Consider the following 57,671-nt stretch of genomic DNA (forward strand, 5'->3'; position numbering starts at 1 on the left):
GTAAACATTTAGTTTGCAGGGATAGAAGTGCAAAAATTGCAGAAAAAAATCCGGGGGTACCGGATTTTTACTGACCAGTTATATCATATTGCTTAATTTTATAGTAAAGTGTCCTAAGAGAGATTCCAAGCTTTTCCGCCGCGAGTCTCCGATTTCCTTCCACTTCAAGCAGCACCTTCTCAATATGACGCCGCTCTACTTCTTCAAGTGTCTCTACCATTTCTGGCTCAGATGTAATAAAGTCAAGTGCACTCTGCACCGTTTCACGCAGATGTGGAAGCTTGAATGGCTTACATACATAGTCAAGCGCTCCTAATTTCATCGCCTGAACAGCCGTCTCGATCGTCGCATATGCTGTAACCATAATCACTTTACAGTCATCATCTATCTCTTTCATCGCCGCCAGCACATCAATGCCGCTCATCTCAGGAAGCTGAATATCGAGCAGAACAAGTTCCGGGGAATAGCTCTGATACAGAGTAAGCGCATTCTCTCCTGCATGCGCCGTTAGAACCTCGATTTGATCTGATTCCAACGCAGTAGCCATTAAAAAACAAATATCCACATCATCATCAACAATGAGAACCCTACATTTGCGCTTCATCCAATCGCTCCCCTTTTCTCGTCAGCATAACAATCAAAAGAGGAGCTGTACAGATTATGTCCGCATACATTCCTCTTTTTCTACTGTTGCAAAAATACCACGAGCGATATGAACACCGCAAGCCCCTGCTTGTGCCAGACCTCGCGTAATACCCGCTCCATCTCCTCCTGCATACAGGCCGCAAATCTCTGTTTCAAAGTGTTCATTCAAATGCGGACGTGCAGAATAAAACTTCGCTTCTATACCATAGAACAGCGTATGTTCACTCGCAATTCCTGGTGTTACATGATCAAGCGCTTCTACCATCTCAATTAGACTCTTCATCGTATTATATGGAAGCGCAAGACCGAGGTCGCCTGGTACCGCTTCCTTCAAAGTCGGCTCGATAAACCCTTCTTTCAGACGCTTTTCAGTCGTACGGCGACCACGTTTAATATCCCCATAACGCTGTACGATGACAGATCCACTAGACAAATCATTTGCTCGACGGCATATCTCTTTCGCATATTCATTCGGTTTATCGAATGGCTCTGTAAAGACATGAGAGACAAGTAACGCAAAGTTCGTATTAGGCGAACCGAGCTTCTCGTCTTTATAGGCATGTCCATTTGCCGCCATTACACCGCTATGATTCTCCACTACAACATGCCCACTTGGATTCGAGCAGAAACTGCGGATAATTTGATCGGTTGTCGACTTGTACAGGAATTTCCCTTCATATAGATGACGGTTGATTTCCTCCATCACAACGTTCGTTGTTTCCACACGCACACCAATGTCCACCTGATTATTCAGCAGGCGAAGTCCTTGTTTCTTCAGTAAATTGCCGAACCATTCCGATCCATCACGCCCTGGAACGATTACTACTTTATCAGCATAGTATATTTCTCCAGACTTGCACTCAATGCCCTTGACCACCATTCCCGTCTCGTTTTTCTCGACAACAATGTCAGCCACTTCTTTCTTAAACTGCATCGTAATCTTGGTCTCAAGCTCACGATAGATACTTTCCAAAATTTTTAAGTTTTGCTCTGTACCAAGATGGCGAACGTTCGCCCGCAGCAACTTCAACCCTACTCCGGCTGCCGTACGTTCAATTCTGCGCACGTCATCTGTAGTAGGATCCGTAATACTTTCTGTCGCACCGTGTTCAAGATTAATTTCATCTACATACCGAATTAAATCCAGAACTTCTGAAGCAGGCAAATAATCTGTCATCCAGCCGCCAAACTCTGTTGTAATATTGAACTTTCCATCTGAATATGCCCCCGCCCCACCAAATCCGTTCGTAATGGAACAGGCCGGTAGGCATCCACTGAATTCTTTGCGTCCAGTCGGGGGTGGACATTTTTTGATTTTTTTCTCAAGAATCGGACAGCGACGTTTATAAATATCATGTCCTTTATCTATCAACAAAATAGCAAACGCAGGATTTTTGCGTATTAGTTCATAAGCAGTAAAAATACCAGCCGGTCCGGCCCCTACAATAATTACGTCATATCTCATGGCTAAGGTTCCTCCTGGGTGATTCCTTTTATAAAGCCAATCTGAATTATAACGTGCCCTGTATAAGGAATCAATAAAAACCGAACATTTTTTTTGTTATATATAAATTCATTCGTATTTTATTGAACAGAAGCATATTCGCCAGATGTACTTCCCGAAACATATAGATCAATCCATCCATTTATCATTGTTTCTTCCAAAGAAGCATCTAACGCTTCTACTGCATCTCCATATAAAACCATCGAATAAATATGGACAAACAATGTACTATATAAGCTGGTAGCTACGGCCTGACAGTTTACTTCACTGCGAATCTGATTCGTTTGCTGATAATAGCGCAGGAATTGAGTCAATTGTTCAATAATGTTTTCCGTAAACATGGCTGCGTATTTTTTACACTCGCTCATTTTTTCCGCTTCTGTGATCAGGAGCCGAATCATCGGCATTTCCTTTTTAAAAATAGCCAGGAATGCTACAACAAGTGAACGAAGATCATGCTCAAAATCATCATTTACGCCTCTAATAACCAGACTACTGATCTCAGACAATAGCGTATGACGCTGGAACATCTCAGAAAACAATTTTTCTTTACTTTCAAAATGGCGGTATACAGTCAAGTCATTAACGCCAGCAAGGCGAGCAATTTCTCGAATAGTAGATGCTTGAAATCCTTTTTGCGAAAAAATTTCCACAGCGGAATTCAAAATTTTTTCTCTCGTTCTTTTGACTCTGGGCGAATACTTTTTATCCATCTCTATACCCCTCTTCTTCATCGCATCTGTAAGAGTAGGCAAAAACACCTACAATACCAGTATCCACCATTTTGAACTAAGAAACAAGTAGTAAATTTGGTTTTCACTTCCACAAACAAAAAAAGACAGAATGCAAATGCATTCTGTCCTCTGTTTAACTATGTAATTAAATAATAGCGGCGGAGGGGATCGAACCCCCGACCTTACGGGTATGAACCGTACGCTCTAGCCAGCTGAGCTACACCGCCACGATCGTATATTATATGGCGGAGAAGGAGGGATTCGAACCCTCGCACGGTTTAACCCGTCTACTCCCTTAGCAGGGGAGCCCCTTATAGCCACTTGGGTACTTCTCCATACGGAATGGCGGACAGAGTGGGATTCGAACCCACGAGACGAGTTATCCCCGCCTACACGATTTCCAATCGTGCTCCTTCGACCAGCTCGGACACCTGTCCATGATATGCCGTTTTGTTAGCGACAAGAGTTAATTTATCATATCTAAAGTAAATGTGCAACATTTTTTTATTTACCAAAAACAAAATAAAAACAGGAAAGAGGTTCACATCCCTCTCTCCTGTTATGTACGTCATACTATCCGCAGTACTGCTCGTACATGCCCATGAGATCTGCTGCAATTTCTTCAAGCGAACGGTTCTCGATCTGGTGACGCTCAACCATGCCCATGATCTGACCGTCTTTCAAAAGAGCGAACGACGGTGAAGACGGAGCATATCCTGTGAAAAATTCACGAGCTTTCGCAGTTGCTTCTTTCTCCTGTCCTGCAAATACAGTATACAGATGATCCGGCTTTTTCGGACTGTTCTTTAATGAGTACGCAACCGCTGGACGTGCAAGACCTGCTGCGCAGCCACACACAGAATTTACTACGACAAGCGCTGTACCTTTCATATTGTCAAACTTCGCTGCTACATCATCCGGCGTCAACAGCTCTTCAAATCCGATTGAAGTCAACTCTGTACGCATAGGTTGCACAACAGAGCGCATATATTCTTCATACGACATCATATGGAAAGTCCCTCCTTCAGAAAATAAAACGTCAGTTTCACACTCTTTTAATGGTAAAAAACAGACTGTTTTTATTATAGCACTTTCCAGCAAAAAAATTTGTAACTTTTTACGTCTTTTTGTCGTTGATTATAGTAGAATAGGCAATGTGTTATAACGATATGCTTTACATATATAGAAAGAAGGTAATGATTTTGGAACTCAACCCACGGAGAAACCGAAAGACTACAATTTGGCTAGCGCTTCTCGGATTAGGCTCTATTATCGGACTTAATCTTGCCATTCATGACGGCTCTCCGGCTCAATCCGCAACCGAACAACAGCCAGCAACAACAGCCAAGCCGCCTGAACAAAAGCCTGAACCCGTAAAACCAAAGCCGGTTATACCGCCTGTTGCTATGCCTGCTCTCGGAACGATGATCTCGAAAATTCCACAGAAAAAGCCAACCGTTTATTTGACATTTGATGACGGACCTAGCAAATACACAAAAGACATGGTCGCCGTCCTCGACAAATATCATGTTAAAGGAACGTTCTTCTGGATCGGTGAAAATCTTAATTCAGATGATAAGGTAGCCTTTGCACAAAAAATGGCTGCGGAAGGACACGTAATCGGCACTCATACCATGCATCATCAACAGCTGCGTAAAAATTCGAAAGAGGCACAACTTAAGCTTATTACCGATTCTACTACGTATGTATCCAATAAAGTCGGCGTGCCAATCTATTACTTCCGTCCACCATATGGAGCCATTGACCAAAACTCTCTGCTTGCATCCAAGGAAGCAGATCAACGCTTTGTCTACTGGAGCGTTGATAGTTTGGACTGGAAGCATCCCAATCAGCCGGACATTATTATGAAGAATATTACATCAGAAGTACATCCAGGTGCGATTATTTTAATGCACGAGAAACAAACAACGCTGCATATGCTTCCCGCTATTATTGATATGCTCGAAAAAAAAGGTTATCAGATCGAGCCACTGCCGCAGCCAGCACCTGCTACAAAGGCGTAATGCACATACTACACAATCCCGCCATCGACTATTTGGATAGCGGGATTTTTTTATCAATTCAGTACATCACGCTGTGTAAACGCCCAATAAGCAATTACAAGCGCAACCGCACTCCATACCCCAAGCACAGCCAGCGAAAAAGAAAGACTCATCCCCGGGATTGGTGGCAGCATTCCGGACAAATAATCCGTAATTTGCAGGTTCACCATAAAAAAGTATTTCGCTGACTCCCACGCTGACGCCATATTCGTTAAAATCGTTCCCGCAATTAACGCGGCAACCATAATGCCCATCCCTGCTGCTGTACTGCGGACAAGAACCGAAACCATAAGCGACAGGCAGGCGACCGCAAGGCAAGCATACCAGGCCAGACCATATTCCATGAGAATATACAGCCACTGGGGCAGCACATGTACATAATCTGTATTGACATTCGCCCCCCGAATCTGAAATCCCGTCAATACTGGATACGTCCAGCCGCCATAGCCAAACACAAGACCAGATATTCCATATGCTACTCCACCTGTCAGCACAACAATGGCGGAGACAAATAGCACAAGCGCAATAAGCTTACTCGTGAGAATTTTCCACCTTCGTACCGGCCTGGTCAGCAGCACTTTAATCGTGCCACTCGTATATTCCCCGGATACAATATCCGCAGCGACAATGACAATAAGCAGCGGAATAAACAGCGATACCGCATTGTTCATGAAATCCCGCGTAAACGTGACCGCATTCGGGGAGTTTGGATCAATATTGTTGTTGAGATAATATTGCTGCTGCTCCACGCGAATGCGCATCCACTGCTTCCACTCCTCTGGAATGCGCGTACTTGAAAGCCGATTAGTCGTATCGTTAATTTGCTGACGCAGTGCGACTTTCCAATCAGACGTACCCAGCTGTTTCTGGTTGTTAACCGCCACCCTCAGCTGTGCATATGTAAAAATCGGAACAAGCACAAGCAAAATCAACACGACAACCAAAAGACGCTTTTTGCGCAGCATCTTAATTACTTCATTCATGACGAGCATGTACATACTACCCATCCGTCTCCCCTCCTGCTTCTGTCATCTCCAAGAACATATCTTCCAGATTAGGCTTTCTCCACTCTAGTCCGTATACATCAATGTCACCTTCAATAAGCTTCGCGTTTAGTTGCGGAATTTGTTCCGGATCGATATCAATCGCTATTCCCTCATCTTCTGGTTGAAGCGGAGCCGCAACCACTCCTGGGAATGACAAAATCATCTCACGCGCACGGTCTGCCGGGCGTACGTACCAGATCATACGACGATACGGCTGACGCAGCAATTCATCTACTTCCCCAACTCGCACCACTTTCCCCTGGTTGATAATCGCCACCCGATCGCACATTAGCTGAATTTCGCTTAATAGATGGCTAGAGATAAAAACACTAAGCCCTTCATCGGCTAGCTGCCGGATAAACGTACGCAGCTCTTTAATCCCCTGCGGATCAAGCCCATTCGTCGGTTCGTCAAGAATAAGAAGCTTTGGATCTCCGAGCAATGCCTGCGCAATCCCAAGCCGCTGGCGCATGCCCAGCGAATAGCTTTTTACCACATCGTCAATGCGTGCAGTAAGACCAACACGCTCTACTACCTCAGCAATTTTTTGCGCCGTTACGCCTGGAATCATCCGAGCAAAATGTTCAAGATTCTCCATTCCCGTCATATACGAGTACATCTCCGGATTTTCTACAATGGACCCAACGTGTAAGAGCGCCTTGGTTGGCTCTTTCTGAATATCATATCCGCACACTTTAATCGTACCAGCGGTCGGGCGGATGAGTCCGACGAGCATGCGGATCGTCGTCGTCTTGCCCGATCCATTGGGACCAAGAAATCCAAATACTTCCCCGGACTGAACCGAAAACGAAATGCCTTTAATAATCTCCGTACCACGAATTGTTTTTTCAACCTGATCAATCACAAGCGTCGTCACTTGTTCCATGTGCGCCCCTCCTATTTCAACACCTCGGCCATCCGATCCCCAATCCGCTTGTATCCAGCTTGGTTCGGATGAAAATGATCGCTTGATATGTATTTCATTCCATCGCTGCGAAACAAGTCATCTGTCGGCACAAAAATCGCCTGTGGATGTTCATATAGCACCTGTGTGACACCATTGTTCCACTGTTGTACAACCTTTGCACTTTCTTTTGCATTCGGTAGATCTGGAAATGGGTTATACAGCCCAACATATAGCAGCTTCGCCTTTGGATTTAGCTCGTTCACAATCGAAATAATCGCCTTATAATTCGTAAGCGCGGTAGGAATACGTGTGCGGATTACGTCCGGCTTTACCTCATCGGACTGTGTGTAGAACAAATCGTTGCCGCCAATCGATAAAGTAATGATGTCTGCTTGCTGTACCTGGCGACGAATGTCTGGTTTTGTCTGTAAATCTTTCAGCAAGTTGGACGCCTTGTACCCATTTACGCCGTTGTTATATACGTATACGTCCTTTTTTGTATTTTCCGCGAGACGACTGCGTAAGTTACCCGCATAGCCAAACCCGGACTCATCCCCTGTCCCTCTTGTTAGCGAATCACCAAGCGCCGTAATTTGCAGGTTGTGAGATGTTTTTGGCGTGCCACTACTTTCTCCAGTTCGATCCGTTTTCCAGCTTACAGGGGCCGGATGTATAACATCACGTATGCCAAGCGTTAGACCCACGGCAAGCACAACAACAGAAAAAAGGGAGAAGACTCCAAACATCCGCCATGCTGTGCGTGTTTTCATGCTTTCACTCCACTCTTTTTATTTTCTGTTTCATTATATACCTAAATAAGGAAAAATTAAAAAACGTCCATGCTGATGATTGACAGCATGGACGTTTTATTCTTCTATTATTTTTCCTCTATAAATAAACGCTTATAGGCGCTTAGCACCGACATAGCGCTGACCCCAATAATATCGATCGTTTACATTGCTGACTGATACACCTTTGCTGCTAGATGCATGAACAAACCTGCCATTCCCTATGTATACCCCTGTATGCGTAACCGGTGCATAGCTCTCTGTTTTAAAGAAAACAATATCTCCCCTACGAAGCGCAGAACGAGATACAGGCGTTCCTTGTTGATACATCGCATACGCAGTCCGCGGCAGCGATACGTCTTCCTTAGCAAATACATAGCGGACAAATCCCGAGCAATCAAACCCGCTTGTCGTCGTTCCACCCCAACGATATGGTACACCAATCAAGCTTTGGGCAACGCTCACAATGTGATCGACTGATGCTGCAGATGCTTTATCTGCCGTACCGAATACCCCCGTTAGCGCCAGCATACCTGTTAATGCAGCAGCCAGAATTTTATTTCGTTTCATTACAGTCGTACTCCCTTCGTGCTTACGAGGTTAGTTGACGGGTTGAGAGGATAAGGTCTCCCTCCGCAAGCGCGGATACACCCCATATGAAGCATGCATGTCCCCCGCTCTGTGCCTGAAAAAAAACACAGATTCAGCAAGTAACTATTTTTTTATTTTTACACTCCTTAGACAATAACCGACTCTGTTTCCTTGATTTACTTAACGTAACAACAACGTTTTTCATTTTAGCGAAACATGTCGATAATAGATAGGGAATTCATGAAAATTTTACATTTTAGACACATTTGCGATTTGATTCACGAAAAAAGGAGCCGCAACTGCGACTCCCTTTTCCTATTATACCTGAAGCAGGCTTTCTACCTTTTGCAGCATGTCGGATTTAAGTGAGGCGAGTAAGGCTCGACTTTCCTCCATGCTTTTCCCCTGAACACCAAAATAGAATTTCACTTTTGGTTCTGTGCCAGATGGGCGAACGCAGCACCAGGAACCATCTGCAAGAATGTATTTTAGTACATTCGAAACAGGAAGCGAAATAGCTTCGGTACGTGCTTCCCTACTATAAGAACGGATTCCTGCTTTATAGTCTTCACATATGACCACACTTCGTCCACCAATCGCTTCAGGCGGCGCTTCACGAAACGCAGACAGAAGTCCGCTAATTTTTTCTGCCCCCTCTTTGCCTTTAAGCGTAAGAGAAGCTAGATCTTCAAGATAGTATCCGTATTTCTGGAATATTTCTTGCAATCCTTCATATATCGTCATACCGCGTGACTTGTAATGTGCAGCGACCTCAGCTACCAATAGGCATGCCTGCACCGCATCTTTGTCCCGCACAAAATCACCGATCAAGTAACCATAACTTTCTTCGTATCCGAACACAAATGTGAACGCGCCGCTTTCTTCATACTCGCGAATTTTCTCTCCGATAAACTTAAAGCCCGTCAACGTGTCCATCGTTGTCAGCCCATATCGCGCAGCAATCGCACGGCCAATCTCTGACGTAACAATCGTCTTAAACACCGCTCCATTCACAGGAAGCGTACCTGCTTTCTGCTTTTGGGAAACAATATAATCGAGAAGCAGTGCTCCAGTCTGATTGCCAGTCAGCACCACATATTCACCAGATTCGCCCTTTACTGCTACACCGACTCGATCTGCATCCGGGTCAGTACCAAGCAGCAAATCTGCATCGAACTTCTCGCCATCACGCATCGCCAGCTTAAACGCCGCATGCTCTTCTGGATTCGGCGACTGTACAGTCGAAAATTCAGAATCAGGATTCTCCTGCTCAGCCACAACTGCAACCTGCGAGAATCCAAGCTCAGCAAGCCCACGCCGCACCAGCTTATTGGCTGTACCATGAAGCGGAGTAAAGACAATGCGCACTTGATCGCCCATTTGACGTACCAACTCCGGATTCAGACACAGCGTACGAAGCTCGTCGATATAAGCTTCATCCACTTCTTTTCCAATCATCGTCAGAAGCCCTGTCCGCTTTAATTCATCCTCGTCAGCTACTTCAATGAGCAGTTCGTTTTCGATTTGCCCTACGTATCCAATTACTTCGTCTGCCAGAGCAGGCGGAAGCTGACCGCCATCCGGTCCATACACTTTATATCCATTGTATTCCGGTGGATTGTGGCTTGCTGTAATCACAATCCCGGCATACGCTCCCAGATGACGCACAGCAAAAGAAAGCACCGGTGTCGGGCGCAGCTCATCAAATAAATACACGCGAATGCCATGTCGACCAAGCGTACGTGCAGCTTCACGAGCAAATTCGTTTGATTTACGCCGCACGTCATACGCAATGGCGACACCACGCTTTTTTGCTTCTTCCCCCTGAGCTTCAATCCAACGAGCCAGTCCTGCTGTTGCCTTGCGGATCGTATAGATGTTCATCCGATTCGTTCCTGGCCCGATCTCTCCGCGCAGCCCCCCTGTGCCGAATTCCAAATCGCGATAAAACCATTCTTCTAGCTTGTGCTCATCCTGCCTTGCTTCCTGGAGTTCATGCTTAATTTCTTCATCCAGTTGTATGTAATCCGCCCAGCGTGTATACGCTTGTTTCCACGTCATCTCTGTCTCCCCTTATTTCATCTTATACTCTAAAGTTAGATCGACAAGCTCTTGCTCAATTCGTACATCGCGTTATCCGTTTTAAGCACACCATTAAATACATCATCGAATGTAGCCGCAACAATACGATTCTGCCAAATCCCAACCATTTTACCCGCTTCGCCTGCTTGCAGTAAATCGACAGCTTTTGCTCCCAAACGACTGCCAAGCATACGATCATACGCACTTGGTGAACCTCCACGCTGTACGTGTCCAAGTACCGTAACTCGTGTATCGAACCCGGTCGCCTCTTTAATCTGTTCTCCAATCACAGAAGCCGGACAAACGCCTTCTGATACGATAATAATACTATGCCTCTTGCCGTGTTTGTGTCCCTCCATGAGGCGCTGAATCACTTCGTTCATATCATGCTCAATCTCTGGAATCAGAATCGATTCAGCCCCACCACTGAGTCCAGCCCACAGTGCAATATCACCACGATGACGTCCCATCACTTCTACTACATATGTACGTTCGTGCGATGTAGCGGTATCACGAATTTTATCAATCGCTTCAATAACTGTATTGACCGCCGTATCAAATCCTAGCGTCATTTCAGTACCCGGTATGTCATTGTCAATCGTACCCGGTATCCCAATTGTCGGAAATCCTTTCTTGGTTAGCGCCTGTGCACCGCGAAATGAACCATCTCCTCCGATAACAACTAGCCCCTCGATTTCGTTTGCTCGCAGTTGTTCAATCGCTTTCTGCTGACCAGCATCTGTTCTGAATTCGTCACAACGACTTGTGTACAGCATCGTACCGCCACGCTGAATAATATCACCGACACTTCTCGCATTCATCAATTCCAGCTGACCAGCCAGCAGGCCTGCATATCCGTGATACACCCCATATACTTCCATATCGCAGGCAAGACCGTGCCGTACAACCGCCCGCACCGCCGCATTCATGCCTGGTGCGTCTCCCCCGCTTGTTAACACTGCAATTCGCTTCATAACTATGTCATCCTCTCCTACTTTGATGATTCACTCGTCTGTATCCATCGGGCCAGTCCAACGATTCCGGCGTCATTCCCAAGAAGCGCGGGCACAATTACTTCCCGTCCGCGCACTTCCTTTGAAAAAATAAACCGGTCAAAAAAATGGAACAGCGGATCAAACAACACACGACCGGCAGCTGCAACCCCACCACCGATGATGATACGACCGGGAGCTGTTACCGTATAAGCGTTGGCCAATCCGTACCCAAGATAATACGCCATTTTTTCTATAATAGCCTTCGCTTGCACATCTCCTTTTTTTGCTGCCTGTACCACATCATAAGCGGTGATACGGCCGACCGCTTCCTTTATGTGCGCTAGTACCTGGGAAGCACCGGAGCAAGCTGCTTCCATCCCGTATACGCCAAGTGCTGTTGCAGACGCTTCTGTTTCCAGACACCCCACAGCCCCACAGCCGCATACACGCCCGCCTTCAGGGCGCACGCACATGTGCCCAATCTCGCCAGCGAGATTAAGATGGCCGCTTACAATCTTCCCATTTGCAATCGTACCGCCACCTACCCCTGTTCCAAGTGTTACACAAAGCAAATCGAGAATATTTTGTCCAGCTCCGCACCACGCTTCACCAAGTGCCGCTGCATTCGCATCATTTAAAACATATACAGGAGCATCCAGCTTCTGTCTTGCAAGCTCAGCAATCGGCTCATCCCGCCAACCAAGGTTCACGGCCTGCCTCACTCTACCAGATTCCACATCCAGGAATCCGGGAATACCAAGTCCTGCTGCTGTAACAGAGGAAATCGCAACATTGCCAGTTACGCACAACCGAGTACGTATATCCGCCAGCACCTGTAAAAACTCATCCAGCCCGCTTGTTGCTGGAGTCGGGATGCTCGCACGAACCCGAATCGCTCCATTCGGCTCTACAAGCCCCGCTTTTATGTTTGTGCCACCTATATCATAACAGACAAACACCCACATTCCTCCTGTCCCTGCTTCTCTCCTTATTATAATAGCCTGTCACAACCTTTTCACTTTCCCCCTTGACTTTTTCTTTCTACGCATGAGTATAATATAAAAGTTTGTACCAAACGAATTCGGCAGCCATATGATCCAGGAGGATGAGTATATATGCAGTTTACAAGTTATGAACAGGTTGAACAAAAAATCTGGGAGATCGTAGAAGAAGAAATTATTCAGGGAGATTTCATGCAGTCCCTGCTTGCAGGCGAATGGACACCTCTTCAGGTGCGCGAGTTCGCTCTGCAATATAGCTACTACAGCCGCAATTTCCCTCGCGTACTTGGTGCAGCTGTAGCAGCGGTGGAACCCGAAGACGACTGGTGGGTTCCACTTGTTGATAATTTATGGGACGAGGGTGGACGCGGCAATCCCGCTCATTATCACTCTCTCCTCTACCATACTTTTCTTACAACCGCTGCTCCAGATGTTCCGACGAACGAAAAATACGTTCCTGATTATCCAGTAGCGCAAGCCGCAAAAGAAGCGGTAACGTCCTTCCTGCTCTTTTTGCGTCATGCCACATCACTCGAAGCAATGGCGTCGATCGGATTTGGCTCCGAGCTGTTTGCAGGTAAAGTAATGGGCTTGATTGGAGAAGGCCTGCAGCATCCAAATTACAATAAAGATCGCAAACTTGATGTAACATTCTGGACGGTTCATGCTGATGAACATGAACCACGTCACTATCAGCTGTGCAAAAATATCTTAACACGCTTCACATCGCCACAGGAACTTGAACATATGTACCGGGCTGGCGCGTACATTACGCGTTCGGAAGCACGCTTCTATCAGGGATTGTACGAACGTATGAAAAGTCTCCTCTAATATATGCCAAAGGATACGCCAAAACGCGTATCCTTTCTTTATGCATATTTAAGCGTTTACTTTCTCTCCTAGTACCGCTATTATACCGAATAGAGAGAATATTTTTGCTAATGAAAAGAGGGGACATCGTGGAAATTTCAACTGTTGTGTCATCCATCGCTGTTATGGCCGCCATGATTGTGATCGGTGCGCTGCTTACCCGAACCGTTCCATTTACGGTTGAGCGAAGACAGCTACTTATGGCTATTATTATTAATGTTGCCATGCCATGTATTATTTTTCATGGCATTTTTCAAACAAAAGTCGATCAAGATTTTTTGGCTCTTGTTCTACTTACATTTGTCTGTTCGGTTATTCTAAATAGTCTTGGAGTGGGACTTGGCTTTCTGTCTGCTCGTGCTGCTCGCATGACACCGGATAAGGCACGCGAAATTGCACTCCTATCTGGTCTTGGCAATACTGGATTTATTGGTATCCCACTTTGCTCTGCTATTTTCGGACCTAAAGGCGCGTTACTAGCTGCAATTTTTGATGCAGGACTTGATTTTACGATCTGGACGCTTGGCGTTATGATCCTTCAGCCTCATGTACGCATTAGCCTACGATCCTTGCGTGAACTCGTGAATATTCCTATGATCGCCATTTTTGTAGGGATGATCATTGCCATTTTAAATCTTTCACCACCGCCCGTTGTGGCTCATCTAACAGAATCACTGGCGAATCTCGCTTCCCCGCTTGCAATGATGTATATCGGGATGCTTATTCCAACACTTATTAAGAAGAAAACACCTGCGATCGGACATATCAGCATGCCACTTGCTCTCAAACTGTTTATTTTCCCGGTATGCTGTGCACTACTACTTAAAATTATCCCGCTTCCGGTCGAAGTTGTTCATACTATTATTGTACAGACCGCTATGCCTTCCCTTACGCTCGCTTCCATTTTATTTGCCCGTTATTCGGCAGATGAAGAATACGGAGCAACGATGACAGTATTTTCTACATTATTATCCATTCCAACGATTCCACTTATGACTGCATTTGGATTTTATTTACTTCAATAACTATAACCGCATACTACAACAGCCTCCTGTGATTCAGGAGGCTGTTGTAACTTATTTTAGTATAAAAGTATGACTTTTTATATGCAGGTCATGATATAATCATCAAAGATTCAATTATTTTTTATAGTAAAGGGGATAGCAAGTATGATGGGTTGTCCGTTTAAGGGGTTATTTGGAGATGAAAAAGGAGCCATCAGTTTTTTTAAAGGTGGTAACAAAGTAGAAGCCGGACAGACGCAGGCAGCGCATACATCTGGTACCTCCCTTTCTATTACCCCAGATGTATCCCGTTCTATTAGAGAACTCAAAGAAAGCTCTGAAAGTTCCAAAGCTCAATTTGTAGGTTTAAGCGAATCGGATCTGCAGCGTCTCGTTTCTCTGCGCCCCATTTTCGAGAAAAACGTCGCAGGCATTGTAAATACATTTTATGAGAAACTTTCACAAGTTCCAGCTCTGATGACAATCATCAGCAACCATAGTTCTGTCGAGAAACTTCGCCAAACACTAGAGCGCTATCTGCTTGATATGACATCAGGAGATATCGGTAAAGACTATATCGTTCGCCGGAAAATTATCGGCAGTGTACATAACCGTATTAACCTGTTCCCCGAATGGTATATCGGAGCGTATACGCTCATTCAAAATGAGGTATTGACCATGTTACTCCGTGAGCTTCCACTTGACGAAGCCCATCAGTCGTTTCTTTCATTCCAGAAACTTTGTTCTTTTGATATGCAGATTGCAATTGCTACATATATCGATTCGTACACTTCATCCATGATGCGCCTCAATGAAATCGAACGCATTCAGCATCGCCTCAACGAATCATCCGAGATGCTTGTGGCAACCGCTGAAGAAACAAGTGCATCCATCGGCGAAAAAGAAGAGCATGTCTCCCAAATGCTTGAAGGAACACGCGATATTCAAAGCAGCTCACTTCAAATGGTAGACGATGTTGAAGGTGGAAAAGTCGAGATTTCAAATGCCTTGAAAGAAATTGATCTTATCGTTGAAATTATGGACGAAACGCGTGTCCGCTCTAAAGAACTCATCGAAAGCTCAAATAAAATCGGCGAAATCGTTCAGGTTATCCATGCGATCTCTAATAAAACAAACGTTCTATCCTTGAATGCAAGCATCGAGGCGGCACGCGCAGGGGAACATGGACGCGGATTTACCGTTGTAGCAAAAGAAGTTCGTAATCTTGCCATGCAAACCCAGGCAGCACTTGACCATATTCACGAACAAATCTCTATGGTACAAAATAACGTCACATCATTTGAGAACTCATTTGAACAAATCGCTCGCCAAACAAGCCGCTTCCGTGAGATTAACACCGCAATTATGAGCATTATGGACAATTCATCTATCCAGGTTCGTTCCAATAGTGAGAAAATCCAACGGGTGGGTAGCTATATTCTTGATTTCCAGCAGACATTCGATGAAATCTCGACTGCTTCGGAACAAGTAGCCAAAATGGCGGAAGAACTAAGCATGCTCAGCAATCAGCTTAATGATAAATTCAACATCAATAAATAAGCTCGTCCATAGCAACGAAATACAGGGCATAGGTGGGAGCATTCGATGAATACAAAAAAATTCTCATATGAAGGCCGTCACTTCGCTTCCTTACAAGAAATGACCGAAGTGCTGCTGCATGAAGTAAATGAGCAAATCATCCGCATGGATATGGGGGTCATCAAAAACATTCCAGAAAATCGGAATTATAGTAAATGGCGCCTGCTTCAACTTCAGTTTTACTTTGCTGATACAGTTCCAGAAGAATACCGCTCCACATACAATTCACTCTGGAGCCAACTGTATCGCTTAGAGCACCAGGATACGTTCCGTCATCCGTATCTAAAACTTCTTCTGGAACAGTTGCATGCGTAACTATGAATTTTCCTGTCTGAATGAACAAAATCTGAAGAGTTATGTGGATCAGATTTTGTTCGATCTACATACTGATCTGGACATCACAGAAGAAAGTTTGATTCACTACTCACTCTATCTTGCCATCTGGGAGATTCTTTTGAATATCATCAGCCATAATCACTCCCAGATCGATCACTACGTATTCGTCCGCATTAACTGGACAGAGAGCGAGATTATGATTCAAATCGAAGATCCAGACGGGGGCTTTGATTGGAAGACATGCCTTTTGGCTGATCTTCCTACTCCAGATCAGTCAAGAGGCAGGGGATTATTCATTGTAAAAACAATTAGCAAGGAATTTTCGTTTGAAGACAACGGCAAAATCGCTCATGTTCTCTTTGATCGTCCGTAAGAAGTTTCTATACGTAATTTAATAAAAGGAGCCTACCTTATGATTAATTACTCAATTCAAGCGCATGAAGCAACATTTGAGTTCAAAGAAGATATCAACTTTGAAACTGTGCGCCAGCTTGAAACAAAAATTCGGGAAATTCCTCTTCCCAAAACAGTATCTCATCTGATTATTAATCTTCAGCGCGTTAAATTTATTGATAGCACCGGTGTGGGATTTTTAATTAGTTGGATTCATCCCCTTACCTCCCACCATCGCGTTACGGTTATTAATACAAGCGTCCCTGTTAAAAACATTTTACAAATCTGCAAGCTTGATAGCCTTGTAGAAATCGTATAAAGAAAAGGCATGCACCGAAGGCATGCCTTTTCTTTATACGCATCAATTACCGAAGAGTAATCGCTACTAGACAAATATCATCCTCGATCCGTCCATCGTTAAATAGCTCAACCGCGTCCTCAATCACCTTACCTGTTTCATGATCATGATACTCCTGTAAAAAATCAGCAAGACGGGTGATATTCTGAAAAGACGACTCTCCCTTTCTCTCAATTAATCCATCTGTATATAAAAAGATTCGTATCGGCCCCTCATACGATAGAACACCTTTCTCCACTGGCACATTAGGTACTAATCCAATTGGAAGTCCACCTTCATTGAGCAAAAGAGGTGCATTGCCAGCGCTACAAAGCAAACCAGGAGGATGCCCAGCGTTCACATATTCAATCGTCCGCTCTTTTGTATTCACAACGATATATAAGCCGGTAAAGTAATACGACTGTATCTGACTCTGCGACTGATATAAATCGTTCATATGCCGGTTCAATTCTTTCATTACCCGCACCGGATCAACGAGACGGGTAATCAACCCCTGAAGTAACGAGCGAATCGACATACTGATCAAAGAAGCACTAATCCCATGTCCCACTACATCAAGCAGCATAATCCCGTATCGATTCTTATCGATCTGATACCAACAATACATGTCACCTGCCAGTTGCTCAGACGGGATATACGCTGCCTTTATTTCAATATTGTCTTGCTGAATGGGCAGACTGAGCACACTTTGCTGTACGTGCTTAGCTAGCTCAAGTTCTGACTTGAGTTCCTGTTCCGCATGCTTACGACGGGTCACATCAATTTGCAGCCCGACAAAATAAATCAATTCGCCTTCATCATCAAAAATCGGGCTAATCGTCAGATCATTCCAGAATGCACTACCATCCCGACGGTAATTTAATAATTCAGTCGTAATCGACTCTCGTTGCTTAATAGCCCGTCTAATCTGTTTTACCGCTACCGCGTCCGTCTCTGGCCCCTGAAGAAACCGACAATTACGGCCGACCACTTCATCTACAGAATATCCAGTTAGCGTCTCAAACCCTTTATTAGCAAAAATAACCGGGTTGTCCGGTAGTCGTGGATCAGAAATGGTGACGCCTGTCATCGTATTAGCAACAGCACTAACGAGATGATCATTCGTCTCCAACGCTTGCAGGAGCTTCTCATGTGATTCTTTCCGGCTCGTAATATCGTGAAAGTATACACAAAGCCCTTCATCAAACGGTGTAACATGAACCTCAAACCACTGCTTCGTCTCTGGCATATACTGCTCGAATTCAATCGGACGCTTTTCATGCACCGCCTTGAAATACTGCGTCTGAAAGGACGGGGCTATCGTATGCGGGATTTCATTCCACATATTTTTCCCATGAAGCTCATTGCGGCTCGCATGAAAAATACGCTCCGCTTCTCTATTTATGTATATAAACCGCCAATTCCGATCAACGGCGAAAAAAGCTTCCGGAATCGAATCCATCATTCTCTCGATTTGCCGGTGCGTCTGTTCACCTTCCATCGTTCTCCCCCTGTATTATGTTCTATAACTTTCAGTTTATCATAAACACCCAAATTTTTTATGCTTTTGAAAAATTTAATACCTCCTTCTCTTCTCTGAGCAAAAAATCCGCTTATGAATATACTGAAGCATCCACACCAAGAAAGGGTGAACCCATATATGCATACAGAAAAAAAGGAAAAACAAGCATTTCGCATGCTTGGTATTTCCGGTCTCGGCTTGTTATTTGACTCGATGGATGTCGGTATTCTTTCGTTTGTACTTGCTGCCTTAAAAGTACAGTGGGGGCTTACACCGACTGAGATGGGACTTGTCGGTACCATAAACTTTATTGGAATGGCGCTTGGTGCCGCACTTGCCGGGTTGTGGGCAGACCGCTATGGTCGCAAACGTCTGTTTATCGTCACCCTGCTTATTTACAGCATCGCAACAGGCCTAAATGCCTTTGCTGCTACGCTTACCATCTTTATGGCGCTTCGCTTCGTTGTCGGATTTGGTCTGGGAGGCGAGCTGCCTGTTGTCACCACGTATGTACTTGAAGCCGCCCCGCAGCAGCATCGTGCCAAATGGGTTGTCTGGCTCCAAAGCTTCTGGGCAGCTGGTGCACTTGTCGCCGCTATTATTTCCTACTTCATCATCCCTGAATACGGCTGGCGCATTGGGCTGTTCCTCGGAGCACTTCCAGCATTGTATGCGATCTATTTGCGCCGTGCCCTTCCAGAAACTCCTGCCTTCACCCGCCAGATTACCACCCAAACATTTAGTGAAAAAATTCGCTTGCTCTGGTCCGCTCCGTATCGCCGCACGACGGTTGTGCTGTGGACACTCTGGTTCGCATCTGTCTTCTCTTACTACGGGATGCTGCTCTGGATGCCATCCATTATGATTATGAAAGGGTTTACCCTTATTAAGAGCTTTGAATATGTACTTCTCATGACACTTGTACAAATCCCCGGTTATTTCGCAGCAGCCTATTGTGTCAGCCGCTGGGGTAAAAAACCAACACTTGTCACATTTATGGCACTGTCTGCCCTCTCTTCACTCGCTTTCGGCCTGTCACCGAACATCTGGGCGCTGCTTATTTCCGGCATTTGTCTGTCGTTCTTTAATCTCGGTGCATGGGGTGCAACGTATGCGTATACAGCCGAACAATACCCAACCTTATTCCGGGCTACTGGAACTGGCTGGGCGGCCGGGTTTGGTCGCATCGGAGGTATTATTGCACCGTACGCAGTCGGCCTTCTTATTGGAATGCATGTCGGCTTTTCCTGGATTTTCGGACTGTTCTTTTTAATGACAACGCTTGCGGTACTTGTCGTAAGCTTCCTTGGTCGGGAAGGTATAGCTGAAAGCTGATGCACGCTCTACCTGCTGGATAAAAAAAGAGAGGGCCTAAGTGCCCTCTCTTCTTCATGCTTATTATTGCGCCGTATACCCACCATCAATGACAATCGCCTGCCCGGTTACACTTCCGGCTTTATCACTCGCGATAAACATCGCATACTCGGCAATATCTTTCGGTGTCAGCAATTTGCGCTGTGGCACGAGCGGATAAATTACTTCTTCGAGCACGCTCGTAAGCGGTACATTGCGAGTGCGGGCCAGATCTGTCAGCTGGTTGCGAACAAGCGGTGTATCTACGTAGCCCGGGCAGAGCGCATTCACTGTAATGCCATGCGCTGCACCTTCAAGCGCGGCCACTTTTGTCAACCCGATCACACCATGCTTGGCACTGTTATATGCGGCTTTACCCGCGAAGCCAACCAGCCCATTGATCGACGCCATGTTAATAATTCTGCCAAATCTCTGTTCCTTCATACGCGGCAATACATGCTTGATTGCCATAAAAGGTGCTGTCAACATCACTTTTACGAGAAGCTCGAACTTCTCCGTCGGAAACTCCTCAAGAGGGGACACGAACTGTAGTCCGGCATTATTAATTAGCACATCTAGACGTCCAAACTGTTCGGCTGCCACATCAAGCGCGGCTATCAGGCTCGGCTCGTCTGTCACATCGCAGCCGATACCTATCGCGGTAAACCCCGAATCAGTCAATTCCTTCGCCGCTTTCACCGCCGCTTCCTTATTCAGGTCACTAATTGCTACCTTTGCACCTGCTGCCGCGAATTCACGAGCGACCTCAAGCCCGATACCGCTTGCCGCGCCGGTAATAAATACTGTTTTGTTCTGTACAAGTGTACTCATATGCTGTCGACTCCTATTATTTCACTATCAGCGTCTCAGAAACGATAAGTTCCGGCTCCGTGCACGCTTTAATCTCTTCAACTGTAAAGCCTTCTGCCACTTCGACAAGTTCGAGACCACGCTCTGTTACGTCAATCACTGCACGGTCCGTAATAATGCGATCGACAACCCCTTTACCTGTAAGGGGAAGAGTGCATGCATTCAAAATTTTTGGCTCACCGTGCTTATTTACATGCTCCATAATCACGATAATGCGCTTCGCGCCGTGTACAAGGTCCATCGCTCCCCCCATACCTTTGACCATTTTGCCCGGAATCATCCAGTTCGCCAGATCACCGTTCACAGACACTTCCATCCCCCCAAGGATGGCTAAGTCAATATGACCACCGCGAATCATCGCAAACGACTCTGCGCTGCTAAACAGACTTGCACCCGGTGTCATCGTAATGGTTTCTTTCCCCGCATTGATGAGCTCCGGGTCCAGCTCCTGCTCTGTCGGGTACGGTCCGATACCAAGCAGGCCGTTTTCCGATTGAAGTACAACATGTTTATCAGCCGGGATGTAGTTCGCTACCAGCGTTGGAATTCCAATCCCTAAGTTTACATAGAAACCATCTTGAACTTCCTGTGCTGCACGCTTCGCAATTTGTTCCCTTGTCATTGCCATATCGTTTTCCCTCCCTTGTCTTATGCCTGCACGGTGCGGCGTTCGATTCGTTTTTCGTAATTCTGGCATTCGATAATGCGCTGGACATAAATGCTCGGTGTATGGATTGTATTCGGGTCGATTGCACCCGGTTCTACAAGTTCCTCTACTTCAGCAATCGTTACCTTGCCAGCAGCAGCCATCATCGGGTTGAAATTTTGCGACGTTTTGTAATACACGAGATTGCCCATTTTATCGCCTTTCCATGCTTTGATAAGCGAGAAGTCAGCAGTTAGTCCGGTTTCAAGCAAGTATTCCTTGCCGTCAAATGTGCGTACCTCACGACCTTCTGCAAGCGGTGTACCGACGCCAGCCGGTGTATAGAATGCCGGGATGCCCGCGCCGCCTGCACGAATGCGTTCAGCAAGCGTGCCCTGCGGTACTAGCTCTACTTCCAGTTCTCCTGAGAGGAATTGGCGCTCAAATTCTTTATTTTCACCTACGTAGGAAGAAATCATTTTTTTAATCTGTTTGTTCTGCAACAGCAAACCGAGTCCCCAGTCGTCCACTCCGCAATTATTCGAGATAATCGTCAAGTCTTTGACGCCTTTATCGCGCAGGCCGAGTATCAACTTCTCCGGGATGCCTACCAATCCAAATCCACCAACCATCAACGTTGCTCCGTCTTTAATTCCGTCTACAGCCTGTTCAATAGATGTGTACACACTCACTCGACTCACTCCTCAACCGAAATTTATTGAAATCGCTTTCTTTTTATGAAAGCGGAATCAAACAATACCAAACATATAGTACAGCGCAATCACAAAAAATACAGCTAGCGTTTTGATGAGCGTCATAGCAAAAATATCGATGTACGACTGGCGGTGCGTAAGCCCGGTTACGGCTAAAAGCGTAATAACGGCGCCATTGTGTGGAAGCGTATCCATACCACCGGATGCCATGGACGCTACACGGTGCATCACTTCTGGATTGATGCCAAGCTTCTCTGCCTGCTCGAGGTACTTGTCTCCCATCGTTGCAAGTGCGATACTCATTCCACCAGATGCTGAACCCGTAATCCCCGCAAGCGTAGTAGTTGTAACCGCTTCATTCACAAGGGGATTCGTAAATGTATGGGACATCCCAGCATTCACAGCTTTAAATCCCGGAAGCAGCGCAATAATGCCCCCAAATCCATACTCGGATGCTGTGTTCAGTGTAGCCAGTAGTGCACCACCAATTGATGCATTAATCCCTGTATTAAAATTCTGTTTAACTCGCGTGAAGGAAAAAAGTAAGACCGTCAAAATCCCCAGAACGAGCGCTCCCTCAACAGCCCAGATGGCCGTTTCTTTCGTCACATCAACAGCTGCCACCTTTGGAATATTAATGCTTGCAAAATCAAATTTTTTGCCATAGATTTGCGGAATGAGGCCGGTGAACACTTTATTGAAAACGCCAACAATTATAAGTGGCAAAATCGCAATAAAGGCGTTTGGCAGTTTTTCATCTGTAAGTGGTTCCGGTTCATTTTTATGTCCTATACCATATCCTTCGCCATTTGCTTTTGCTTTCCTTCTTCTGGATTCCAAATAAATCATCCCGATAGTGAATACGAATAAGCCTCCGATAAAACCAAGCCACGGAGCCGCCCATGTATCCGTCTTAAAAAACGTAGTCGGAATAATGTTCTGAATTTGCGGCGTACCTGGGAATGCATCCATCGTAAACGTAAACGCACCGAGCGCAATCGTTCCTGGAATGAGGCGTTTTGGAATATCGGCTGCTTTGAACAATTCAGAAGCAAACGGATATACCGCGAATGCAACCACGAACAAGGATACGCCACCGTATGTCAACACAGCACCAACGATGACGATAGCTAGCATAGCACGACTCGGTCCAATAAGCTTGATAACTGCATGGGTGATCGCCTTAGCAAAGCCTGACATTTCAATGACTTTCCCAAAGATTGCACCCAGCAAGAACACCGGAAAATAACTTTTAATAAATCCGACCATTTTGTCCATAAACACACCGGAGAAAAACGGCAGAACATAACCTGGTTCTGTCAACAACACCGCGAACAGTGCCGCAATCGGTGCGAACAAAATGACGCTAAAACCGCGATAGGCAACAAACATGAGAAAAAATAGCGCCAGTAAAATGATAATAATGTCCATATACTACTCCTTTCTAAATAAAAGCGTTTTCAAACAAGAAGATATTTCTATTTAATCTTTAAGCAAGCTGCATGCCAAAAACTTTTATCCGCTTGACCATTCCTTTATAACCCGGGTTTCCAGGGATTTCTTATGTACCGTTCCCCCATAAAAGCTGTAATTTTGTTTTGTTTTCCGGAAAACAAGAATTATTTTCCGTAAAAACGGAAAAAACATCGGGATGCCGATGTTTTCACCTTTGTCTTTTTTATTGAATGTGGTAGCGGGCAATTTTTTCATATAGACTTGATTTTCCGATTCCAAGCTGGCGTGCCGCAGCCATTCGATCTCCTCCTGCTGCGTATAATGCCTGGCAAATGGCTGTACGCTCCGCTTCTTCTACTGCCCGCTTGAGCGTAGGCACGACAGCTCCACTTTGTACAATTGCGTCCATGTGCTCTACCTGACTTTCTTGCGGCAGTAAAGGCAGGTCTGCACGTGTAATGGAAAGCCCTGACTTTACATACAAAGCCCGTTCCAGCACATTGCCCAGCTCCCGAATGTTCCCCGGCCAACTATAAGCAAACAGGTCTGCCATCGCATCTGGCTCCACACCAGAAGCAACAATCCCCGTTTCTTTTGTGAGCTTTTTCAAGAAGTGGTCAACAAGTAGCGGAAGATCACCTACACGCTCCCGTAGCGCTGGTACTTCCAGCATTACCACATTCAAGCGATAGTACAAATCATGCCGAAAGAGCCCTTTTTCAACAAGTGTCAGCAAATCTTTATTCGTCGCTGCAATAATTCGCACGTCAATTGACTCCGGTTTATCCGCCCCAACCGGTTCAATTTCTTTTTCCTGCAGCACGCGGAGCAACTTTACCTGCATCATCAGCGGCATCTCGCTAATTTCATCAAGAAAAATCGTACCACCCCGTGCTAGCGCAAATTTCCCCTTTTTTCCCGATTTCTTAGCGCCCGTAAACGCACCTTCTTTATAACCAAACAGTTCAGATTCAAACAACGTGTCTGGAATCGCTGCACAGTTCACTTTAATAAGCGGCCCGCCTGATCGGTAGCTTTCACGGTGAATGGCATGAGCAAATAGCTCTTTTCCTGTCCCCGATTCTCCCTTAATCAGAATCGTTGTATCACTTTTCGCTACTCGTGCACCAAGTAGCTTGACCCGCTCCAGCAGAGGACTCTGGCCAAGAATTGTCTCAAACGAATACTTGGCCTGCAGACGTTTATCAAGCTCCTCTTTATAATAGTCCAACTCTCTGCGCAATGTTTCAATCTTATTAGACATAGCGAACAAATCGTCCACTTCCTGAAACATAACGGTTCCAACAACAGCTGCTACCTTGTCCTGGTTAAAGACCGGAATGCGACTTGCAATCATTTCCCGGCCATTAATTTTTTGAATCTGAGCGATTTCCGGCTTCCCGGTCTGACCGACAATGTGCATACGTGTGTTTTCTATGACTTCCGTGACGTGTTTGCCAATCATCTCCGGCAGCTTCTTACCAAGAAAGCTCGCATATGCTTCATTTGCCATGAGAATATAGCCGTTCATATCAACAATAAGCACGCCTTCATATGCATGATCGACCATCGCCTGTAGCATATCTTTTTCTTTCGTCACTTTGCGGGCCTGGCCAGCTAGCTCAAGAACAAGTCGATGTACCCATCCATTTCGCTGTATCCTCATGCGATGTCCTCCCTTTCAAGTACTAGTCATGAAATACAGAAAAAACCGCTCCAGTTGGAACGGTTTGTGTGTGTCAATATAAGGCGGTAAGAAGTGCTGTAAGCCAGGTTTTGTACTTCCGTACTCGTAGCGGCAGCCAGCCTGGTACAAGAAGCGACAGTCATCTATCTACGAAGCATTCTTCGTCTGTCGTCCGGTTCAGTTCCCTTCAGACAGTGCCCCTACCAAAATTTGGGTTGCTCGCTTGAGGGGTTTACCTCGTTCCACCTCTGCAGTTTCCCGCAGAGCTTCGTCACTGTGGCACTTTCAGGTTAGTTTCGACATATTCCAAACGGAACGTAGCCGATTTCACCGCCGTCAGCCGGACCACCGACTGCCCTACCTTGCGATAGGCACAAACACTCCGGGCATCTCAGCCCGGGCGAGCCTGGACTTTCCTCTGCTTGTTTGGAAACAAGCAGCGACCATCCACACTTCTTACATACAATCAAATGCGAATGAGAGGACTTGAACCTCCACGGGGTTGCCCCCACTAGAACCTGAATCTAGCGCGTCTGCCAATTCCGCCACACTCGCTTAAAACTGGCGTCCCAGGAGAGATTCGAACTCCCGACCGACGGCTTAGAAGGCCGTTGCTCTATCCTGCTGAGCTACTGGGACATTTTTATTAGTCACATTCATTGCGGCGACAAAAACAATATTATCACACACTACTGATACATGGCAAGAAATTTTTTGTTTTTATCTACCGGAATTTTTCTGTCTTGTAGCCCAGCAACCTCCTTTATTATCTATACATTAGGTGCTTCTAAACCAAATGCACTCCATTCCTCTCTAGAAGGTCCGAATCCCCCTGGAACCCGAAGCCCAGCCTGGCGCATCAACACCGTCATCTGTCCGCGATGATGAATCTGATGATGAAGCAAAACATTCAGGACAGTTGCTTTCGTCCATGGCTCTCCATACAGGTTTACTTCCTCCTGCAATGAAGCATCAGACCACTGCTGACGAAGCGCAGCTGTTAGTACTTCAGCAGCCTTACGATATGACGAAGCGATCTCCTCTGCCGTGTCTGGAACAGGAGACTCTTCTACCGCTCCCGCCAGTACAAGTCCTGCTTTCTCCATCATCTCATATATCGTATATACAATATGCCATGCAACACGTCCAAGTGTCCGATCGTGCGGTGATACTTCCTGCTTGAGTGAATCATCCGTTAATGTATCCATCACCCTCTGCATCGCTGCTGCGTCATTGTCCCATGCCTCAATAAACAAACCAATAGTTGTGTACATTTTATTTCTCCTCTCAAACAAGAATATACGTTCCTATTTATTCTAACATATGATATTGGAAGAAAATAGATATAAATTTAAAAAGAGGATGGTCTCGCTTGTCATGTTATGACCTTGAGACCATCCTCTTCTTATTCACGCGAGTCTACCGCATGCATACCGGAAGCCATCCAGCCAGATGCGGCTTCATGCTGCTCCCATTTAATTTCCCATTTCGTAACGAACGCTTCCATTGCAGCGATCCAGCGCAACAAGTAGTCCCGCTCCTGCGCCAAGTCCTTAATACCTGCTATATCATTGACCTGAAAGCAGGTACGTACTTCTTCTTCCAGCCACTGTACTTCGAGCCGCTTCTGCTCGACTACATGTCGCAGCCGCACAAAACGGAGATGCAGTCTATCCAATCCTTCAATCGCTTCCATGTACGGCCACCCTCTATATCAGGGATTACTGCTTATTAATCACTTTCATCACATTTTCAAGCGCTACTACAATTTGCTCACAGTGTTCTTTTTCAGCAACCAACTGCGAAATCGCAGACATATTGTTCACTTTAAAGTGATTGAGCACTTCTTCTTCCATTTCCTTAATGCGCAGCTCGAGCTTCTCTGTAGAATCCTGCACATTCACCACAACATCTTCTAATACACTTACTGTTTTTACTTCTGCCATCGCTACGGCAACCTCCTCTATTCCTGATTGAACTTCTTGATTTTGTTCTTGTGTGTCTTCCTGCAGTTGGGGTTCTTCTGCTATTGCTTCTGCTGCTACTTCCTGTACCTGTGGTACTTCAACAGATGGCTCAGCTTCCACCGTATCCTCGTCATACGAAACCAGCACAAGATCGTCCACTACACGCATGCGCTCGTCTCCTTCTAGAACAAAGGTATGTTCCCGGCGAGACAAATGCAGCTCATGTTCCATCTGCATGTACAATTGCGTCAATGGCACATGTTTTACCTGATGCTCAGATAAAAAAGCATACAACGCATCATTCGCAATCTCCCAGCGGGCCAGATACCACAGGTCCGATCCTTCAAACTGAACGAAACGTGCATCCCGCTTAAGCGGAAGCTTGTCCATCTGGAAACTGTATGATACGACATTCGTACGGCGCAGTTTTTTCAAACACTGCTCCGCAGTAAGCGGTCCTTTATTCTCCAGGAAATAGCGAACCAGTTCTTCTGCGATATGATCGCGGAATGCAACTTCCATTTCAATCACCGCATGAGATGCGCCCGTATGAAATGGTGTCCCTAATTCCAGCACCTCATCAATGATGACCGCTGGTGATTTCCCCATCTGTTCCAACTGTGTACCATATGTATTCTCCAGACGGCTTTCTAGCTCCTGCCGTGACAGTGAACGTTCCCCCTGGCGGAAAACTTTTTTTACTATACTGCTTGGTGTGTATACTAGCGTACTCATTCACAGACTCCTTTGCATAGTCTTGTCGTGTATTATCATATCATGTTCTGGTATAGGTTTGGTGAGCAAAATGACCGTTTTGAGCAAATTTCCTTCATCTCGCTTCCTCATTTATAAAAATTCATTTTTCTGCATTTTATTCATAGACATTTCAACATTATGGATGTATATTTATTATTATTGATTTAATAAATATGCAATTTTAATTTAGACATACGTCTCACTTAGGCATATGTCCTGTTATTTTATAGAAATCTTACTAAGTAGGGAGACGATCAACATGCAAATACGGAAAGCAACCATTCATGATCTTGATGGGATGATGGCACTCATTAATGAATATGCACAACAGGGACTGATGCTACCACGCTCCAAGCTGTCCTTATGTGAGACGTTACACTGTTTCTCCGTTGTAATTGATGATCAAGGAGAAGTGAGTGAAGCAGGTACGGTTGTCGGGGTTGGCGGCCTGCATATTTTATGGGAAGATCTCGCCGAAGTTCGCTCGCTTGCCATTTCTGAAAAAGCAAAAGGAAAAGGGCTTGGCAAACTGCTTGTGATCCATCTTGTACAGGAAGCACAAGAACTCGGTCTCCAGCGTGTCATGTCGCTCACATACCAGCAAACCTTCTTCGAGAAATGCGAATTTTATGTCGTGCAAAAAGAAACACTGCCGCATAAAGTGTGGAAAGATTGTGTAAACTGTGCCAAATTCCCAAGCTGTGATGAGATTGCCATGATCCGAGATCTTGCGCCAACCACAGCCGCTATCTAAATAAACAGAAAAAGCCGAACGGAGGAAGGAAAAGGCTCATGCCTTTCCCTTCCCCCGCTTGAGTATAGTTTTTAACATTTGTAACCGTTTCGTTCCAACAAGAGAATCTGCCTTTGCCAGTACATCTCGAATGACACCGATAATACTTTTATCCCCATTCCAGTGTTCCTCGATGATTTTTTCATCTACCTCTACCAGTATTTTGTTCAGCGCCATTACTGCCAGTACGATATCATCTGCAAACCCAACCGGGCCGAGCAGAACCTCTGGAATAATATCGAGCGGTGACATAAAGTAGACAGCTGCCAATAGCGCAATTGACTTCGAACGCAGCGGGACGCGGTCATCTTTAGCCAGACGGGCCAGCAGGACAAACAAATCTGGGGCTAGTAACAAATACGGTGTAAGCTTATCCGATGTACCCGTGCCCATTTTCTCACGCATATACCCCTCAATTTTACTGCGGAGACGATCATAAAACCTGCTCTCCTCCTGTTCAAGCACCATTAACTCCTGCTTGATTTTCCCGACATCTTCCGCTACTCGCTCCGCTTTGTCCTCCCCTGTAGGGATCGAATCATTTTTAGCCAGCACATCCCAGTTAAACGTACTCATATCTACCGACACATCTACATCGAGTTCAATCCCCTCTGTAGTAAACGCTAGCCCCTGTATGTGCACTTCTTGAAGCTCTTGATTCAGCTCGACAAGCTTGCCGAGCTGAATCGTAAGGCGGTTATCTGATACAAGAACATACGGACTATCCGGCAGCACATTTGATAACAACGTACGACCCATAAAATTTTTGGCTAGGATGCGCTCCGTTTCAGTTAGAAGCTTCTGCATCAGTGTACCGCGTGTTCGTTCCATGCTTTCTTCATAGGAAATGGTAAGATAACGCCCCGTTGTATCAAAACGAAAGGCTTCAATCCGCACCGTGTATACCACCGGAAACCATTCACCGCGTACGCGTACTTGTGCATCAACAAGGGCTTGTCCATCCAGCGTACGAATACGATTTATGTACAGCGCCTGCGGCAGCAGTGTATTCAACTTTGGAAGTAGCATCGTCTCGATCATCGGTCCAGTAAGCTTCATGTATATCGACTCCTTGTTTTTAGGCAATTTACAATTAGATTACCCTTTTATACGTAAGAATGGACATCAAGTTTCAACATAAGAAATTCAAAACACAGGCTAACATTCAACATGTTTTTTCGATATAATATAGATATTAGATTAGATTTGTACAGGCAGACTCCAAAAAAGCGAGGAATGTCCATGTGGCGAAATTTGTTTCGTAAACTAAAATATCAATATTTGCAGTTGCTGCGCTCTAAAGGTGCACCTTCTATCATAGCACGTAGCTTTTCACTCGGAATCTTTATTGAGTTCATCACACTTCCAACACTCGGTGCCGCATTTTTGTTATTGTATCCGCTTATCCGACTCGCTCGAGGTAGTTTTGCTGCTTCGCTGATCGGATTTATCATGGGTAAGTTTGTTCTTCCTGTGTTTTTTGTTATCAATATGAGCGTAGGCAACTTTATTGTCGGCAAAAAACTCGACCAGCCTCACGTAAACGAACACCTTCATCAACATTCCTTGTTATCCGCTGTGCAATTTGTCAAAGAAAAAGGAATCACCCTGTTCGTAGGCAGCCTAGTCAACGGTACAATTACGGCTATTCTCTGCTACGTGCTCGTTTTCTACGGGCTTCAGTTTTACCGCAAACGTAAAGAAGCGCGCCGCCTGGCGGCTCAGTTAAGTAAAATAAATCGATAACAATATGAACGAAGGGGCAATCCTGTATCATCAGGACTGCCCCTTCTATATTTGCTCTTTTTCTATTCGATTATGCCAGAACAGCTCGATCACTTGCGAATTTCTCACCGCGCAAGCGCTGGAATTCTTGAAGCAGTCTCTCAATTGTGAGACCCTTCTTCTCCTCAGGTGGCACGTCTAGAATGATCATCCCTTTATCCATCATAATAAGACGATTCCCGAGATCAAGAGCCTGTTGCATATTATGGGTAACCATGAGCGTAGTTAGCTGCTGACGACCGACGATTTGCTCCGTAAGTTCCGTAATACGCTGGGCACGTGCCGGGTCAAGCGCTGCTGTATGCTCATCAAGCAGAAGTACCTTTGGCTTCGTAAATGTCGCCATCAGTAGACTAAGTGCCTGCCGCTCCCCACCAGATAGCATGCCGACTTTGGCATTGAGCCGATTTTCCAGTCCAAGATGAAGTGTCTCCAGATACGTTCGGAATTCATCCCGACGCTTTGCCGTTACCCCACGTCCGAGCGTGCGGCGCTTGTCACGCGCATAGGCAAGTGCCAGATTTTCTTCAATCGTCATAGCCGGTGCCGTACCTGCCATCGGGTCCTGGAACACGCGACCGATCATCGGTGCTCGCTTGTACTCTGGCAAATTATTCACTACCGTACCGTCAATTTCCACGGTACCGTGATCCGGGCGCAATACACCGGAGATAATGTTCATAAGTGTTGATTTCCCGGCACCATTACTACCGATAATCGTAACAAAATCTCCCGGCGCCAAATGCAGATTAATATGGTTGAGAGCAACCTTCTCGTCCACAGTTCCTTCATTAAATACAACATAGATGTCATTGAGTTTAAGCATGCTTCTTCACCTCGCTACGCTCCCGTACACTCGGACTTCCATCGGCACGCATTTTTGCGTGCGCCGCCCGACGTTTGCGCTCCTTGAAGCCTGCTGAAATACGCGGCATTACAAGCGCGACAATAACAATTAATGCGGTCATCAGTTTCATATCAGACGGATCAAGACCGACCTGCATCGCTAATGCAACCACAAGGCGGTAAATGATCGCTCCGCCAACAACCGCAAAGGTAGCACGAAAAATTGTTTTGTTTCCAAAAATCGCTTCCCCGATAATAACGGAAGCAAGACCAATTACGATCATCCCAATCCCCATCGATACATCAGCAAATCCTTGATACTGTGCATATAATGCACCTGACAATGCCACAAGACCATTGGAGATACTTAAACCGAGAATAATCGTCGTATCTGTATTCGTAGAGAAACTGCGAATCATGCGTTGGTTATTTCCTGTCGCACGAATCGCCAGTCCGATCTCCGTATGCAAGAATCGGTCGTTTAAAAATTTAATTACGAGTGCAATCACAGCAACGGCTGCAAGTACGCCGTAATCTCCCCACTGCTCAAACTGCGTAAACAGGGTATCATCCCCAAGCAACGGTACGTTCGCCTTTCCCATAATACGCAGGTTGATCGAATATAACGCAATCATAGAGAGAATACCGGAAAGAAGTGGATTAATCTTCCCTTTCGTATGCAAGATCCCGGTCATAGCCCCAACCACAATGCCTGCTCCTATGCTTGCAATCGTCGATAGAAACGGTGCCGTTCCGGCTGTAATCAGCGTAGCCGCTACGGCTCCACCTGTTGCAAAACTTCCATCAACTGTTAAATCCGGAAAATCAAGAATCCGGAACGTTAAATATACGCCAAGTGCCATAATGGCAAAAATACATCCAGACTCCAACGAGCCCATTAATGCTTCCATAAGAACCTCCTGTGCCTTTACTTCGCTGCTTTACCATCAATCATTTCAGGCTTCCATTTATCCAGCGCTTCTTTTGGTAATTTAGTAATATCAATGCCCTGTGCTTTCGCCGCTTCCTTATTAATCGTCAGCGTCAGCTTAGGCGGATAGCCAACTGCGATCTCACCAGGCTTCGCACCTTCTTTTAAGATTTTAACCGCCATTTTTCCTGTTTCATAACCGATATCAGAATATTCAAAACCAACACCCGCGAAACCACCACTGCGCACCGACTCAAGTTCTCCTACAAATAACGGAATTTTATTTTTGTTTGCTGTGCCGATAATCGTTTTGAGCGCAGTTACAGCTGTATTATCCTGCGGTACATAAATCGCATCGACTTTTCCAACAAGCGATTCTACCGCTGGCTTGATTTCATTTGTATTCGTCGCCGTTGCCTCTACAGGCGTAAGTTGCAGTTTTCCTAACGCATCTTTTGCTACTTTCACGTTTGCAACCGAATTTGCTTCCCCGCTGTTATAGATAATACCGACTTTTTTAGCATTTGGGAACAGATCTTTAATCGCCTTCATCGTATTTGGAATCGCATCCGGTGGTGTATCAGACACACCTGTAATGTTGCCGCCTGGCTTTTGCAAGTCTTTCACCAACTTTGCACTTACCGGGTCTGAGACAGCTGTAAACAGTACAGGCGTATTTTTTACGTTCTGAGCAACCGCCTGCGCGTTCGGTGTCGCAATCGCGAGAATCAGATCTTTCTTATCGGATGCGAATTTCTGGGCAATCGTATTTACATTCGTCTGATCTGCCTGTGAATTCTGATAATCAATTTCTACATTCTTTTTGTCTTCGAGTCCGTTCTCTTTGAGTGCTCGTAAGAAGCCTTCCCGAGCGGCGTCAAGCGCTGGATGTTCCACGAACTGTGTGATGCCGATTTTATATGTTTTTGTTTCTGCACCACCTGCACTGCCAGACGACTTCGAAGTCTCGGTACTGCCCCCTCCACATGCGCTTAAAAATGTAAGCATTCCGGCTGCCGCCAACGGAAGCCAACGTTTTCCTTTCATCAACATGAAACACTCCCCTCTATTTTATCATTCCTTTGATAAAGTTCTTTGTTGAGTAGATTTATTATAGCATGTTCTACTTTGCTTTAAAGCAAAAAAATAATAGAATCTTTTAATTTTAACGAAAAAGTATTGCGATTTTATGCGTTAAAGCGGTTATTTGCGAAATTTTTTTTGTGATTCATAAATAATTTTTTGTTTTTTTTACTTGATCTATCTTTTTATTGCTTCCATATCCGGTGGAAGTGGTGCTTCAAAAGAAAGCCATTCTTTTGTATGAGGATGTGGAAATGACAGCCTGCGAGAATGTAACGCCTGCCGCTTAATTTTTTCTTGCGTCCCCCCATACAAATCATCTCCGAGCAGTGGATGTCCGATATGGCTCATATGCACACGAATTTGATGAGTTCGTCCCGTCTCAAGCACCAGGCGAACATGTGTAAACCCCTGATAACGACCAAGCACCGTATAATTCGTACGCGCCCACTGCCCATCTGGATGAACCATCCTCTCCATAATCGAACCGTCTCGTCGCTTAATCGGTGCATCAATAACTCCTTCATCTTTGGATATAATGCCATGGACGAACGCTTCATATTGTCGCTTAATGCCGCCTGCCCGCTGTACATCTGCAAGCTGCTGATGTGCATACTGGCTGCGGGCAATAATAAGCAGACCCGACGTATCTTTATCAAGCCGATTAACCGGACGGAACTTACGTGAGACTCCCTGCGCAAGCCAGTGATGTACAACCGCATTACCGAGCGTTCCATCTGGATGCAGCATAGTGGGATGAACGCACATGCCCGCTTCCTTATTCACAACGAGCACATCTTCGTCTTCATATAATGAAATAAATGGAATGGACTGCGGTACGATATTCTCTGACTCCTCTTCTGGAAGACACAGCTCTATCACATCCCCTTCTGTCAGTGGATGATCCAGATATGTCGATACTCCGTTCAACAAAATGCCTTTCGTCTGCTTTAACTCAACAAGCAAGCTGCGTGACAATCCATGATGTCCACGCAAAAATGAACGAACATTCTCTGCATGCTCGTCTCCTTCTTTGACAATAAAAGTTAACACTCTTGCTATTTTATTCTCCTGATTCATCATAAAACGCCCCTTTTTGCCATACTATTTACTTCATTGTTCATCATAATAAACATAAAAAAATCAGATTAATGCGAGTTATCACTTTTTATCCTGAAATATTGTGTTATGATAAAGAAGTGATCAGATGAATTTAACATTTAGTCTGATACGCTAACATTATCGTAGGAGAGGGAGAGAATAATGGCCGAGATGAAAAAGTTCACTAAAGTTCTGGTGGCAAACCGTGGAGAGATTGCCATCCGTATTTTCCGCGCCTGCACAGAGCTTGGCATTCGCACCGTCGCAATTTATTCCGAGCAGGACAACGTAGCCCTACATCGATTTAAAGCGGATGAAGCGTATTTAATCGGAGAAGGCAAAGGCCCGATCGAAGCGTACCTCGATATTGAAAACATTATTGAAGTCGCCAAACGTCATGATGTGGACGCCATTCATCCCGGCTATGGCTTTCTAGCCGAGAACGAGCAGTTCGCAGCCCGTTGTGAAGAAGAAGGCATCGTTTTTATCGGTCCAAAATCCGAGCATATCCGCATGTTTGGCGATAAAGTCATCGCTCGTAAGATGGCCATTGAAGCTGGCATCCCGGTTATTCCAGGAACACCTGAACCGATCAGCACATTGGAAGAAGCTCTGCGCTTCGTAAAAGAAAACGGTTACCCAATCATCATTAAGGCAGCATCCGGTGGCGGTGGCCGCGGCATGCGCATCGTGCGCAAGCAGTCCGAGCTACAGGACTCCCTTGATCGCGCTCGTTCCGAAGCAAAGTCTGCATTCGGCAACGCGGCTGTCTATCTCGAAAAATATTTAGAGAATCCAAAACACATTGAAGTGCAGATTCTCGCTGATCGCCATGGACATGCTATTCATTTATTTGAGCGTGACTGTTCCATTCAGCGCCGTCATCAGAAAGTTGTCGAGGTAGCACCAAGCTTAGCCCTCACTGACCAGCAGCGTGAAGAGATCTGCCAGGCAGCCTTACGTCTCGCTAAGTCATGCAACTACCTGAACGCTGGAACCGTCGAGTTCCTCGTAGCGCCAGATGGCACGTTTTACTTCATCGAAGTAAACCCGCGTATTCAGGTTGAGCATACGATTACCGAGATGGTAACGGGCATTGATATTGTACAGTCCCAGATTCGCATCGCAGAAGGCTATGCCCTCGAAGATGATGAGATCGGGATTCCATCACAAGCAAGTATTCAAACGCGCGGTTTTGCGATTCAATCCCGTGTGACAACCGAAGACCCGGAGAAAAATTTCCTGCCAGATACCGGACGCCTGCTCGCTTATCGTTCTGCAAGTGGCTTTGGCGTACGCTTAGATGCTGGCATCGGAGCACCTGGCGCGGTCATCACACCGCACTATGATTCCCTGCTTGTGAAAGTATCAACCCAGTCCCTTACCTTTGAGCGGGCGGCCAGCAAAATGCTGCGTACCCTCAAAGAATTCCGGATTCGCGGCGTGAAAACGAACATTCCGTTTCTTGAAAACGTCATGCAGCATCCAGACTTCTTAAGCGGCAACTACGACACATCCTTTATTGATACAAAACCGGAGCTATTCAAGTTCCCGCAGAAAAAAGACCGGGGCACGAAGCTTCTTACTTATATTGGCCAAACGATTGTCAACGGACATCCAGGTCTGGTGAAAGCCGATAAAAAACCGGTGTTCGTCAAACCACGCATCCCGCAAACATCCGTTAAGCAGCCGTATCCGTCCGGCACCAAACAAATTCTTGACGAGCATGGTGCAGACGGCGTTGTGAAATGGATTCAGCAACAGAAAAAATTGCTCGTAACCGACACAACATTCCGTGATGCGCATCAGTCATTGTTTGCCACTCGTGTTCGCACACATGATCTGATCCAAATTGCTGAAGCGACTGGAAAAATCGCCTCCGACTTATTTTCGCTCGAAATGTGGGGCGGCGCAACCTTTGATACGTCGATGCGCTTCCTGAACGAAGATCCGTGGGACCGCCTGGTGCAGCTGCGTGCTCAAATTCCGAACGTATTGTTCCAGATGTTATTCCGTGGTGCGAATGCGGTCGGTTACACAAACTACTCGGATAATGTCGTCAAGAAATTCATTGAGACCTCCGCAACAGCAGGCATTGACGTATTCCGTATTTTCGATAGCTTGAACTGGATTGAAGGCATGCGCCTTGCCATTGAATCGGTTCGTGAGAATGGAAAAATTGCCGAAGCGGCAATTTGTTATACAGGCGACATTCTCGATCCACAACGCGACAAATATAATTTGAAATACTATGTAAACCTAGCCAAAGATCTCGAAAAAGCAGGCGCACACATTCTGGCCATCAAGGATATGGCAGGTCTTCTCAAGCCGTATGCAGCATTCGAACTTGTCAAAGCACTAAAACAAGAAATTGGCATTCCGATTCACCTGCACACGCACGATACGAGCGGAAATGCAGGGGCGATGCTCCTAAAAGCAGCTGAAGCAGGTGTTGATATTGTAGACACCGCATTAAGCTCCATGTCCGGCCTGACATCTCAGCCAAGCTTAAATGCACTCGTAACAGGACTTGAACAGCACGAGCGGGCAACCGGGCTTGATGTGGATGGTTATCAGCAGCTTGCCGATTACTGGGAAGATGTTCGCACGTATTATGCGGGTTTTGAGACGGGCATGAATGCAAGTAACGCTGAAGTATACAAACATGAAATGCCTGGCGGACAATATACGAATCTCCAGCAGCAGGCGAATGGGGTCGGCCTTGGTGAGCGCTGGGGCGAGATCAAGGAAATGTATTCGACTGTCAATCACATGTTTGGCGATATCGTGAAGGTAACGCCGTCTTCCAAAGTCGTCGGGGATATGGCACTGTTCATGGTACAGAATAACCTGAGCGAGCAGGATGTATACGAACGCGGGGATTCGATTGATTTCCCGGAATCCGTTATTACATTCTTCCAGGGCTATCTCGGCCAGCCGTACGGCGGATTTCCTGAGAAGCTTCAGCAGACAATTCTCAAAGGACGCGACTATTTTACAAGCCGTCCAGGCGAACTGCTGCCACCGGCGGACTTCGATGAGATAAAAGCCATGCTCGAGGAAAAACTCGAACGTCCTGTCACCGATTTCGATTTGATGTCGTATGTGATGTATCCAAAAGTGTTCCTCGATATGCAGAAACGCCAGCAGGAATTCGGTAACGTATCTGTACTTGATACCCCTACTTTCTTCTACGGCCTTCGTCTCGGAGAAGAAATCGCCGTTACAATTGAACAAGGCAAAACCTTGATGGTGAAGCTGTTATCTATCAGCGAGCTCAGTCCTGACGGCATGCGGACGATCTACTATGAACTGAACGGTCAGCCGCGTGAAATTACGCTCCGAGATGCGGGAGCTAAGGTAACCGTTGCTCACCGTACGAAAGCCGACAGTTCTGATCCAGGTCAAATTGGAGCTTCTATGCCGGGTAAAGTGCTTAAACTGATGGTAGAGCCGGGCGACAAAGTGACAAAAGGCGAGCACGTCATCGTGACCGAAGCAATGAAAATGGAGACCACCATGCAGGCTCCATTCTCTGGTGTCGTCAAAGACATTCTTGTCAAAGCAGGGGATACGATCGAAACAGGCGATCTACTGCTTGTTATTACGCCAAACTAATTTAAATGCATAACAAAAGAGACGGTGCTTACAGCCCGTCTCTTTTGTTATGCATTTATTCCTGAGTCAAGTCGTTAATGACCTGATTGCCTTCCTTATTTTCATGCTTGTGACAAGCGTTCTTTTTCTCATTTGTGCGACAGTTGCCCATCATAGCTTGCAACTTCTCAAACGCCGCTGGAGCCATATCCAACAAGCGATCATATAGATGAGCCCCTTCCTGCAGCGACACGGTGCGGATTCCCTCTTTGTTTACGACGAGGAAAGCAACCGGCGTAATCGAAATCCCCCCGCCGCTTCCACCACCAAATGGGAATCCTTTCTCCTCCCCATCCCCCATTCGCTGTCCTTGCTGTCCACCGCCTAGACTATTCTGTTGGTATGCTCCATTCTGTTGGTATGTTCCATCCTGAGATGATTCAAATTCCGTTCCACCTGCCGCAAAACCAAATCCCACTTTGGATACCGGCAGAATGACACTGCCATCTGATGTTTCAATCGGGTCCCCGATAATTGTATTGACGTCCACCATTGCGCGAATGTTTTCCATCGCGGTCTTCATTAGCCCCTGAATCGGATGTTCTCCCATGTGTCAACGCCCTTTCCGAAAATAATGGATTGCCATACGAATCGCTGCAGTGATAGCATGTCCGATGCGAAGTCGAAGTATACAACAGAAACGAATCTCAAGCCGTTCCCCAGAAAAGTCCGGGATCACCGCCAGCTCAGGGTTCGTAGACAACCTCACATATCGTCCCAGTACTGCAAGGACAGCACTTTTAGCAGTCCATACGATACCACTCACTATCCCCGTTGCCGCTGCTTCTCCTACGCCTATATTCGTCTGCCATTCCAGCTTTTCACTGTGCACGTGTTTGAGTGTAGTACGTACAATTTCGTCCATATTATATACACGCTGCCGCAGATCCCTAGCATAACGCTGCACCTCTGCAATCGTATGCGGGGTAATCCATGTCTTCTTTTTCCGCTCCTTCTCCTTCGAAACCGAGTCGGTACCGGCATCCGCTTCCCCTGCTACTTTTACCCCGGTTCGCAAATTACGAAGCTGAAGCATATTCGCACGAATTCGATAGCGAAGCAGCCTCCGGCATACAGATAACTCAATCTCCAGATCATCATTTTCCGCCTGCCGCCGGTATATAATCTGGATACGCAGCGATGTAAACCAGATGATGAGCAGTATCACACCGGCAATACCCAGGCCAAGCAGCCACCCGTTCATGTCCTCCACCTTCCCTAGTTCGTAGTGTGGACGTAATTTCCTGTTTCATGCATCCGGGTGATCAATTTTCCAGATTGAGAAACTTTCCCCACATGCCTGCGTCAAACCTCATAGTAACTCATCCATAAGGAAGTGAATGGTTTGCATCGCATCGTTTTGCGTTCTCTACTTGTCTGTCTCCTTACAGTTAGCTTATTTGCCGCGCATGCGCCGCAGTCTGTCTCTGCCGCTGCGACATTTCATGATATTCAGGACCACTGGGCCAAAGGACAAATTCGTGCACTTGCCGAGCAGGGGATTGTAACGGGCGTAGGTTCAGACACATATGCACCGGATCGCCCACTTACACGCAGTCAGTTCGTCGTTATGCTGGCCCGTGTTTTTAAAGGCGATTTGAAAACAAAAGGCTCGGCTCGCGAGGTCAAACAATACTACCGGGATGTAGACGCATCCGATTTTTATGCGGATGAACTTGTGCGACTAAAACGGGCGGGGGTGATTGATGATCACGGTTCTTTCTACGGGGATCGTTACATTACCCGACAAGAGATGGCCCATTATCTAGTGAATGCGTATAACTATTTATACGGTCAAAATTTATCTCAGCTCGTCAATCGAAAACAGGTTCCTTTTACGGATGCTCATAAGATCTCTCCTCGTTACCTGGATGATGTGATCATCGCAAATAAACTCCATCTGATCACCGGGCGGGACGGAGGACAGTTCGCTCCTCATAACACGCTAACACGCGGGGAAGCAGCATCCGTTATTTATCGCTTCGGCCAATTGATCCCGTATGAAGACAAAAGTGTGCAGTCCGGTGCCAATCTTACAAATGTACAGGATGCTTACTATAAAAATGGCAAGCTCTACATTACCTTTACGTATTCGTTAAGCGGCGCGGGATATACGGGACAAATTATCGTCATCACTCGCTCTGGCAAACAGGTCAAAATTGATGTCGAGCCGGTTAAACTTGATAGTAGTTCTTCAACAAGTCGTTTCAAACAAACCCGTACCATTGCCATTGAAGAGTCTGGCATCCAAACGATTGTCGTTCGCATGAACGGAAAAGAAATCTCCCGCTTTCCCGTCTAGTTATACACAAAGAGGCAGCCCACATACGGCTGCCTCTTATCATTTTCTTTTGTATAACGTTACATTTAGCTACGGGCCGGAAGGAAAATCCCTTCTGGATCGACATTTTCATGCAGAATGCGGAGCTCTTCATATGTTGGAAGCTCTGTTTCACCTTTACAACGAGTAAAATCAAGTTCAAATCCGGTATTCTCCTGAAGCTGTTCGCGTGTAATACCTGGATGAATCGTATCGACATACATCGTGCCTGCTTCTTCATCAAAACGGAATACCGCCATATTCGTAATGACTGCACTCGGCCCCCCGAGAAACTTTTTCCCGTATACGTCTTTTCGATGCGCAAGTGTTCCTTCTGGCCATTTGCGCACCATCCAGCCCGGGGATGTAATATAATCAACACTTTCTTTGAAACGGCGCTTCTCCTGTACCATAATAAACACCGTTCGTTTGGCAAGCGAGTTAATATCCGGATTGCCGCCGCTGCCCGGAAAACGTACAGAAGGAGACGTATAATCACCAACAGCGGTTGTGTTTACATTGCCGTATTTATCGATCTCAGCTCCACCCAAGTACGCAAGATCGACTTTACCGCGCTGAAGCTGGTTAAATACATCAAACAGACCCGATGCAACAGAAGCCTGGGTAACACAACGTGGGTCCCCTACCGAAGACGGGAGAGAATCTCCCTTGGAATCAATTGTACCCGCCTCGTAAATCAGTTTACTATTTGGTGCATTCACTTTTTGTGCGAGCATAATCGCAAGCATCGGCAATCCGGTTCCGGCAAATACAACTTCACCGTCTTGTACCTCACGAGCAGCCGCAACAGCTAACATATCAACAACCGAGTACTCACCTGGTTTTACATATTGTTTGTCTGCCATTTTAACGCGACCCCCGTTTCACTTTTGTACTATATTTATGGTAGGAATTAGCGCGAAGCTTCTCCAAGCGAGAGAAACCTAGCTTGTCCAAATATTCATCGTGATCTCGTACACCGTACACCCATTCATCCACCCAGGCGCGAAATCCTTCTTCTGTTTTGGAAGCGGATGCAAACTCACGAATAAATGCACCGTCTACATCATAACATCCGTATGCTCCGGTCGGATGTGCCGCCCATGGCAGTTCAACAATCGCATCCACAAGATAACCTGGAACGAGGTTACGCTCTGGTTCCTCACGCAAATACGATTCCGGCACGATTTCTTCTGCCAATACAATAACTTTATCCGCAGCTTTAATAGCCTGCTCATCGGAATATGTTTGTCCACTAATGCGAATTGTGCCTTCTTCTCCTACCTGCTGGGCATGAACAATACATACATTCGGACGCACAGCTGGCACGTGAATCACTTCCCCTTCATTGTAGAACGGGTCCTGTGCGTAATCGAATTTTTTCGCAGGAATTTTATCATTGGCACCATTGCGCATTCCGGCACGCTCAAGCATATCGTACTCCGGATTCAAAATATCGGTTCCTCGCGATGCCCATGTTGGCATATACGGAATGCCCATCGCACCGGCCGCCATGCGGTACAGCATATGCTGATGGCTATAATCCTCCGCAATAATAGCTCCTTCTTTAATCTTTCTGTCCAGACAGTACGGTACTTTCCCATACAGTTCATGTCCTATCCAGCACGATTCCCAGATCGACACAGCGCCTGCCCCAATCAAAAGTTCAGCATGTGTACCCGAGTTCACTTCTACCAGATGAAGCCCTTTCTTCCCCTGACGCAGCATTTCATAAATAGCCGCCATCGGGCGACGCCAGATTACAAACCCGCTGAATGTGATCATATCGTTATCGTTGATCATCTGAATTGCTTCTTGCAATGTGCAGCGTTTGTCCTGCATATGTTGCTCTCCTCCTTATGTATAAATCTAAAAAGTTAATATGCTCCTACCTATATTTATTTTTAAATAAATTCTGAATTATGTCCATTCTTTTTTTGAGCGAGCGCTTGTTCTGTTTGTTTTTAAACATAAACAATTAAGTTTTCTAAAAAAAATAATTGCTCAAACAACGAATTTTTAAACTTTTTTATACTATTTACCATTTACTTACCCGTTCATTTGTTTTACAATTCAAACATATGTAACAGAAGTTATATAAAATAATAAATTACACCACAATAAAATGCTTATTGTTTTATACTTCTGAAACACATGAACTTTTATCGTAAAGGAAGTGGGAGTATGAGTTTATTTCGCAAAAAATCAATCGCCGACCTGCTGGCTCACACCAATAATAAAGAGAGCGGTCTCAATAAGTCTCTCGGTGCCTTCGACCTTACGATGCTTGGCATCGGTGCAATTGTCGGTACAGGAATTTTTGTATTGACAGGTGTTGCAGCAGCTAAACATGCAGGCCCCGCTCTGATGCTGTCGTTCGTTCTTGCCGGGCTTGCCTGTGTATTCGCCGCTCTCTGTTATGCAGAATTTGCATCATCTGTTCCTGTTTCTGGAAGCGCTTACACATACAGCTATGCAGCATTCGGGGAAATTTTCGCCTGGGTTCTTGGTTGGGATTTAATTCTGGAATACGGGCTTGCCAGCTCAGCCGTGGCAAGTGGTTGGTCCGGTTATTTCCAACACCTGTTGGACGGGTTAGGCCTTCATCTGCCTACCGCATTAACAAGCGCATACAACCCGGCCAAAGGAACATACATTGATCTTCCAGCCGTGTTGATTATTTTCCTGATTTCACTTCTCCTAGTACAAGGTGTAAAAGAATCAACCCGCCTGAATAATATTATGGTTATGATCAAAATTACGGTTGTTCTTCTTTTTATCGCAGTGGGTGTCTGGCATGTAAAGCCATCGAACTGGTCTCCGTTCATGCCGTTCGGATTTAACGGGGTTACTACAGGTGCGGCCACGGTCTTCTTTGCCTATATCGGATTTGACGCTGTATCTACAGCAGCCGAAGAAGTTCGTAATCCGCAGCGCAACATGCCAATCGGTATTATCGCTTCTCTTTTGATCTGTACCGTTCTTTATATTGTTGTCTCTGGTATTTTAACGGGAATGGTTCCTTACACACAGCTTGATGTAAAAGATCCGGTTGCGTTCGCCCTGAAGTTTGTTCATCAAGACTGGGTATCCCGTTTTGTAGCACTTGGCGCCATTCTTGGTATTACAACGGTTCTGCTTGTTATGCTGTACGGCCAGACGCGCCTGTTCTTTGCCATTAGCCGTGACGGTCTGCTGCCAAAGTCTCTCTCTAAAGTTAACGAAAAAACGCAAACCCCGGTTATTAGCACGTGGGTCACTGCTGTGCTGTGCGCATTCTTTGGCGGTCTAGTTCCACTAGACAAGCTGGCAGATCTGACGAACATTGGTACACTGTTCGCATTTACGGTTGTTTCCATCGGCGTTATCGTACTGCGTAAGAAACAGCCAGATTTAAAACGTGCATTCCGCGTTCCATTTGTGCCACTTATTCCGATTCTTGCTGTCGTATTCTGTGTGTATCTCATGTCCAAGCTGCCAAGCATAACATGGATCGGTTTCCTTGTTTGGTTCGTTATCGGAATTTTCGTCTATTTCGCATACGGGCGCCGGAACAGTGAGCTTAACAAACGCACATAATCTTCTCTCCACCTACTTTTTTACAGAAGAAAGAGCGGTCTCACATCTGAGACCGCTCTTTTTATATCCGTAACATTCTTATGCTTGCTGTGTTTTACGTTCTTTTTCTGCTTGACGCAGTTCAACACGACGGATTTTACCAGATGTTGTTTTTGGTAGATCGCTTACGAACTCAATCTCACGTGGATATTTATACGGAGCAGTAACATTTTTTACATGGTCCTGCAGCTCTCGAACCATCTCATCGGATGCATCTGTTTCGTTACGCAAAATCACAAATGCTTTTACGATGCTACCGCGTACCGGGTCTGGGCTCGCTACTACTGCGCACTCTTTAACAGCCGGATGCTTCACAAGCGCATCCTCAACTTCGAATGGCCCGATTGTATAGCCTGAGCTGATGATAATATCATCGGAACGCCCTTCAAACCAGTAATACCCATCTTCATCTTCTTTTGCCTGATCTCCTGTAAGGTACCAATCACCACGGAAAGCGGCCGCTGTACGCTCTGGATCATTCAAGTATCCTTTAAACAATGCTGGCACACTGCGGTGTACGGCAATATCGCCCACCTGCCCCACTGGAACCGGATTGCCGTCTTCATCAATAATCGCAATCTGGTTACCCGGAGTCGGACGGCCCATGGAGCCCGCTTTCACTTCCATTCCTTTCAGTGTACCGATGAGCAATGTATTTTCTGTCTGACCATACCCATCACGTACAGTAGCATTGAAATACTTCTTGAATGTATCAATTACTTCACGATTCAGCGGTTCACCTGCGCTTACGGTACTGTGCAGATGCTCGAGATTGTACTGATCCAGCCCTTCTTCTTTCGCCATAATCCGATATTCTGTCGGCGTGCAGCACAGCACATTTACTTTGTACTGTTCAAGCAGAGACAAGTATTTCTTCGGATCAAATTTGCCTAAGTATACAAAGCCAACTGCGCCTGAACCAAGTACCGAGATGAACGGGCTCCAGTTCCACTTCGCCCAGCCTGGTCCTGCTGTCGCCCAGACGATATCATTCTCACGAACATCAAGCCACAGCTTTGCCGCTACCGCCTGGTGCGCATATGCCCAGCTGTGCGTATGGATAACTCCCTTCGGATTTCCAGTTGTACCGGATGTATAATTCAAAAACGCGATATCTCCTGCGCGTGTATTTGCAATTTCAAATTGTTCACTCTTGCCTTCCATGAGGCTGTTAAGTGGCACCCAGCCTTCTTTCTCAGCGCCAAATACAATGTAATTCTCAATCGTACGGCATTCTGCACGTACTTCATCAATACGATCCGTTAAATCATGGAATGAAATGACAGCCTTAGCACCTGAGTGTGTAGCACGGTATAAAATATCTTTTGGCATCAGCATCTCAGAACCCGGCAAAATAACAGCGCCGATCTTGAGTGCTGCCATATAACTAATGTACGCCTGTTCAATACGCGGCAGGATAATGATGATCTTATCCCCTTGTTCGATTCCAAGCTCAACGAGCCCGTTTGCAAGACGATTGGATGCTTTGCTTAATTCCGTATACGTAAACTGCTTCTTTTCCCCTTCTTCATTTTCCCATAGTAATGCAAGCTTATTTGGATCCTGAGCATGGCGCTCAATATCATTTACCATATTATAGTATTCTGGTGCATGCAACTGCGGATTGGTCATCTCCTGATCCTCCTAAAAGTTTTTTCTTTATTAAAAAATGAAAACGTTTACCTGTATCTTAATTCTCCATATTTCGACTGTTTCCTCCCTAATTTTTATAAAAATACAGAAAAATTTTTATACATCAAAAAAGAGGGTAGCCTCTGCTACCCCCCTTACATCCACTTATTTACTTACATGCGACCACCAAGCTGTTGTTCAGCCATTTGAACAAGACGCTTCGTGATTTCACCACCTACAGAACCGTTCGCACGAGATGTAGAATCCGGTCCAAGCTGTACGCCGAACTCAGAAGCAATTTCATACTTCATTTGATCAAGTGCGTTAGCCGCTTGCGGCACTACTAGGTTGTTTGAGCTGTTGTTGTTAGCCATTGTTGTCACCTCCTTGATTGGTGTACCTATAGAATGTCACCACACAAGCAGCCTCATGCGAGGAACTCCAATGCAAATGATGGAAAGTTCAAACGAACGACTGGTGGCTGTGCCTGCGCCACCATAAACCGAATCCAAGTACCAGACCCGTAACGACAAGCGGCACAACCCAGGTTAACTCATACAACACAGGTGCAATATGCTGCTGCACGGCTTCCTCCTGAATGATCATCGAGCCAGCTGTATAAGCCAAGATACCGGCCCCAACATACACAAGAAACGGAAGTCGATCCATCAAATTCGCAATCACATTACTGCCAAACATCAGGAGCGGAATACTAAAGCCCAATCCAAACAGAAGCAGAACAAAATCTCCATGCGCCGCTCCCCCCACAGCCAAAACATTATCTAAGCTCATCACAAAATCAGCTATAATAATCATTTTAATCGCAGACCAGAGTGTGCCTCCTGCCTCAATCCCTTCACCCTCTTGCTCTTCACCTGCAAGAAGTTTAAAGGCAATCCAAGCAAGCACAAGTCCACCCGCTGCTTTTAAATATGGAATCAACAACACCCATGCAGCAAGCGCAGTCAAGATTACACGTAGGGCTACCGCTCCCCCAGTTCCCCATATGACAGCCTGCTGTCTTTTTTCCGGCGGCAATTTACGGCTTGCCATGCCAATTACTACCGCATTGTCTCCACTCAACACAATATCAATGATGATAATATTAATGAATCCAATCCAGAAAGACGCATCCATATTCCCCACCACCTTCTATGATGGAGTATATTCTCCAACAAGACAGGCTATGACCAAAGTGTATATCTAACACAAAAACACGTCCACAATCGAACGTGTTTTTTATGACAAAAATAATTTATTCTTGTAGAGCACAATTTTTTGCACATCAAACTGTAGGGCACCTTCCCGCTTCAATTGGCTGATAATCCGGCTTACCGTTTCCCTTGTTGTTCCAACCATACTCGCAATGTCTTGGTGCGTCAGCTCCATATGAATTTCATGCGCTTCCTCTGTCTCTATGCCACTTGTACGGGCAAGTGAGAGCAGCGTATTCACAATTTTCTCTCGCATATCTTTGCTCAACACATCAGATAGACGTCGTTGCAATTCACGGATTTTTCCTTCTAGAATTTGCAAAAGGCGAATACATAGACGGGGGCTATTCTCCAAAAGCCGGGTCAACTCCTCTACATTAATGGAGTACAAAACCGTATCTTCCAGCGTCTCCGCTGTGGCCGGATACGGACTGCCACCAAACATGCCAACGTGAGGAAATAAATCCCCTTCTTGCAGGACATTGACGATCTGTTCCCGGCCGTCTTCCGTTGTTTTGTACACTTTGACCCGACCGTGTTCAAGTAAATAAATCGCCGTGCATAACGCCCCTTCATAAAACAAGATCCCACGTTTTTTCATCGTGCGACGCGACATAACAGTAGCAATATGCTCACGTTCTTCCTCTGTAAGCGATACAAACAACGGGACTCTGCGCAAAAAGGTAAGTAGTTGCTCGTTATCCACGTTCCGCACTCCCATTAAGCCGTGCTCCAGTATCTTCCTTGTTTCCTGCTAGCCGCTTCTCAAACGTTGCACGCCAGCTGGCCGACAAAGCTGCAACATCCAACAGACGACGTATTCCATCCTGATCCTCTTTATTTTCGTGCATCAGCTGGTTCGCACAAGCCACCGATATACCAGCCGGATCAGCGGACAAGCGGCGAAGCATAAGCTCAGGACCAACTTGAATTCGTCCTGGCTGGATAACCCGGAAATAAAACCCGGTTCGTCCCGTTTTTTGTACCCATAGCGCCATCTCCGGCACACCATAGCGTTTCGCTAGCTTATGGCACGGCTGACGGGGCTGACTAACCTGGACAATGGTCTCTCCTAAAGCAAATGTATCGCCAATGCATACATCTTCCTCAACGAGACCACTCACCGTTACATTCTCTCCGAACGCCGCAACCGGAAGAACACGACCGAGACGCTCCTCCCAGTACGGATAATGTTCGAGTGGATACACGCATATCGCTTTGTCCGGTCCACCATGATGCTTGCGGTCTGCCTGTCCATCTCCTTCAAACCCCTCTAATCCAAGTATTTGCTCGCCGCTCACCGGCTGCTTAGCGATGGCACTCTCCCAGCGAACTCCTCCCGTCTCATAGAAAACAGGAAGTCCGATATTTACCGCTTTTACGTATGCTTGCATTTGTTACTCCCCTTCTTGTATTCGACTTCATTCTTGAGCCATTATACGGCACAATACTCTTTCTCTACAAATCAAAATACAGGTAGGACTTCGCCTTTGTTTATATATCCTTATACCTAAAATAAAAACAGGTATTTATGCTTTTTTTACTATTGTTTATGAACTTTATATGGAAAAAATCATCATCTCATATTAATGTAAAGAGTATAAAACTTTTATAAAGAAAAGAAAGATGGGACTACATGAATACGAAAATTCTAATTGCTGATGATGAAGATGTATTGCGCATGCTGATCACGGAAACGCTCGAAATCGAAGACTATGAGCTTGATGAAGCGCAAGATGGACTTGAAGCCTATGAGAAAATTATGCAGCACGAATATGACCTTATTCTGCTTGATCTTATGATGCCAGGAAAAACAGGACTAGAAGTTTGCCAACTTGTACGAGCAGCAGGTAAAACAACCCCGATTGTGATGCTGACAGCCAAAACACAGGCAGAAGACCGGGAAAATGCCGTCAAGGCTGGTGTGAATTACTTTTTCGCTAAACCATTCAGCCCGATGCAGCTTCTCGGCTTTATACAGGAGATTCTGGAGGAAAAACCTTTATGAAAACGAGTATTGTAAACCGCCTGCGGCGTTTTCTACTCATTCCCCTTATTGCGATTCTAGCACTGTCGGCTGTCTTATGGACGTTCAACATTCGTGAACTGAACAACTATAATACGTCGATGTCCAATCTACTTGAAAAGCGCAATCAACTGCGCCTCGTGCAGCATAATATTGAAGGACTTGTTTCTGAACTGCGTGGCTTTATGGCCATGCGGAATGATTCCTTCCTTACCTTGATTGATGCACGGCAGGCAGACGCACAAAGTCAAATTGAGGCCTACAGCCAGCTTCCACTAACCGGGAAAGAGCGAACATTCATTGAAGGAATCAAACGCGATCTCAAGGTATATACCGATAAAATTATCCCGGAAGGCATCTCCCTTGCTCGGGCCGCCAACTACCAGGCAATCAATACAAAAGCCGGGGCTTCTCAAACTGGCTATACAAACTTTGTTAACAGCATCCGCAATCGCCTGGAAACTCAGATGGGGGTATATACCGATGATATCGAGCAAGTGCAAAAAGAGCACCAGCGCTACATCATGTATTCACTGAGTGGGTTTCTTAGCCTGCTTATTATGATCTTGATTTTGTCCTACTGGGTTACAACACGCTTTGGGCGCGAGATCGGCAAGCCGCTCGAAGTGCTGACCGCTTCTGCACGCCGCATATCGCAGGGGAAATATACACTCATCCCACCGTTGAATCATGATGATGAACTTGGCGAGCTTGAGCATGCCTTTAACCAGATGGTGCACCAAATGGAAGAAAAAGAGAGCAATCTCTTATCCCAAAATGATGAATTAACCGCCCATCAGGAAGAACTATACGCGCAGCAGGTAGAACTTGAAGAAGCCGTCCAGAAGCTGACGGACAAAGAAAATATTCTCCTTCGCCGTAATCAACTAAGCACATCGCTTGCAACTGAAATCGAAGTCGAAAGCATGCTCAAACAAGTACTTGATAGTATGCTTGACCTCACAGGTTCTCAGATTGGCGCCGCGATTATACTTGACCATGAACTGAAGGACCGTTTTGTAAGTAAAGGAATCGCTCACGAGCAGATCGACATTCTGCTTGCGCATATTTATGAAGGAATGAGCGGTCGTGCTATTGCTGAGAAAAGCGTGCTAACTCTCGAACGTATAGCTCGTACCGAGGAGAGTGGACACCACGCATCGTATCCTGTACATGATTTATACATGCCACTTTTAAACCGAGATGGCGAGGTCGTAGCGCTGCTAGTCGTCACCCGTCTGAATGGATACGCCTTTACTCACGCTGACCTGGATGAATTTAGCGCACTCACCCGCCAGATTTCACTTGCGGTAGAGAATGCGGTCGTGTATAAAAAGACCCAGCAGACTAGTCTACTTAACCAGGCGATTCTAAATTCAGCGCTCGAAGGTATCTGTCTCATTGGTCCACAGGGCGAACTGCTTGCTGTCAATCATTCCTGGTGTGATATGTATGGAGTTGAAAAGCCCGAAGACATTCAAACACTCACTATGGCAGAATTATCGCGAAAAATTCACCAGCGCTTCAAGCAGCCAGACGAGATGTTTGCCTTCTATCATCAGGCTATTAATGGCACGCTGGATGAACTACAAGAACTTACTGTTGAAATTATCCAGCCGACATACCGGGTTATTCGCATGTACTATCGTAAAGTTATAAACGATCATGCTGGCGTTATCGGTTGGGTCATTGTCTGTCGGGATATTACACGAGAGTATGAGATCGACCGAATGAAATCCGAATTCGTCAGCACTGTCAGTCATGAACTTCGCACGCCGTTATCCAGCATTCTCGGCTTTGTGGAAATTATGCTTCAGCGCAAAATTAATCCTGACAAACAAACACGCTACTTGAATACAATTTATAAAGAAGCGCGGCGACTGACCAACCTGATTAATGACTTTCTTGATGTACAACGCATGGAATCCGGACACCAGGAATACCAGAAAGAAATGATCAGCCTACGTAATGTTGTAGAAGAAGTCATAAGCGCCCATCATTCCGATATACATCCGATTCGTCTCGAGTGCCGTACGTCACAAGATACCATATGTGCGGATCATGAAAAGATACAGCAAGTTGTGACCAACCTGCTAAGCAATGCAATTAAGTATTCGCCAAATGGCGGAACAGTCACACTCACAATCGATATGTGCGCGGAACGACCACAAGATGTATGTCTTTGCATTACAGATGAAGGTCTCGGCATTCCAGAAGATGCTATCCCTCATCTATTTGAAAAGTTTTATCGAGTAGATAATTCAGACCGCCGTAAAATCGGGGGAACCGGCCTTGGGCTTGCGATTTGTTCAGAGATTATAAAAGCCCATAATGGCTTGATTCATGTTTCCTCCACGCTTGGAAGCGGAAGTACATTTACGATTTCACTGCCAACAGCGATCACTTCTTCGCATGGGCTACCCTACGTACCTCCTGCTCCTGAATCAACAAACGGTACGCCCATAGTCGAAAAGGAGCTTTCCGGACATATTCTAATCGTAGAAGATGACGAAAGCTTGCGTACGTATTTGGCTGAAGAACTCGGTAACTTTCTTACGCAAAAGGGAATTACGATTTTTCATGCATTGAATGGGGAACAGGCATTACAATCCATCGCCGATGATCCACCACTTCTTCTCATCCTTGATATTATGCTCGGAGAAGGAAAAGATGGCTGGGAGATTTTACAGGAAATAAAGCGTCAGGAAGCCTATCGATCCATTCCGATTGTAATCTCCAGTGCACTTGAGGAACGAGAAAAAGGAATTGGATATGGAATCTCTGAATATTTAATTAAGCCGTATGCAGCTGAAAAACTTACATCAACGGTTTGGAATCTGCTTCAACAGCAAGAAGCAGAAGGGCACGTATTTATTCCCGCAGATCAAGAAAAGGATTAAAGGAAAAGAGTGAGAGTATGGCAAGAGAAACACTTGAACAACTTTTTCGAAAAAAATATTATGCGCAGCTTATAGAAGTACAGTCTCGTTTATCACAGGAAGAACATCTGCAGACTGATGTAAAGTGGCGAGAAGAAATCTATCGGGTACTGCACAGTCTAAAAGGAACAGCAGGTACGCTTGGTTTTTCCAATCTGACGCATATAGCAGAAACCGGGTTATTAATGTTCTCAGAAAGCCACACCTATGCTCTGCCATCTTATATGATCACCCCACTACATACGCTCATCAACGAAGCAATTACGTACCTGCGTATGGCTGAACACGCTCATGTTAGTGAAGATATTCTGCAGGAGATGCGGCATTTTAATGCTCTAGATGGCAAGCCGAAGCGGATTCTTGTCATTGATGATGACGAGATCCTTCTATCGTCCATTCACCATATGCTGTCTATGGGTGGATTTGATGTAGAAGTACTGTCTGACCCAAGTCATAATCTGGAGGAAATGCTGAATCGACAGCCAGACTGCATCATTTTGGATATTATGATGCCTGATACAGATGGCTTTTATGTCATGCAGTACATTCGTAATGACGTACAGCGCGAGTTCACTCCGGTACTGATGTTAACCGCACGAGCCGATCTGACCGACAAGTATAAAGGATTTCAGTTAGGTGCAGATGAATACTTGACGAAACCTTTCCATTTTGAAGAGCTGATGTTACGCATCAAAACATTAATTTCCCGCGTGGAAAAGTATCGTTCCCTAACGTTGTACGATTCTTTAACAGGACTTCACAACCGACGCTATCTGCTTGATCGCCTGCAGGAGCTATTCATCATGCATGCGCGCAAGCCGCAAAATGTGACACTGTCGATTATTGATCTGGACTTCTTCAAACGGGTAAATGACACATACGGACACCCATGCGGTGACACGGTTCTCAAATCGTTTGCTTCTTTTCTTAAAGAAAAACTCCGGGAAACGGATATCATTACCCGATACGGGGGAGAAGAATTCATTGTTGTCCTTCCGGATACGCCACTTGAGCAGGCAGAGGTCATTCTGAACCGGGTTCGTGAAGATTTCAGCCGAACTGAGATTCACTGTTCCTGTCAGAATGTCTCCTTCTTTCAAACTTTCAGCTGTGGCATGGCTCAGATCGGGATCAATGGACATGATATTACCAGCCTGATTGAATACGCAGATAAGGCTCTGTACCTGGCGAAATTCAAGGGCCGCAACCGCATCTGTCTTGCCTCCGAGCTTGGTGATGATGCTACAAACGGTGTAGCTCGCAAGAAAGTTCTCATCGCAGATGACGATATGATCGTACATGCGATTTTAAAAAACCAGTTGGCTGATACCGATTGGGATCTTATTTTTGCTAAGAACGGGCAGGAAGTTCTCAACATCGTTACGGATATCACACCCGACCTATTTATTCTTGATGGCATGATGCCTGTTCTTAATGGCCTGGAAGCTTGTATGACTTTGCGTAAGCAACCACGTTTCGCCAAAACTCCCATCATCATGCTGACCGGGCGAGATGCCAAAGAAGAAATTGCTCAAGCACTAGATACAGGTGTTGATGATTATGTGCTAAAGCCATTCTCCGCGATCGAACTAAAAGCCCGCATTAACCGACTCTTTGTGCGTACAGCTTCATCACGATAAATACCGAGTTGATATACGTACAATAGTAAGCAAAAGGAGCAAGCTCAAAAGTCGTAGCGACAATTGAGCTTGCTCCTTTTTGTGACGATATTCCTAGGTGAATACAACTGTTTTGTTCTTATGGACAAGAATCCTGTCTTCTACATGCCAGAGAACGGCACGAGCAAGTACGATTCGCTCGATATGACGTCCTTCCTTTTTCAAGTCCTCTACGTTATCGCGATGACTTACACGGCTTACATTCTGCTCGATAATCGGTCCAGCATCAAGGTCTTCTGTTACATAGTGTGCCGTTGCTCCGATAATCTTTACCCCACGCTCATACGCCTGATTGTATGGCTTTCCACCGATAAATGCTGGCAAGAACGAGTGATGAATGTTGATAACCTGGTTGCGGTAATGCTCAATAAAATACGGAGAGAGGATCTGCATATAACGGGCAAGCACGATGAAATCTGCGTTGCCTTCCATCAATTCACGCTGCTTTTTCTCTACCTCCAGCTTCGTATCGGCTGTAACTGGTAGATGATGATACGGGATGCCGAGAGACTCGACAAGCTCTCTTGAATCCTCATGATTACTAATGACCATCGTAATATCGGCATTCAGATCTCCTGCCTGCCAGTTCCACAACAGTTCGCGCAAGCAATGGTCTTCTTTCGACGCAAAAATCACCATTTTTTTCGGACGGCTGGCAAGTGTAATGCGCCAGTCCATCTCGAACTCGTCCGCTATCGGCATAAATTCCTGACGCAGATGATCAACTGTGGATTCCAGATTCTCCTTATAAAATTCGATTCGGATGAAGAAACGTCCCCCTTCCGGATCTTGCGTATACTGGTCTGATTGAAGAATGTTCGCACCATTCTCATATAAGAAACGAGAAACAGTCGCGACAATTCCCGAACGATCCGGGCATGAAATAAGCATACGCCCGACTCCTTGATATTTCTCCCCAAATACAGATACTACTTTTTGTGCTGTCATTATTTTACGTGCCTCCAAAATAAAGGTTCAAAAAAATCAATTTCCGCTTATTATACCGTATTTCTTTCCGCTGGAAAACGAATAAAATGATACAGACTGGTCATTCTACTGCATGAACGTTCGTCTTATGTAAAAAAGAGAGCTATCGTCAGCTCTCTTGTCTACGTTGCTTATTCTTTTTCCAACAGGCGGAAGAATCGCTCTTCCTGCACCAGATCGGTTTCAAACACCCCGCCACGCGCAATCGTGCGCGTCCGACTACCTGGCTTCTTAATGCCACGCATAGACATGCACAAGTGCTCAGCTTCTACAACTGCAATCGCGCCGATCGGGCAAACCACATTGTTCAACGCTTCTACAATCTGATTGGTCATACGCTCCTGCACTTGCGGGCGACGAGCAAGAATATCAACCAGACGTGCAAATTTACTTAAGCCTACAATGCGTCCATCTGGAATATATCCAATGTGCACCTTTCCGAAAAACGGTACAAAATGGTGCTCACACATGCTATAAAAAGGAATGTCCTGTACAATTACAATGTCAGATGCCCCTTCAGCCGGGAATGTTTTGCCGAGAACCTCTTCAGGATCTTCCTGCAAGCCACCAAACACTTCACGGTACATTTTTGCAATCCGCTTCGGTGTTTCCTGAAGTCCTTCCCGTTCCGGATTTTCCCCGATTAACTGAATAACTTCATAAAAATGCTGCTCAATCGGATCGGCAGCCTGTTTACTGGACTTAACTGCTTCTGCACGCATGGCATTCATCTCCTTAGCTAATAACATAGAACAGATTTCAGCAGTGCCAGTGTCTGTTCTCCATAAAGTACACTGTATAATAGTTGTCTAACAAATGCAAGTTGATTTTTCGTTATCTACAGTGAAAACAGAGGTTACAAAAGACGTACCACACCTTCTCTTCCACTACCTATTTTCGGGATACGCCCGTTGAACTAGACAATACAAGCCGTGTGAGCGCCTCTGCTACCCCGCTGTCATTATTAGATGCTACGACGAGATCTGCCTGTGCCTTTACATCCTCTGGCGCATTAGCAACTGCCACACCAACACCTGCAATGGACAGCATCGCCAGATCGTTATAGTAGTTGCCAATCGCAATCGTTTCGGAAAGCGGCACCCCAATATGGCTTGCCAGATGATTCAATGCTGCTCCTTTAGAAGTAGTCCGTTCGATTACATCAATATAGAACGGTCCACTTCGCAAAAGCTGAACCGGTAATTTGAGTGTCGATAAGTCATCATACGCGCAATCAAGTTGCTTCTCTGTACCGAACAGCGTAAATTTCACCAGTCGTTCACGCAGCGAGAGCGGGTCAGATATCACTTTAGGCGCAGCTAAATACTTAGCATACATCTCCCGCACATCGTCGCGCTCCATACTTTCTGTATACATATCAAAAGCAGTACAAAAATCTGTGTGAATTCCGCGCATACGGCAGTATTCCATTACCGCTTGTACATCCTCCATGAAAAAACCATTCTCCAACAGCATCTCCTGCGTGCCGGAATGAACGGCTACTGCCCCATTGTGTGCAACATAATACCCTTCAATCCCAATCTCTGACAGAATAGGTGTTACACTGTGTGGGGCCCGGCCTGAGCAGAGCACCACTGTAACACCAGCTTCCGCCGCTGTATACAGTACTTCTTTATTTTGTTCCGTAAGGCGGTAATCATCCGTCAATAACGTTCCATCAATGTCAATTGCAACAAGCCTGTAGTTCATATTTTTTGTCGTACTCCTCTACTCTCACGATTTCTATCCTACTCCTGTATCATACCATACCTTTCAATTTTCCCAACAGAAAGCTGTAAAAATACGTAAAACGAGGCTGCCACTACGACAGCCTCGTTTTCCACTCATTTCCTACCTTATACAGTACGCTCATAAGCGTACCCTGCCGCTCTAGCCAATACTGTTTCCGAAGCAAAAGCCTGTTTTTCAGCCAGATCAAGATGTTCCGGATAGCCATACACACCATGCTCACTCAAATCAAGGCCGGTAATTTCTTCTTCCGGTGTAACACGCAGCCCCATCGTCACCTTAAGTAGATACAGAATGATAAAGCTGACAGCTGCGACATATACCATCGCACCAAGCGCCCCGATAACTTGCACGTACAACTGATGCCAGCCACCACCATAGAACAAACCCGCCTTACCAACTCCCATTTTCTCCACCAGACGAGGAGAAGCAAAGAAGCCCGTTGAAATCGTACCCCATATACCTGCGATCCCATGTACCGAGAAAGCAAAAACCGGGTCATCTACACCTTTACGCTCAAAATACAGCGATGTGAAGAATGTGATCATACCCGCAATCGCCCCAATCACAACTGCTGCCCACGGTTCTACAAACGCGCATGCTGCCGTAATCGCTACGAGTGCTGCCAGCACACCATTTAGCATGCTTGGAATATCCGCCTTACCAAGTACAAACCACGCGATTAACATTGCAGCAATCGCACCTGCCGCTGTGGCTAGATTTGTCGTTAGTGCTACATAACTAAAGAATCCATCTCCAATCGCCATCGTAGAACCTGCATTAAACCCAAACCAGCCAATCCAAAGAATGATAACACCAAGGACAGAATACACCTGATTGTGACCCGGAATCAGATTTGGTTTTCCATCGCGCGTAAACTTGCCAATACGAGGTCCAAGAAGCAATGTGGCGATAAGAGCAGCTACCGCACCTTGCAAGTGGACAACAGTCGAACCGGCAAAATCCTGCATGCCCATCTTAGCCAGCCAACCACCGCCCCATACCCAATGACCAATAACCGGATAGATTGCAACTGTAAAGAGAATTCCGAAGACGAAATATACGGACAATTTGGCACGTTCTGCAAAACCGCCCCAGGCAATGGCTAATGATACAGCAGCAAATGCCATCTGGAACAAAAACTTCAGATCAAGTGGTACGTGCGCCCACGACAAAGCTGAGAATACTTGATCTACTTCCGCTCCACCAAGATGAAGCATCCATCCTTTCCATCCAACAAACCCATTGCCATCTCCAAATGTAATCGCGAAGCCTGCTACCCAGAAGAAAATGCCCGTGATCGCAAAGCTAATAATCTGCTTCCCAGCTACATGACCAGCATTTTTCATACGGGTTGAACCAGCCTCTAATAGCGCAAATCCTACCTGCATGGAAATAACTAAGATTGCAGCTACAAAAACATAAGCAGAATCAAGTGCACTAACTA

Annotated in this window: 54 protein-coding genes, 5 tRNA genes, 1 other RNA gene and 1 riboswitch (1 of these 61 only partly in view); of the genes, 16 read left to right on the forward strand and 44 right to left on the reverse strand. The window is 45.8% G+C overall.

Translation table 11 applies throughout. From position 1 onward, the window contains the following. Nucleotides 1-67: 67 nt before the first annotated feature. The 7 genes from PO771_RS13860 to PO771_RS13890 all read right to left on the reverse strand — a co-directional run bounded on the left by PO771_RS13860 (nt 68) and on the right by PO771_RS13890 (nt 3,891). Nucleotides 68-604: a response regulator transcription factor gene (locus PO771_RS13860; protein WP_272560285.1), complete on the reverse strand. Its 537-nt coding sequence runs from the start codon at nt 602-604 to the stop codon at nt 68-70. A 54-nt stretch (nt 605-658) separates the two neighbouring features. Continuing rightward, entirely contained in the window at nt 659-2,110 is a 1,452-nt protein-coding gene (locus tag PO771_RS13865; RefSeq protein WP_272560286.1) for an NAD(P)/FAD-dependent oxidoreductase, read from the reverse strand. A gap of 119 nt (nt 2,111-2,229) precedes the next feature. Next, on the reverse strand, nt 2,230-2,862 hold the full coding sequence (locus tag PO771_RS13870; protein WP_272560287.1) for a TetR/AcrR family transcriptional regulator: 633 nt from the start codon (nt 2,860-2,862) through the stop codon (nt 2,230-2,232). Nucleotides 2,863-3,036: 174 nt separating this feature from the next. Next, nucleotides 3,037-3,110: transfer RNA gene (locus PO771_RS13875), tRNA-Met, on the reverse strand. Between the two features lie 16 nt (nt 3,111-3,126). Next, nucleotides 3,127-3,218 (reverse strand) — tRNA-Ser (locus PO771_RS13880). A gap of 8 nt (nt 3,219-3,226) precedes the next feature. After that, nucleotides 3,227-3,320, reverse strand: a tRNA-Ser gene (locus PO771_RS13885). A 136-nt stretch (nt 3,321-3,456) separates the two neighbouring features. Next, entirely contained in the window at nt 3,457-3,891 is a 435-nt protein-coding gene (locus tag PO771_RS13890) for a BrxA/BrxB family bacilliredoxin (protein WP_272560288.1), read from the reverse strand. A 194-nt stretch (nt 3,892-4,085) separates the two neighbouring features. On the opposite strand from PO771_RS13890, the gene PO771_RS13895 reads away from it, so the two are divergent. Then, complete coding sequence (locus tag PO771_RS13895; protein ID WP_272560289.1) at nt 4,086-4,907, forward strand: polysaccharide deacetylase family protein; 822 nt, start codon at nt 4,086-4,088, stop codon at nt 4,905-4,907. A gap of 53 nt (nt 4,908-4,960) precedes the next feature. On the opposite strand, the gene PO771_RS13900 is transcribed toward PO771_RS13895, so the two are convergent. The 7 genes from PO771_RS13900 to PO771_RS13930 form a co-directional block, all read right to left on the reverse strand. Continuing rightward, nucleotides 4,961-5,953, reverse strand: coding sequence for an ABC transporter permease (locus PO771_RS13900; RefSeq protein ID WP_272560290.1), 993 nt, complete (start codon nt 5,951-5,953; stop codon nt 4,961-4,963). Then, entirely contained in the window at nt 5,946-6,878 is a 933-nt protein-coding gene (locus tag PO771_RS13905; RefSeq protein WP_272560291.1) for an ABC transporter ATP-binding protein, read from the reverse strand. Before PO771_RS13905 ends, PO771_RS13900 begins: the two co-directional genes overlap by 8 nt. A gap of 11 nt (nt 6,879-6,889) precedes the next feature. Beyond that, a complete protein-coding gene (locus PO771_RS13910; RefSeq protein WP_272560292.1) occupies nt 6,890-7,669 on the reverse strand; it encodes a GDSL-type esterase/lipase family protein in 780 nt (259 codons plus the stop codon). Nucleotides 7,670-7,801: 132 nt separating this feature from the next. Beyond that, entirely contained in the window at nt 7,802-8,257 is a 456-nt protein-coding gene (locus tag PO771_RS13915) for a C40 family peptidase (RefSeq protein WP_272560293.1), read from the reverse strand. Nucleotides 8,258-8,262: 5 nt separating this feature from the next. Further along, nucleotides 8,263-8,406, reverse strand: a riboswitch (cyclic di-AMP (ydaO/yuaA leader). Between the two features lie 190 nt (nt 8,407-8,596). After that, entirely contained in the window at nt 8,597-10,339 is a 1,743-nt protein-coding gene (locus PO771_RS13920; protein WP_272560294.1) for a phospho-sugar mutase, read from the reverse strand. 35 nt (nt 10,340-10,374) lie between these two features. Continuing rightward, nucleotides 10,375-11,334 (reverse strand): 6-phosphofructokinase, encoded by a 960-nt coding sequence (gene pfkA, locus PO771_RS13925; RefSeq protein WP_272560295.1) that lies wholly within the window; start codon nt 11,332-11,334, stop codon nt 10,375-10,377. A 17-nt stretch (nt 11,335-11,351) separates the two neighbouring features. Next, a complete protein-coding gene (locus PO771_RS13930; RefSeq protein WP_272560296.1) occupies nt 11,352-12,314 on the reverse strand; it encodes an ROK family glucokinase in 963 nt (320 codons plus the stop codon). A 156-nt stretch (nt 12,315-12,470) separates the two neighbouring features. Between PO771_RS13930 and PO771_RS13935 the strand changes: the two genes are divergently transcribed. The 6 genes from PO771_RS13935 (at nt 12,471) to PO771_RS13960 (ending at nt 16,877) form a co-directional block, all read left to right on the forward strand. Continuing rightward, on the forward strand, nt 12,471-13,187 hold the full coding sequence (locus PO771_RS13935; protein ID WP_272560297.1) for an iron-containing redox enzyme family protein: 717 nt from the start codon (nt 12,471-12,473) through the stop codon (nt 13,185-13,187). 128 nt (nt 13,188-13,315) lie between these two features. Then, the gene (locus tag PO771_RS13940) at nt 13,316-14,251 is read left to right on the forward strand and encodes an AEC family transporter (protein ID WP_272560298.1); all 936 of its coding nucleotides are present in this window, start codon (nt 13,316-13,318) and stop codon (nt 14,249-14,251) included. 144 nt (nt 14,252-14,395) lie between these two features. Then, entirely contained in the window at nt 14,396-15,790 is a 1,395-nt protein-coding gene (locus PO771_RS13945) for a globin-coupled sensor protein (protein ID WP_272560299.1), read from the forward strand. A gap of 45 nt (nt 15,791-15,835) precedes the next feature. After that, complete coding sequence (locus tag PO771_RS13950; RefSeq protein ID WP_272560300.1) at nt 15,836-16,144, forward strand: hypothetical protein; 309 nt, start codon at nt 15,836-15,838, stop codon at nt 16,142-16,144. Continuing rightward, nucleotides 16,137-16,538 carry an ATP-binding protein gene (locus PO771_RS13955; protein WP_272560301.1) on the forward strand — a complete coding sequence of 134 codons (402 nt, stop codon included), beginning with the start codon at nt 16,137-16,139 and terminating at the stop codon, nt 16,536-16,538. Before PO771_RS13950 ends, PO771_RS13955 begins: the two co-directional genes overlap by 8 nt. Before the next feature lie 39 nt (nt 16,539-16,577). Then, the gene (locus tag PO771_RS13960) at nt 16,578-16,877 is read left to right on the forward strand and encodes an STAS domain-containing protein (RefSeq protein ID WP_272560302.1); all 300 of its coding nucleotides are present in this window, start codon (nt 16,578-16,580) and stop codon (nt 16,875-16,877) included. A 46-nt stretch (nt 16,878-16,923) separates the two neighbouring features. Here the strand turns inward: PO771_RS13960 and PO771_RS13965 are convergent, their stop codons facing one another. Continuing rightward, nucleotides 16,924-18,396 carry a SpoIIE family protein phosphatase gene (locus PO771_RS13965; RefSeq protein ID WP_272560303.1) on the reverse strand — a complete coding sequence of 491 codons (1,473 nt, stop codon included), beginning with the start codon at nt 18,394-18,396 and terminating at the stop codon, nt 16,924-16,926. A gap of 159 nt (nt 18,397-18,555) precedes the next feature. Between PO771_RS13965 and PO771_RS13970 the strand changes: the two genes are divergently transcribed. Beyond that, nucleotides 18,556-19,752: an MFS transporter gene (locus PO771_RS13970; protein ID WP_272560304.1), complete on the forward strand. Its 1,197-nt coding sequence runs from the start codon at nt 18,556-18,558 to the stop codon at nt 19,750-19,752. A gap of 63 nt (nt 19,753-19,815) precedes the next feature. On the opposite strand, the gene PO771_RS13975 is transcribed toward PO771_RS13970, so the two are convergent. The 11 genes from PO771_RS13975 to PO771_RS14025 form a co-directional block, all read right to left on the reverse strand. Next, on the reverse strand, nt 19,816-20,601 hold the full coding sequence (locus PO771_RS13975; protein ID WP_272560305.1) for a 3-hydroxybutyrate dehydrogenase: 786 nt from the start codon (nt 20,599-20,601) through the stop codon (nt 19,816-19,818). Between the two features lie 16 nt (nt 20,602-20,617). After that, nucleotides 20,618-21,268, reverse strand: a complete 651-nt coding sequence (locus PO771_RS13980) for a CoA transferase subunit B (RefSeq protein WP_272560306.1) — start codon at nt 21,266-21,268, stop codon at nt 20,618-20,620. Between the two features lie 20 nt (nt 21,269-21,288). Then, a complete protein-coding gene (locus PO771_RS13985; protein ID WP_272560307.1) occupies nt 21,289-21,978 on the reverse strand; it encodes a CoA transferase subunit A in 690 nt (229 codons plus the stop codon). A gap of 57 nt (nt 21,979-22,035) precedes the next feature. Then, the gene (locus PO771_RS13990; protein ID WP_272560308.1) at nt 22,036-23,430 is read right to left on the reverse strand and encodes a GntP family permease; all 1,395 of its coding nucleotides are present in this window, start codon (nt 23,428-23,430) and stop codon (nt 22,036-22,038) included. Between the two features lie 247 nt (nt 23,431-23,677). Further along, entirely contained in the window at nt 23,678-25,120 is a 1,443-nt protein-coding gene (locus PO771_RS13995) for a sigma-54 interaction domain-containing protein (protein ID WP_272560309.1), read from the reverse strand. 94 nt (nt 25,121-25,214) lie between these two features. Further along, nucleotides 25,215-25,596: RNase P RNA component class B (gene rnpB, locus PO771_RS14000), an RNA gene on the reverse strand. Between the two features lie 16 nt (nt 25,597-25,612). Continuing rightward, nucleotides 25,613-25,696 (reverse strand) — tRNA-Leu (locus tag PO771_RS14005). 7 nt (nt 25,697-25,703) lie between these two features. After that, a tRNA-Arg gene (locus tag PO771_RS14010) sits at nt 25,704-25,780 on the reverse strand. 131 nt (nt 25,781-25,911) lie between these two features. Next, complete coding sequence (locus tag PO771_RS14015) at nt 25,912-26,415, reverse strand: DinB family protein (RefSeq protein ID WP_272560310.1); 504 nt, start codon at nt 26,413-26,415, stop codon at nt 25,912-25,914. A 131-nt stretch (nt 26,416-26,546) separates the two neighbouring features. Then, on the reverse strand, nt 26,547-26,837 hold the full coding sequence (locus PO771_RS14020; RefSeq protein ID WP_272560311.1) for a hypothetical protein: 291 nt from the start codon (nt 26,835-26,837) through the stop codon (nt 26,547-26,549). Nucleotides 26,838-26,862: 25 nt separating this feature from the next. Then, entirely contained in the window at nt 26,863-27,843 is a 981-nt protein-coding gene (locus tag PO771_RS14025) for a hypothetical protein (protein WP_272560312.1), read from the reverse strand. Between the two features lie 280 nt (nt 27,844-28,123). Here PO771_RS14025 and PO771_RS14030 point away from each other — a divergent pair, with 280 nt between their 5' ends. Further along, nucleotides 28,124-28,618 (forward strand): N-acetyltransferase, encoded by a 495-nt coding sequence (locus PO771_RS14030; RefSeq protein WP_272560313.1) that lies wholly within the window; start codon nt 28,124-28,126, stop codon nt 28,616-28,618. Nucleotides 28,619-28,654: 36 nt separating this feature from the next. Here the strand turns inward: PO771_RS14030 and PO771_RS14035 are convergent, their stop codons facing one another. Further along, complete coding sequence (locus PO771_RS14035; protein ID WP_272560314.1) at nt 28,655-29,716, reverse strand: YkvA family protein; 1,062 nt, start codon at nt 29,714-29,716, stop codon at nt 28,655-28,657. 183 nt (nt 29,717-29,899) lie between these two features. On the opposite strand from PO771_RS14035, the gene PO771_RS14040 reads away from it, so the two are divergent. Continuing rightward, nucleotides 29,900-30,403, forward strand: a complete 504-nt coding sequence (locus tag PO771_RS14040) for a DUF2062 domain-containing protein (protein WP_272560315.1) — start codon at nt 29,900-29,902, stop codon at nt 30,401-30,403. A 70-nt stretch (nt 30,404-30,473) separates the two neighbouring features. Here PO771_RS14040 and PO771_RS14045 read toward each other — a convergent pair whose 3' ends face one another. The 4 genes from PO771_RS14045 to PO771_RS14060 form a co-directional block, all read right to left on the reverse strand. Continuing rightward, entirely contained in the window at nt 30,474-31,268 is a 795-nt protein-coding gene (locus PO771_RS14045) for an ABC transporter ATP-binding protein (protein ID WP_272560316.1), read from the reverse strand. Beyond that, entirely contained in the window at nt 31,261-32,199 is a 939-nt protein-coding gene (locus tag PO771_RS14050) for an ABC transporter permease (RefSeq protein WP_272560317.1), read from the reverse strand. The genes PO771_RS14045 and PO771_RS14050 overlap by 8 nt, the downstream gene beginning before the upstream one ends. 17 nt (nt 32,200-32,216) lie before the next feature. Next, the gene (locus tag PO771_RS14055) at nt 32,217-33,272 is read right to left on the reverse strand and encodes an ABC transporter substrate-binding protein (RefSeq protein ID WP_272560318.1); all 1,056 of its coding nucleotides are present in this window, start codon (nt 33,270-33,272) and stop codon (nt 32,217-32,219) included. A gap of 207 nt (nt 33,273-33,479) precedes the next feature. After that, entirely contained in the window at nt 33,480-34,385 is a 906-nt protein-coding gene (locus tag PO771_RS14060; protein WP_272560319.1) for an RluA family pseudouridine synthase, read from the reverse strand. A 189-nt stretch (nt 34,386-34,574) separates the two neighbouring features. Here PO771_RS14060 and pyc point away from each other — a divergent pair, with 189 nt between their 5' ends. Further along, a complete protein-coding gene (pyc, locus tag PO771_RS14065; RefSeq protein WP_272563180.1) occupies nt 34,575-38,021 on the forward strand; it encodes a pyruvate carboxylase in 3,447 nt (1,148 codons plus the stop codon). A 55-nt stretch (nt 38,022-38,076) separates the two neighbouring features. Here the strand turns inward: pyc and ytfJ are convergent, their stop codons facing one another. Both ytfJ and PO771_RS14075 read right to left on the reverse strand, forming a co-directional pair. Then, nucleotides 38,077-38,610 carry a GerW family sporulation protein gene (gene ytfJ, locus PO771_RS14070; protein WP_272560320.1) on the reverse strand — a complete coding sequence of 178 codons (534 nt, stop codon included), beginning with the start codon at nt 38,608-38,610 and terminating at the stop codon, nt 38,077-38,079. Nucleotides 38,611-38,613: 3 nt separating this feature from the next. After that, nucleotides 38,614-39,264 (reverse strand): DUF2953 domain-containing protein, encoded by a 651-nt coding sequence (locus tag PO771_RS14075; protein ID WP_272560321.1) that lies wholly within the window; start codon nt 39,262-39,264, stop codon nt 38,614-38,616. A 141-nt stretch (nt 39,265-39,405) separates the two neighbouring features. Here PO771_RS14075 and PO771_RS14080 point away from each other — a divergent pair, with 141 nt between their 5' ends. After that, on the forward strand, nt 39,406-40,362 hold the full coding sequence (locus tag PO771_RS14080; RefSeq protein WP_272560322.1) for an S-layer homology domain-containing protein: 957 nt from the start codon (nt 39,406-39,408) through the stop codon (nt 40,360-40,362). A gap of 65 nt (nt 40,363-40,427) precedes the next feature. On the opposite strand, the gene PO771_RS14085 is transcribed toward PO771_RS14080, so the two are convergent. Further along, nucleotides 40,428-41,246: a CoA-transferase subunit beta gene (locus PO771_RS14085; RefSeq protein WP_272560323.1), complete on the reverse strand. Its 819-nt coding sequence runs from the start codon at nt 41,244-41,246 to the stop codon at nt 40,428-40,430. Nucleotide 41,247: 1 nt separating this feature from the next. Then, a complete protein-coding gene (locus tag PO771_RS14090; protein ID WP_272560324.1) occupies nt 41,248-42,222 on the reverse strand; it encodes a CoA transferase subunit A in 975 nt (324 codons plus the stop codon). 342 nt (nt 42,223-42,564) lie between these two features. On the opposite strand from PO771_RS14090, the gene PO771_RS14095 reads away from it, so the two are divergent. Further along, nucleotides 42,565-43,959 (forward strand): branched-chain amino acid transporter BcaP, encoded by a 1,395-nt coding sequence (locus tag PO771_RS14095; protein ID WP_272560325.1) that lies wholly within the window; start codon nt 42,565-42,567, stop codon nt 43,957-43,959. A gap of 78 nt (nt 43,960-44,037) precedes the next feature. Here the strand turns inward: PO771_RS14095 and mbcS are convergent, their stop codons facing one another. The 5 genes from mbcS to PO771_RS14120 form a co-directional block, all read right to left on the reverse strand. Then, on the reverse strand, nt 44,038-45,630 hold the full coding sequence (mbcS, locus tag PO771_RS14100; RefSeq protein ID WP_272560326.1) for an acyl-CoA synthetase MbcS: 1,593 nt from the start codon (nt 45,628-45,630) through the stop codon (nt 44,038-44,040). A 173-nt stretch (nt 45,631-45,803) separates the two neighbouring features. After that, nucleotides 45,804-46,004, reverse strand: coding sequence for an alpha/beta-type small acid-soluble spore protein (locus tag PO771_RS14105; RefSeq protein WP_272560327.1), 201 nt, complete (start codon nt 46,002-46,004; stop codon nt 45,804-45,806). Nucleotides 46,005-46,092: 88 nt separating this feature from the next. Continuing rightward, nucleotides 46,093-46,767, reverse strand: coding sequence for a TerC family protein (locus tag PO771_RS14110; RefSeq protein WP_272560328.1), 675 nt, complete (start codon nt 46,765-46,767; stop codon nt 46,093-46,095). Between the two features lie 102 nt (nt 46,768-46,869). Then, nucleotides 46,870-47,550: a Crp/Fnr family transcriptional regulator gene (locus tag PO771_RS14115; protein ID WP_272560329.1), complete on the reverse strand. Its 681-nt coding sequence runs from the start codon at nt 47,548-47,550 to the stop codon at nt 46,870-46,872. Further along, nucleotides 47,543-48,238, reverse strand: coding sequence for an MOSC domain-containing protein (locus PO771_RS14120; RefSeq protein ID WP_272560330.1), 696 nt, complete (start codon nt 48,236-48,238; stop codon nt 47,543-47,545). Before PO771_RS14120 ends, PO771_RS14115 begins: the two co-directional genes overlap by 8 nt. A 242-nt stretch (nt 48,239-48,480) precedes the next feature. Between PO771_RS14120 and PO771_RS14125 the strand changes: the two genes are divergently transcribed. Genes PO771_RS14125 through PO771_RS14135 form a run of 3 tightly spaced genes read left to right on the forward strand, consistent with a single transcriptional unit; the run spans nt 48,481 to nt 53,449 of the window. Next, nucleotides 48,481-48,852, forward strand: coding sequence for a response regulator transcription factor (locus PO771_RS14125; protein ID WP_272560331.1), 372 nt, complete (start codon nt 48,481-48,483; stop codon nt 48,850-48,852). Further along, nucleotides 48,849-51,770, forward strand: a complete 2,922-nt coding sequence (locus tag PO771_RS14130; RefSeq protein WP_272560332.1) for an ATP-binding protein — start codon at nt 48,849-48,851, stop codon at nt 51,768-51,770. The genes PO771_RS14125 and PO771_RS14130 overlap by 4 nt, the downstream gene beginning before the upstream one ends. Nucleotides 51,771-51,787: 17 nt before the next feature. Continuing rightward, nucleotides 51,788-53,449, forward strand: coding sequence for a response regulator (locus PO771_RS14135; RefSeq protein WP_272560333.1), 1,662 nt, complete (start codon nt 51,788-51,790; stop codon nt 53,447-53,449). 93 nt (nt 53,450-53,542) lie between these two features. On the opposite strand, the gene purU is transcribed toward PO771_RS14135, so the two are convergent. The 4 genes from purU to PO771_RS14155 all read right to left on the reverse strand — a co-directional run. Beyond that, on the reverse strand, nt 53,543-54,436 hold the full coding sequence (gene purU / locus PO771_RS14140) for a formyltetrahydrofolate deformylase (RefSeq protein WP_272560334.1): 894 nt from the start codon (nt 54,434-54,436) through the stop codon (nt 53,543-53,545). Nucleotides 54,437-54,606: 170 nt separating this feature from the next. Continuing rightward, on the reverse strand, nt 54,607-55,197 hold the full coding sequence (gene folE / locus PO771_RS14145; protein ID WP_272560335.1) for a GTP cyclohydrolase I FolE: 591 nt from the start codon (nt 55,195-55,197) through the stop codon (nt 54,607-54,609). Nucleotides 55,198-55,366: 169 nt separating this feature from the next. Beyond that, nucleotides 55,367-56,185 (reverse strand): HAD family hydrolase, encoded by an 819-nt coding sequence (locus tag PO771_RS14150; RefSeq protein WP_272560336.1) that lies wholly within the window; start codon nt 56,183-56,185, stop codon nt 55,367-55,369. 146 nt (nt 56,186-56,331) lie between these two features. Then, a protein-coding gene (locus PO771_RS14155; RefSeq protein ID WP_272560337.1) for an ammonium transporter crosses the window boundary here: on the reverse strand, nt 56,332-57,671 show its 3' portion. The gene runs 10 nt beyond the window's last position; 1,340 of the gene's 1,350 nt are visible here — the last part of the coding sequence; the start codon falls outside the window, past its right edge — the gene reads right to left on this strand; the stop codon is at nt 56,332-56,334.

It is taken from the genome of Aneurinibacillus uraniidurans (assembly GCF_028471905.1).
Classification (GTDB): Bacteria; Bacillota; Bacilli; order Aneurinibacillales; family Aneurinibacillaceae; genus Aneurinibacillus; species Aneurinibacillus uraniidurans.

Bases quoted from the DNA above. Each gene is read 5' to 3' on its own strand.
- PO771_RS13955 (WP_272560301.1), top strand. From the start codon at position 16,137: ATGCGTAACTATGAATTTTCCTGTCTGAATGAACAAAATCTGAAGAGT.
- PO771_RS13865 (WP_272560286.1), bottom strand. From the start codon at position 2,110: ATGAGATATGACGTAATTATTGTAGGGGCCGGACCGGCTGGTATTTTT.
- PO771_RS14125 (WP_272560331.1), top strand. From the start codon at position 48,481: ATGAATACGAAAATTCTAATTGCTGATGATGAAGATGTATTGCGCATG.
- PO771_RS14150 (WP_272560336.1), bottom strand. From the start codon at position 56,185: ATGAACTACAGGCTTGTTGCAATTGACATTGATGGAACGTTATTGACG.
- PO771_RS14015 (WP_272560310.1), bottom strand. From the start codon at position 26,415: ATGTACACAACTATTGGTTTGTTTATTGAGGCATGGGACAATGACGCA.
- PO771_RS14060 (WP_272560319.1), bottom strand. From the start codon at position 34,385: ATGATGAATCAGGAGAATAAAATAGCAAGAGTGTTAACTTTTATTGTC.
- PO771_RS13950 (WP_272560300.1), top strand. From the start codon at position 15,836: ATGAATACAAAAAAATTCTCATATGAAGGCCGTCACTTCGCTTCCTTA.
- PO771_RS13870 (WP_272560287.1), bottom strand. From the start codon at position 2,862: ATGGATAAAAAGTATTCGCCCAGAGTCAAAAGAACGAGAGAAAAAATT.
- PO771_RS14045 (WP_272560316.1), bottom strand. From the start codon at position 31,268: ATGCTTAAACTCAATGACATCTATGTTGTATTTAATGAAGGAACTGTG.
- PO771_RS13920 (WP_272560294.1), bottom strand. From the start codon at position 10,339: ATGACGTGGAAACAAGCGTATACACGCTGGGCGGATTACATACAACTG.
- PO771_RS14035 (WP_272560314.1), bottom strand. From the start codon at position 29,716: ATGAAGCTTACTGGACCGATGATCGAGACGATGCTACTTCCAAAGTTG.
- PO771_RS13960 (WP_272560302.1), top strand. From the start codon at position 16,578: ATGATTAATTACTCAATTCAAGCGCATGAAGCAACATTTGAGTTCAAA.
- PO771_RS13975 (WP_272560305.1), bottom strand. From the start codon at position 20,601: ATGAGTACACTTGTACAGAACAAAACAGTATTTATTACCGGCGCGGCA.
- PO771_RS13860 (WP_272560285.1), bottom strand. From the start codon at position 604: ATGAAGCGCAAATGTAGGGTTCTCATTGTTGATGATGATGTGGATATT.
- PO771_RS14050 (WP_272560317.1), bottom strand. From the start codon at position 32,199: ATGGAAGCATTAATGGGCTCGTTGGAGTCTGGATGTATTTTTGCCATT.
- PO771_RS13990 (WP_272560308.1), bottom strand. From the start codon at position 23,430: ATGGACATTATTATCATTTTACTGGCGCTATTTTTTCTCATGTTTGTT.
- PO771_RS13970 (WP_272560304.1), top strand. From the start codon at position 18,556: ATGCATACAGAAAAAAAGGAAAAACAAGCATTTCGCATGCTTGGTATT.
- mbcS (WP_272560326.1), bottom strand. From the start codon at position 45,630: ATGACCAATCCGCAGTTGCATGCACCAGAATACTATAATATGGTAAAT.
- PO771_RS14135 (WP_272560333.1), top strand. From the start codon at position 51,788: ATGGCAAGAGAAACACTTGAACAACTTTTTCGAAAAAAATATTATGCG.
- pyc (WP_272563180.1), top strand. From the start codon at position 34,575: ATGAAAAAGTTCACTAAAGTTCTGGTGGCAAACCGTGGAGAGATTGCC.
- PO771_RS13905 (WP_272560291.1), bottom strand. From the start codon at position 6,878: ATGGAACAAGTGACGACGCTTGTGATTGATCAGGTTGAAAAAACAATT.
- folE (WP_272560335.1), bottom strand. From the start codon at position 55,197: ATGCGTGCAGAAGCAGTTAAGTCCAGTAAACAGGCTGCCGATCCGATT.
- PO771_RS13995 (WP_272560309.1), bottom strand. From the start codon at position 25,120: ATGAGGATACAGCGAAATGGATGGGTACATCGACTTGTTCTTGAGCTA.
- PO771_RS13900 (WP_272560290.1), bottom strand. From the start codon at position 5,953: ATGGGTAGTATGTACATGCTCGTCATGAATGAAGTAATTAAGATGCTG.
- PO771_RS14120 (WP_272560330.1), bottom strand. From the start codon at position 48,238: ATGCAAGCATACGTAAAAGCGGTAAATATCGGACTTCCTGTTTTCTAT.
- ytfJ (WP_272560320.1), bottom strand. From the start codon at position 38,610: ATGGGAGAACATCCGATTCAGGGGCTAATGAAGACCGCGATGGAAAAC.
- PO771_RS13945 (WP_272560299.1), top strand. From the start codon at position 14,396: ATGATGGGTTGTCCGTTTAAGGGGTTATTTGGAGATGAAAAAGGAGCC.
- PO771_RS13915 (WP_272560293.1), bottom strand. From the start codon at position 8,257: ATGAAACGAAATAAAATTCTGGCTGCTGCATTAACAGGTATGCTGGCG.
- PO771_RS14020 (WP_272560311.1), bottom strand. From the start codon at position 26,837: ATGGAAGCGATTGAAGGATTGGATAGACTGCATCTCCGTTTTGTGCGG.
- PO771_RS13910 (WP_272560292.1), bottom strand. From the start codon at position 7,669: ATGAAAACACGCACAGCATGGCGGATGTTTGGAGTCTTCTCCCTTTTT.
- PO771_RS14030 (WP_272560313.1), top strand. From the start codon at position 28,124: ATGCAAATACGGAAAGCAACCATTCATGATCTTGATGGGATGATGGCA.
- PO771_RS14130 (WP_272560332.1), top strand. From the start codon at position 48,849: ATGAAAACGAGTATTGTAAACCGCCTGCGGCGTTTTCTACTCATTCCC.
- pfkA (WP_272560295.1), bottom strand. From the start codon at position 11,334: ATGAAGCGAATTGCAGTGTTAACAAGCGGGGGAGACGCACCAGGCATG.
- PO771_RS13935 (WP_272560297.1), top strand. From the start codon at position 12,471: ATGCAGTTTACAAGTTATGAACAGGTTGAACAAAAAATCTGGGAGATC.
- PO771_RS14040 (WP_272560315.1), top strand. From the start codon at position 29,900: ATGTGGCGAAATTTGTTTCGTAAACTAAAATATCAATATTTGCAGTTG.
- PO771_RS14105 (WP_272560327.1), bottom strand. From the start codon at position 46,004: ATGGCTAACAACAACAGCTCAAACAACCTAGTAGTGCCGCAAGCGGCT.
- PO771_RS14095 (WP_272560325.1), top strand. From the start codon at position 42,565: ATGAGTTTATTTCGCAAAAAATCAATCGCCGACCTGCTGGCTCACACC.
- PO771_RS14110 (WP_272560328.1), bottom strand. From the start codon at position 46,767: ATGGATGCGTCTTTCTGGATTGGATTCATTAATATTATCATCATTGAT.
- PO771_RS14055 (WP_272560318.1), bottom strand. From the start codon at position 33,272: ATGTTGATGAAAGGAAAACGTTGGCTTCCGTTGGCGGCAGCCGGAATG.
- PO771_RS13965 (WP_272560303.1), bottom strand. From the start codon at position 18,396: ATGGAAGGTGAACAGACGCACCGGCAAATCGAGAGAATGATGGATTCG.
- purU (WP_272560334.1), bottom strand. From the start codon at position 54,436: ATGACAGCACAAAAAGTAGTATCTGTATTTGGGGAGAAATATCAAGGA.
- PO771_RS14090 (WP_272560324.1), bottom strand. From the start codon at position 42,222: ATGCAGGACAAACGCTGCACATTGCAAGAAGCAATTCAGATGATCAAC.
- PO771_RS13890 (WP_272560288.1), bottom strand. From the start codon at position 3,891: ATGATGTCGTATGAAGAATATATGCGCTCTGTTGTGCAACCTATGCGT.
- PO771_RS13980 (WP_272560306.1), bottom strand. From the start codon at position 21,268: ATGGCAATGACAAGGGAACAAATTGCGAAGCGTGCAGCACAGGAAGTT.
- PO771_RS14085 (WP_272560323.1), bottom strand. From the start codon at position 41,246: ATGGCAGACAAACAATATGTAAAACCAGGTGAGTACTCGGTTGTTGAT.
- PO771_RS14025 (WP_272560312.1), bottom strand. From the start codon at position 27,843: ATGAGTACGCTAGTATACACACCAAGCAGTATAGTAAAAAAAGTTTTC.
- PO771_RS14075 (WP_272560321.1), bottom strand. From the start codon at position 39,264: ATGAACGGGTGGCTGCTTGGCCTGGGTATTGCCGGTGTGATACTGCTC.